The sequence below is a fragment of the Corynebacterium sp. HMSC063G05 genome (assembly GCF_001810555.1).
In the GTDB taxonomy this organism is placed as follows: Bacteria; Actinomycetota; Actinomycetes; order Mycobacteriales; family Mycobacteriaceae; genus Corynebacterium; species Corynebacterium jeikeium_D.
Genome location: NZ_KV801851.1, coordinates 1 through 57,671, shown reverse-complemented (window position 1 = coordinate 57,671; position 57,671 = coordinate 1). Strand labels below are relative to the sequence as shown.

Here is a 57,671-nt window from a genome sequence, read left to right as displayed (position 1 = left end):
ATTCGCTCATCAGCACGGCGCTCACGGGGACCGTACCTGTGGAAATGATAGTTATTTCGCTACAGGCCGTCTTACCCGAAACTCAGGATAACAGTTCTGACTCATTTTCCCCACCCGGTACACCCCCGCGTTTCCGACCCCGAAACCAACAAAGAGGCCGACCCCCTCTGTGGGTTTCGGCCTCTATTTGTGGCATCTTCTGCACAAACTGGACAATATGCTTATTACCTGCGGTTTTAGAAGCGCATTACAGCCTCTCAGCAGGTCAACAAGTTATTAACGAGCTATTCGTCCTTCATTGGTTGCACATAAGTGAGGTTAGATTGCGACATTCCCCACACTTCTGCACCCAGCGTCACCATCAGCGTGAGTACAACAGTGACGAAGAAAGTCATGTTGTCATAAAACTCAAGATTTCTAATAACAACTAGGACACCAATCAATACGACAATCTTCAACAACCAGCCACCCAATACAACGGCAAGCGTGACGGACGGCGAAGTTCGAGCAGTAAAGAGGATGCCTAGAACGGTAAGCAATACGAAGCTTCCGCTAATGCCCGCACCAAGGAGTACGCCCCAGACACCGGGCATACCGTTTTTGCCACCCCAGACCAGCAGCGAAAGCACGGTAATCACAGCGAGCGCGATTGCGCCCGAGCGAGCAGCAGCCAGCAGCGGTCGCCGCGAATCGTCGTATTTAGACTCGGGCTCCGGAGTTGTTTTTTCAGTCACGGTCGAAGATTGTACCTTCTGCGTCCACGTCGACGTCTTATAACCTGCCGGACCCCACTTCCACTTCTGGGACGCGCTCCCCTTGAACGGTCGTCGGCAAGCGCATTGCGACGACGGAGGGTGAAGACAACTGCGATGATAAGCAGGACCCCGAAGGTGAAAGCGACGAATTCAAAGGGGAAAATGGTGGTGGCAACGGCGGCGTACGCGACGACCGACACCCATAGGTAAAGCACTAGCACCACGCGGCGATGACTGTGTCCCATCGACAGGAGGCGGTGGTGAATATGCATTTTGTCGGGTGAGAAGGGTGACTTGCCCTGGCTGACGCGGCGAACGACAGCAAGCAGCAAGTCGAGCATTGGCACGCTAATTGCTGCGATGACGACCACAACCGGCGAGATTAGAGCGATGACGTCAGCGGTGCCGTACATGGAGGGCGCGATGCGTCCCGACGCCGACACCGATGCCGCTGCGAGCAGCAAGCCGATCATCATGGCACCGGAATCGCCCATGAAAATGCGTGCGGGCTCGAAGTTGTGCGGCAAGAAGCCCAGGCAAGCGCCGAGGAGGCACGCGGAAATCATCGCGGGTGGATAGGCAGACACGGTTCCGCCTTGGTCGTGAAGCATGACCATCGAATAGACAAGGATTGCAGCTGCGGCGATCATGCCGAGTCCAGCTGCGAGACCATCGATGCCGTCAACAAAGTTGAAGGCGTTAATCAATGCCACAGTAAATAGGACAGTCAAGACTGTGGACATGATTGGATCGAGAATGAGCGTGGCGCCGCCACTGAACGGGATATAGAGCAGATACCAATTGACGCCCATAAATGACATCAAAAGTGCCGCCGCGACCTGCCCCACCAACTTCGTGAGGGCATCTAAGTCAAAGAGGTCATCCCAAATACCGACGATTAGCAAGAGCGACGCGGCCGCCACAACTGCCCTCATATCTGGAGTCATGGGCGGAAAACCACGGTTGAGAGCCGGCATCACCGAGGCAAGGGCGATAGCTGCGACCACCCCGGAGTACATCGCCACGCCTCCGAGCCTGGGCTTCGGAATATCGTGGACATCGCGCGTGCGGGGCGCATCCAACCAGCCCGAGCGGACCAGCACATAACGCACCACTCCAGTGAGCAAATAACTGACAGCAGCGGAAACTAAAACGAGCATGGCGAGCTCGCGGATGGGCACACCTGCCCCACCCGACTGGGCTGCCAATAAGCTCATGTCCGCCACTAGGTACTACTCACCCACACAATCGCTGCAGATACTAAACAGGAAAAGCCTTAGGTAGACAAGACTACTGCCCCAGCAGTCGCTCGGGCGTAGTACTCAAAACCTCGGCAACCGCCGCTGCTGACACAGCGCCTTCGCGCAGAATCCGCGGCACTGGAGTCGAGATATCGACAATCGTCGATGGGGTGCCAATCGTGGCTTCGCCGCCGTCGACGTAGACAGCCGCTTCCCCACCCAACATCTGCTTGGCACGCACGGCATTGGTGGCCGGTGCCTGGCCGGAGATGTTCGCACTGGACACGGCCATCGGACCGGTGCGGCGCAGAATCTCGATAGCAATTGGGTGCAGCGGCATGCGCAGCATGACCGTACCCGCGGTATCACCAAGGTTCCACGGCAAGCTCGGCGCCTGGTTCACAACCAGCGACAGTCCGCCCGGCCAGAAAGCCTCCACCAGCGTGCGAGCAGCTGGCGAGTATTCGCGGACGAGCCCCTCAATCGTGTTCCAGGAACCCACGAGCACCGGTACCGGCATATCCGGGCCGCGGTGCTTGGCACGCAGCAAGGAGGCAACGGCCTGGTTATCAAAGGCATCGCAGCCAAGGCCGTAGACGGTATCGGTAGGCATAACGACCAGCCGTCCTGCCTTCACTGCATCTACTGCTGCTGCAATTGCGCGTTCGCGGTTTTCATCTGTGCTGCAGTCCATAATCCTGCTCATCAGATTTGTGCTCCTGCTTCAAAGTTTGCTTTTAAGATCAATTTTTGCGTCCCACCGTAAAACGGTCACGGCCCGCAAAGTCACGGTGGACCTCTACATCAGCGTAATCCCAGGTGTCCTTTAGCAGTGAACTGACATCGTCTCCTGAAGAGTCATCGTGCTCGATGCCGATGACTCCACCCGGCCGCACCAGCGCATCCACTAGGTTCATCATAGGTCGAATGACATCTAGCCCATCGTCGCCGCCGAAGACCGCAGAGTGCGGATCAGCTCTCACTTCGGGGTCAACTTCGGTGTCTTCGGGCACATATGGAGGGTTGGACACAACAATGTCGGTCTCGCCTACCCATTCTGCGAGCTCAGCGCCATCATCAATCAGCTGAACATCCGTGACATCGCCAGCAATCAGACGCACACGCCCATCGCCGTACGTCTCGATATTCTTCGCAGCCCACGCCCGTGCCCGCTCAGAGAGCTCCACAGCCACCACGTCCGCTTCGGGTACGGCATCGGCGATCGCCAACGCCAACGCACCGGATCCAGTACACAAGTCAACGATTTTCGGCTTGACGACGCCACTTGCGACCAGTTCACGGGCTCGATCGATTGCCCACTGCGCGAGCAGTTCCGTCTCCGGCCGGGGTACAAAAACACCGGGCCCGACCTGTAGTTCCAGGCTCATCATCGGCGCCGTACCGAGGATGTGCTGCAGTGGCTCACGAGCCACTCTGCGGGCCAGTATCTCGGCCAGATACTTGCGACCGTCCTCATCGGTGTACGGTTCGTCTCCGCGGAAGATAATGTCTGCCGATCCCGCATCGACTGCGGCTGCAAATAGCGCCCGTGCGTCGGCATCCGGAGAAGCCAGCGCCGCGTCGTCAAGCGTGCGACGCGCATAGCGAAACAGCTCGCCGAGGGTACGGACGGAATCCGGTAACGTCGGCGAGCTATTTTCTGCGGGCGTGGGGCTACTCGGCTTCAAGACGCTCAGCGCGCTCCGCGTCGTGGAGGGCCTTGAGCAGGTCATCCATGTCGCCGCCCAGCACCGAGTCCAGGTTGTGAGCCTTGTAACCGATGCGGTGATCGGAAACGCGGTTCTCCGGGAAGTTGTAAGTGCGGATGCGCTCGGAGCGATCCATGTTGCGCACCTGAGACTTACGCTGGTCAGAGGCGGCCTCGGCGATCTCCTCCTCCTTCATCTGCTGCAGTCGAGCAGCAAGGACCTGCATAGCGCGGGCCTTGTTCTGAATCTGCGAGCGTTCCTTCTGACAGGTAACAACGAGACCAGTCGGCAGGTGCGTCAGGCGAACGGCGGAGTCAGTCGTGTTAACACCCTGACCGCCCTTACCGGAGGAGCGGTAGACGTCGACACGCAGATCCTTTTCATCAATCTGGATGTCTTCGACCTCGTCGGGCTCCGGGTAGACCAGCACACCAGCGGCGGACGTCTGAATACGGCCCTGAGATTCGGTAACCGGCACGCGCTGCACGCGGTGAACGCCACCTTCAAACTTGAACACGCTCCACGCACCGTCACGGGACGGAGTCTTAGCTCGGATGGACATAGTCATGTCCTTCACGCCGCCGAGATCAGACTCGGACAGCCCGAGAATCTCGGTGGTAAAGCCGTGCTTTTCTGCATAGCGCTGGTACATACGAGCGAGCTCACCTGCGAAGAGCGCTGCCTCCTCACCGCCGGCACCGGACTTGAGCTCCATAACGATGTCATCGCTGTCGTGCGGATCGCGCGGAGCCAGCAGGTCGGCGAGCTTTTCCTCGAGCTCCTCTGCCTCGACAGCGAGACGCTCAGCCTCAGCTGCGAATTCGGAGTCCTCGTATGCCATCTCGCGAGCTGCCTCCAGGTCATCCTGGACCTCAGTCAACTTCTTGTGAGTCTGAATGACCGGCTGCAACTCATTGAAGCGCTTGCCGACCTTACGGGCAGCCTTCGGGTCGTTGTGCAGCTCGGGGTCTGCCAGCTGCGCCTCAAGGCCGTGGTATTCGGAGAGGATGTCGTCAACTGCGGAAACCTGATTAGCCATTGAATATTCCTTCAGATTGTGATGGGTGAAATGCTAGTAGGTGCTGTGGTTTGCGGCTAACCCCAGCTAAAGCATGTCGTCCACATCAACGTCGGCGGCCATTGGTGCAGAAGAAGCCACCTGCATCAGGAATTCCTTATTGTTCCGGGTCTTCTTCAGCTGCTTAATCAACAGGTCAATAGCAGCCTGCGACTCTAGCGCGGAGAGGATGCGGCGCAGCTTGTGCATAATGCGAGCCTCCTCCGTGCTGAGCAGCAGCTCATCCTTACGAGTACCCGACGGGTTGACATCCACTGCCGGGAACACGCGGCGCTCGGAGATTTTACGGTCGAGCTTCAGCTCGGCGTTACCGGTGCCCTTGAACTCCTCGAAGATGACGGTATCGCCTGCGGAGCCGGTCTCCACCATCGCGGTGGCGATGATGGTGAGGCTGCCGCCTTCCTCGATGTTTCGGGCAGCACCCAAGAAGCGCTTCGGTGGGTACAGAGCGTTGGAGTCCACACCACCGGAGAGGATTCGTCCCGATGCCGGCGAAGAGTTGTTGTACGCACGGCCAAGGCGGGTAATGGAGTCCAGCAGTACGACGACGTCCTGCCCCTGTTCCACCAGACGCTTTGCACGCTCAATAGCCAACTCGGCCACTGCCGTGTGATCTGACGGCGGGCGGTCGAAAGTGGAGGCAATGACCTCGCCACGGACACTGCGCTGCATGTCGGTGACTTCCTCCGGGCGCTCGTCGACAAGCACGACCATCATGTAGCACTCGGGGTTGTTCGTCGCGATAGCGTTCGCGATGTTCTGCAGGATCGTGGTCTTACCGGCCTTCGGCGGCGAAACGATGAGCGCACGCTGACCCTTACCAATCGGCATAATCAGGTCGATGACGCGAGTGGTGAGGATCTTCTGCTCGGTCTCCAGACGCAGGCGACGGTTCGGGTACAGCGGGGTGAGCTTAGCGAAGTTCGGCCGCTGCTTTGCCTGCTCCGGATCGATGCCGTTTACAGTTTCGACCTTGACCAGCGGGTTGTACTTGCGGCGATTACGGCCGTTGCCATGAGTGACCTGGCCCGAGCCATTCTCACGCGGCATGCGGACCTGACCAGTGACGGCGTCGCCCTTGCGCAGACCGTATTTACGAACCATTTGCGCGGACACCAGCACATCGTTAGAGCCCGGCAGGTATCCGGACGTGCGCACGAATGCGGTCTTGTTATCTAGCACATCGACGATGCCAGCCACCGGCTGGAGAACGTCATCCTCGCGGATCTCGTCCTGACCGCCGTGTCCCCCACCGTTGTTATCGCGTCCGCGACGGTCGCGGCGATTGCGACGGTTGCGGCGGTTACGGTTGCCACGACCGTCATCGTCATGGTTATTGCGGTCGTTATTGCGATTGTTGTTGCGACCGCGGCGGTTGTTGCGGTTGCCGCGGCCTTCATCGTCGTTGTCTCGATCGTGGTTGTTGCGATCGTTGCGGTTATTACGGTCGTTGCGATCACCGCGGTCATTACGATCATTACGATCGTTGCGATTGTCGTTGCGATCACCGCGGTCGTTGCCGTTATCGGAATCGTCGCGGCTATCGTTGCTGCGATCGTCCTGATTCTCCTGCTCGCGCTGACGAGCACGGTTACGACGATTTCGACGCTGCTGAGAACGGGACATCTCCTCGCGACCATCCGCGTTGGCGTCGTCTCGCTTGTCGTTGCCCTTGTCGCTCTTGTCGGCGCTCTTACTGGAACCCTTATCCGCGCTTTCCGACGGCGATTCCTTGGCATCCTTCGCCTTGGAGCCGGTATCCGCAGCCCCAGCCGCAGCCTTCTTCGCGCGAGATTTCCGAGCTGGAGCGGAACCATCAGCCGGGGCACCATTCTTAATGGCCTCAATCAGCTCATGCTTGCGCATGGCGGAGATGCCGCGAATGCCCTTGCTGGAAGCGATTTCACGCAGTTCTGCCATTCGGAGGGCCGCAAGATTCTCTGGGCCGCCTGCCGTGGCAGTGGTGTCCGTATCGGTCACGGATGTCCTTTCATCGACCTTCCCTGCAGTCACTCTCTACAGGGGGCTATGTCATTGACACTTTTTCGCTCTTACTGCCCGCCACCGCGTGTGCTCCGTCGTCGAACCTTTACCACGTGCGGAAAAGTAGCCGCAGCTGACGGGAAACTATCGAAAAAGCCAGGCAAAAGACCTCGACGTTGAAACTAAACCGAGGCATCTTGCCTACATTATTTCCGCATCTCAAACCCGAGCGTCCGGGCTGAAGATGGTTAGGAAATTTTAGGTCCACAGCACCGCAAGACTATGTAGTCGCACTACTGATTTATGTGTTTTCAATGTCACGTTGCGCCATCGCGTTGTGTGAACAACTGCGAAGGTCAACGGCATGCGGAGTACATGAAGAAGTACGTATCTAGCCGCGTATTGAAAACGACCTATTGCCCAAGGATAGTCACCAAATAGTCAGGTAGCAACACTAGTTCTCACCTGCGTTTCGCTAGGTCGCGGGGCTGTGAGTCGGTACTGTAGAGCTCATGCGCAGTACGATGCCTCATATTCCTCTCAATATCGCTCAGATTGTGGAATACGGTCGCACCATTCACGGTCGGACTCCGGTGACCTCCTGGAACAGTGACGGCCCCGAGACCACCACTTTTGCCGCCATCGCCGCACGCGCTAGTGCGCTGGCACATGCACTTCGCGATGAGCTCGGCATCGACGGGGATCAGCGCATCGCTACCCTGATGTACAACTGCGCCGAACACTTCGAGGTCTTCCTCGGCGTCGCCTCCATGGGCGCGGTATTCCAGCCGCTGAACAAGCAGCTCATGCCGGATCAGATTGTGCACATTATCAATCACGCCGATGACCAGGTCATCATCGCGGACCCGACCGAGATCGAACTGCTCGCCGAGGTTCTTCCGCACTGCCCGCGCGTCCGCGCTGTCATCATTATCGGTATCGGTGATCTGTCTGACGTGGCTGAGCAACTGCCGGATGGTATCCCGTGGTACTCCTACGAATCGCTCATCGACGGACGCCCCAGCCGCTTCGACTGGCCTGAGCTCGATGAAAACTCCGGTGCAGCCATGTGCTATTCGACGGGCACCGAGGGCGCACCTAAAGGTGTCGTCTACAGCCACCGTTCGCTGTACTTGCACAGCCTGAATATGCGCACCACTGACTCCTTTGCCATCTCGCATGGAAACCCGTGGCTTTGCTGTGTGCCCATTTATCACGTCCTGTCCTGGGGCGTGCCGCTGGCCTCCTTCATGTGCGGGGCGTCGCTAATCTTCCCCGGCGCGGACCTGTCCGCACCGCGTCTGGCAGAAATCATCGAAACCTCAATGCCGCGCGTAGCTCAGGGCGTGCCGACGCTGTGGATTAACCTCATGGCACACTACCTCAGCAATCCTCCGAAGCGCATGAGTCTGCAGGAGATTTTCTCGGGCGGTTCTCCTGTCCCACCTGCATTGATTCGGCTATGGGAAGAGCGCTACGGTGTCGATGTCATCCACTTCTGGGGCATGACCGAGACTTCGCCTATCGGTACCGTGGCACGACCTCCGTACGGCGCCTCCGGTGAGGCCCGCGAACGCTACCGTGTCAGCCAAGGACGTTTCCCGGACATCATGCAGTTCCGCATTGTTGATGACAACGACCGCGTGCTCGACCTGCATGACCGCAACCAGGGTGAGCTGCAGGTGCGCGGCAACACGGTCACCGGAGGCTACTACAGCTCTCCAGAGGCTCAAGATGGAGGCACCGCGCACTTCTTCCGCGGTGCGGAGGTCGACGAGGCTAGCGAACAGTTCACCGAGGACGGGTGGCTCCGCACTGGCGATGTCGGCTCGATTACTCACGACGGCTACCTGACTATTCATGACCGTGCTCGCGATGTCATTCGTTCCGGTGGTGAGTGGATCTACTCCGCTCAGCTGGAAAACTTCGTAATGGAAAGCCCACAGGTACTCGAGTGCGCGATTATCGGCATGCCAGATAAAAAGTGGGGTGAGCGCCCACTGGCCATTACGGTGCTGATGCCGGAAGTTGAACAGAGCAAGGAGACCGCTGAAATGCTCCGCGATGAACTGCGGCCAAAGCTGCCAAAGTGGATGCTGCCGGAGTACTGGGCCTTCGTGGACTCAATCGATAAGACCTCAGTGGGCAAGTTCGACAAGAAAGACCTGCGCTCGCACTTGAGCGCAGGTCAGTACAGCATCGTGAAACTGAAGGGGCCGGGCGAAAAGTAGGTAGCAGGCTAAGCCACTGGCCCGGCACCTGGCCGCAGCTGCGGCTTAGCCGTCGACCACGACCTTAACCGGCTCACCGATTCCCAGCTCCATGACCTTGATGCCAGCCTCGCGGGCATCGTCCAAGATCTTCTCATCTACTGCAGTAGTTCCCAGAACCATACAGGTCGGACCAGCACCCGAGAGGAATGCCGCGTAGCCACGGTTGCGCAGGCGGTTGACCCACTCTGCGGTCACCGGCAGCACGTCGGAGCGGTACGGCTGGTGCAGGCGATCTCGCGTTCCCTCCCACAGCAGTTCCGGGTGGGACTGCAGCGCTGCGGTCATAACCGCAGTACGGGAGACATTGAAACGAGCGTCGACATGCGAAACATCGCTCGGCAGCACCTGACGGACTGCATTCGTGGAGGCGTGGAATGCCGGTACGAGTGCGGTCGCCTGAATGGACTCATGCACCGGAATGCTCACTGCTCGGTACTGAGGTGCGGTGCGACCATCGACAGGCTTGTCAGTCCAGCTGACCACTGCCCCGCCGAGAACGGATGCGCCAGCGTTATCCGGGTGGCCTTCGAATACCGAGGATTCTTGGATTACCTGGTCATCGGTAAGCGGGAAGCCCGCCAGACCGTTAGCGGCAGCGACACCAGCAACGGCGGCGGCTGCGGAAGAGCCTAGACCGCGCGACTGCGGAATGGTGTTGTGGCAAATAACCTTCAGCCCCGGTGCCTCGACTCCTGCGGCGCGAAGGCCCGCGCGAATCGCGCGCAAAACCAGATTAGATTCGTTGCGCGGCAGGTCGACTTCGCCCTCGCCGTGAATTTCAACGACGACACCGGACTCGATGACCTCGACCTCGACGATGTCGTAGAGCGCAACTGCCAACCCCAGGGTGTCGAAGCCCGGGCCCAAGTTCGCTGACGAACCTGCAACCGTGACGGTGACCTTCTGACCCGGGAAAAGCTCCTGTGCCATTTAGATATCCATTCCTTCGATACGAATGACGTTGTTGACGGCCAAAACCGCGTCGTTGGCGCGCAATTCATCGACCGTTGCTTCCAAATCCTTCTCCAGTGCCTTGTGGGTCACGATGACCAGGCGAGCGCCGTTGGCGCCCTCTTCCTGGCGGACGGTGCGCAGGGAGATGTTGTGATCAGAGAAGGTACGAGCGACATCGGCAAGCACTCCGACGCGATCGTCGACGTGCAGGTCGATGTGGTAGCGGGTGCGAACGTCACCGAAGTCGAGAATCGGCAGGTTAGCGTAGGTGGAATCTCCCGGTGCGCGACCACCGTGGACAATGTTGCGAGCAGCTGCAACGAGGTCACCGAGCACTGCGGAGGCGGTCGGATTACCACCAGCGCCGTTGCCGTAGAACATCAGGCGACCAGCGGCCTCGGCCTCAATGAAGACAGCGTTGAAAGACTCACGCACAGTTGCCAGCGGGTGACGACGTGGAATCAGCGCTGGGTACACGCGGGCGGAAATGGACTCCTTGCCATTTTCGTCCGTAACCCGCTCACAGGTAGCCAGCAGCTTAATGGTGCAGTCTGCGCTCTTGGCGGCTGCGATGTCGTCAGCGGTGATCTCGGTAATACCCTCGCAGTGAACATCATCAGCAGTCACGCGGGTGTGGAATGCCAGGCTGGCCAGAATAGCTGCCTTGGAAGCGGCATCGTGGCCCTCGACGTCTGCAGTCGGGTCGGCCTCGGCGTAACCCAGGCGGGTGGCCTCTGCCAGCATCTCGTCGTAGTCCGCACCAGTGGAGTCCATCGCATCAAGGATGAAGTTGGTAGTGCCGTTGACAATACCCATGACCTTATTGACAGTGTCACCGGCCAGCGAACGGCGCAGCGGCCCGACGACCGGGATAGCTGCAGCCACAGCTGCCTCGAAGAACAGGTCGACACCCGAGGAATCGGCAGCCTCAGAGAGCTCCTCGCCGTGAGCGGCGACGAGTGCCTTGTTGGCGGTCACGACCGACTTGCCGGCACGCAGTGCCTCCAGCACAACGCGACGTGGGTAATCAATGCCGCCGATGACCTCGACTACCAGGTCAACGTCATCGCGCTGAACCAGCGAAAAAGCATCGTCGGTAAGAAGATCCTGATCCACATTCGGACGCGGCTTGGTCTTGTCGCTCACAGCAATACCAACGACCTCGACCGGTCCGCCGATGCGGCGCTCGAAGTCCTCAGCCTTCTCGTTGAGCAGGCGGTAAACCTCAGTACCGACTGTGCCAAGACCTAAAATAGCGACACCAACTTTGTGGCCCTCGCCCTTTCCAGGATTATTCGTTGCGGCAGTCATCGTGGCGTTTCACACTCCAGGCTTAGTAAGTCTTGTACGGTTTCTCGTCTTAATATTTGGGTCACTTGACCATCGCATACCGACACTACTGGTGGTCGCGTCAGCATGTTGTAGCGGCTGGCCATTGCGTAACAGTATGCCCCAGTAGCAGCGAGCGCGAACAGATCACCCTCGACAATGTCGTTCGGGTAGTTCGCATCGTTAATCAGAATGTCTCCCGATTCACAGTGCTTTCCGACGACGCGGGTGGGAATCCTGGAACCGGACACCTCGCGATTAACAACGCGACCATCATAGTTCGAGCCGTAAAGCGCCGGACGAATATTGTCGCTCATGCCGCCATCGACCGATACGTAACGACGGGTCATGCCGTCATCGATGGTCACATCCTTCAAAGTGCCCACTTCGTACACCGTGACCATGGACGGGCCAACGATGGCACGACCTGGTTCAACAGCCACTGTCGGAGTCGCAATGCCGATACGCTGCGCAAGCTTGTCTACGGCAGTGAGGATCTCGTCGGCAAGCGGAGCAACGTCGAGGGGCTGCTCGCCTGCGGTGTAGGCGATTCCGAAACCGCCACCGAGGTCGAGGGTGTTGAAGTGTTCCGAGATTTCAGTGCCGTGGCGTTCGACCAGCTTTTCCACCAGTGAGAACACGCGCTCGGCGGCGAGAATGAAACCGTCGGAATCGACAATCTGGGAGCCGATGTGGCAGTGCAGACCAACCAGGCGCAGATTGTCGTCCTCTTCTACGAGGTTGGCAGCTTCCAGCGCCGAACCGGACGCGAGGGAAAAGCCGAACTTCTGATCTTCATGCGCAGTAGCAATGAACTCGTGGGTGTGCGCTTCCACACCGGGCTTCACGCGAACGAGCACGTCCTGCACCACGCCTGCTTCAGCCGCCACCTGGGACAGGCGACGCAGCTCCGAACGGGAGTCAAGCACAATCTTGCCCACGCCAGCGGAGATAGCATCACGCAGCTCAGCGGTGGACTTGTTGTTGCCGTGGAAGGTCATGTCCTTGGCTGGGAAACCCGCCGCCAGAGCGATAGCCATCTCGTTGCCCGAGGCGACATCGAGATGCAGCCCCTCCTCCATTACCCAGCGGGCAATGGTCTTCGACAGGAAAGCCTTGGATGCGTAGTGGACATTCTCCGCGCCGCGGAAGGCCTTGGCCATCGAGCGGCAGCGAGAGCGGAAGTCCTGCTCATCGACGACAAAAACCGGAGTGCCAAACTCCTTGGCAATGTCGACCAGGCTCACGCCACCAATTTCCACCGAGCCGGGATTCTCTTCGTCAGCGCCCCGACGACGGGCGGTAGTTGGCCAGACATGCGCTGGTAGTTCATTAAATTGGGTGGAGTCGGGTCGGGTGTAGCCACCCAGTTCGAAACCATTGCCGTCGATAGGCACGAAACAGCTCTCTTTCTCCGTTACCCGGGCGGAGCAACGGGGTGTAGTTTTACGGGCGCGTTCGACTACATGCGCTCAGGTGCAGTAACACCGAGCAGCTGCAGAGCATTGGCCAGCGTCTGGCGGGTAGCCTCAGCCAGGCCGAGACGAGCACGGTGTAGCTCGGATACCTCTTCGTCTGCCTTTGGCAGGATCTGGCAGGTGTCGTAGAAGCGGTGGAAGACACCGGCAAGCTGCTCAGCGTAACGGGCAATGCGGTGTGGTTCCCGCAGGTCAGCAGCAGACTTGATGATGGCCGGGAACTCACCGATAGTGCGGATGAGCTCACCTTCGCGGTCCTCTACCAGCAGGGAGAAGTCAGCGCCTTCGCTGGTCACACCGGCCTCTTCGGCACGGCGACCGATTGAGCACAGACGAGCGTGACCGTACTGGACGTAGTAGACCGGGTTGTCGCTGGACTGCGAAGCCCACAGCCCCAGGTCAATATCCAGGCTGGAGTCCACGGAGGAACGGATTAGCGAGTAGCGAGCAGCATCGACGCCGATTGCCTCAACCAGGTCGTCCAAGGTGACCACTGTGCCCGCACGCTTGGACATCCGGACAGCCTTGCCGTCGCGAAGCAAGTTGACCATCTGACCGATGAGCACCTCGACGCCATCGGCGTTGTAGCCGAGCGCTGCAGCGGCGGCACGCAGACGTGCGATGTAGCCGTGGTGATCGGCACCCAGCATGTAAATGCACAGGTTGTGGCCGCGGTCGAACTTGTTCTTAACGTAGGCGATGTCACCTGCGATGTAGGCTGCGTCGCCGTCGGACTTGATGACCACGCGGTCCTTGTCGTCACCGTAATCGGTGGACTTCAGCCACCATGCGCCGTCAGCTTCGTAGAGCTTGCCGTTTTCCTTCAGGGAATTGACAGCTGCTTCCACCTGACCGGACTCGAACAGCGAGTTTTCGTGGAAGTAAACGTCGAAATCGGTGCCGAACTCGTGCAGAGACTTCTTGATGTGCTCGAACATCATGTCCACGCCGATGGCGCGGAAGTGCTCCTGGACCTCTTCCTCAGAGCCCTCGAGTGCCTGCGGGATCTTCTCCAGCACAGCAGCGGCGATGTCCCGGATGTACTCTCCGCCGTAGCCATCTTCCGGAGTCGGCTCGTTGCGAGCGGCGGCAACCAAGGAGTCGGAGAAGCGGTCAATCTGGCGACCGTGGTCATTGAAGTAGTACTCGCGGGTGACCTTGGCACCGGTGGCGGACAGGACACGACCGAGAGCGTCACCGACTGCTGCCCAGCGAGTACCGCCCAGGTGGATCGGCCCGGTCGGATTTGCGGAGACGAACTCCAGGTTCACGTCGAGGTTGGAGTTGAAGTCGGCATGACCCCACTTCTCCCCCGCTGCCAGGACGTCCTCGACGATCTTGCCCTGGGCATCGGAGGCCAGGCGGATGTTAATAAAGCCCGGGCCTGCGATGGTTGCTTCATCGATGCCCTCAGAAGCGCCGAGCGCTGTGGCAATTTCAGTTGCCAAGTCACGCGGCACCATGCCGACGCGCTTGCCCAGCTGCATGGCGATATTGGTTGCGTAGTCGCCGTGCTCAGGGTTACGCGGACGCTCGACGGTCGGGTTTTCCGGCACGATAGAGACATCGGCATCGTGGGCAGTCAAAACCTCGACGGTGACTTTTCGGACTAGTACAGCAAGATCAGCAGGATTCACGATTGCCTATCCTATTAGGTCAATCGCGGTCGTGGAAACATCAGCCACCAAAAGATTGATTTGAGGGGTATCTGCAGGCCACCGCCTCCGGCTGTCCTACACCGCTTTCACGATCCAGCCGAATTCAGGTTGAGAACAGATTTAATCCGGGTCTAGGCGTAGCATTCAGGTAGGAAATTATTGCCTTACCCCTCAACCCATTTTGGAGCGACCGTGAAAGTAGCACTTTTCGCGACCTGCATCGGGGACATGATGTTTCCAGATGCAGTGAGTGCGACCGCCAGAGTTCTCACGCGCCTAGGATGCGATGTGGTCTTTCCACCACAACAAACCTGCTGCGGCCAAATGCACGTCAACACCGGGTACCAGAAGGAAGTCCTTCCTCAGCTGGACACCTACGCTGATGCTTTTGCAGATTCCTCGATTGATTACGTTGTCGCCCCGTCCGGTTCCTGCGCCGGCGCCGTTCGCCACCAGCATCCGATGATTGCGGGCCGCTACGGTACCCGTGCCCAAGTCCACGCGGCACAGGCCTGCGCGAACAAGACGCTAGATCTCTCCGAGTTCATCACCGATGTCGCTGGTGTGACTGATGTCGGTGCTTACTTCCCCCACTCAGTGACCTACCACTCCACCTGCCACAGCTTGCGGGTGCTCAAGGTGGGTGACCGTCCGTGGCGGCTGCTCAGCGCAGTCGATGGAATCGATCTGCGCGAGCTGCCCGGCGCGGCGGAGTGCTGCGGTTTCGGCGGCACCTTCGCGGTGAAAAATGCGGAGACTTCCGCTGCAATGGTTGCCGACAAGACAGCCAATATCCGCGCTACGGAAGCGGAGTTCGTCACCGCTGGCGATGCTTCCTGCTTGCTCAATATCGGTGGCGCGCTGCGTCGCCAGGACTCTGGCGTGCACGCCATCCATATGGCCGAGATTCTGGCCTCCACTAAGGAGACCCCGTTTGATGTGCACAACCGCCAAGAAGCTTCCCTGCGAGGTGAACAGTAATGGTCGCAGTTAACGTCGGCATGCCAGCCCTTCCTCCCCGCGCGCCGCACAACGTCGGGCATCTGCGCGGTACGCGCGGGTTCACGGCCGCAGCGCACGAGGAGCTCAAGAACACTCGCATGCGCGAAAATGTCGGTCATGCCACGCGTTCGATTCGTCAGAAGCGCGCGCATGTCGTAGCCGAGAAGAATGACTGGGAGCAGCTGCGGCTCGCGGGCAGCCACATCAAGCGCGATGTTATGGCGCGTCTGCCGGAACTGCTGGAGCAGTTTGAAGAGTCAGTTACGAATGCCGGCGGTCACGTCCACTGGGCGCGCGATGCCGCCGAGGCAAACCGCATCATCACGGACTTGGTGAAAGAGACCGGCGAAGAAAAGGTCGTCAAGATTAAGTCGATGGCCACACAGGAAATCGGCTTGAACGAAGCACTTGCCGACGCCGGCATCACCGCCCGCGAAACCGACTTGGCGGAACTCATCGTTCAGCTTGCCGACGACATGCCGAGCCACATCCTGGTTCCTGCTATCCACCGCAATCGCGAAGATATCCGCGAGATCTTCCTCAATGGAATCCCAGGAGTCGACCCGGACCTGAAAGCCAATCCGGCCGATCTCGCCGAGGCATCCCGCAAGTTCCTGCGCGAGCAGTTTATGGAGGCCAAGGTTGCGATTTCCGGCGCCAACTTCGGTGTGGCCGAAACCGGCACGGTAGCCGTCGTCGAATCTGAGGGCAACGGCCGTATGTGCCTCACACTGCCGGAAACACTGATTTCGGTGATGGGTATTGAGAAGCTGCTTCCCACCTTCCAGGATCTGGAAGTCTTCTTGCAGCTACTGCCACGGTCGTCGACAGGCGAGCGTATGAATCCCTACACCTCTCTGTGGACGGGAACGACCGACGGCGACGGCCCGAAGAATTTCCACATTGTGTTGCTGGACAATGGGCGCTCGGCCACTCTTGCAGATCCGATTGGGCGTGAAGCGCTGAAGTGCATTCGCTGCTCGGCATGCCTGAATATCTGCCCTGTTTATGAACACGTGGGCGGGCACGCTTACGGTTCGGTCTACCCGGGCCCGATTGGTGCGATTTTGTCCCCGCAGCTCACTGGCATGGATTCCTACGATGATCCGAATGCTTCGCTGCCCTATGCGTCCTCGCTGTGCGGGGCTTGCTTTGAGGTCTGCCCGGTGCGAATTGACATCCCTGCGGCACTGCTGGAGCTGCGCCACCGTAAGGTCACGGAACACCGCCCGCCGGTGGAGGGCAAGCTGTTTGCCACGCTCGGGTTCATCATGGGCAATCAGAAGCTCTGGAATATGAGCGCAAAGATGGCCTCCCTCGCCCGCGTACTCGGTTTGAAGGACGGCGAGATTCACGCCCTGCCGCTCTTCCTCAGCGGGTGGTCGGATGCGCGTGATACCCCGGTTCCGCCGAAGAAGCCGTTCCGCTCACTGTGGGGTTCGAAGGATTTCTCGGCGCAGCTGACCCGCGAATCGGCCAATCAGGTTCCGTCGAAGATTAATGGGCTATCGGGTTCTGATCAATCTGACTCGTCCGACACATCCGGCAAGGAGGCCTAGCGATGTCCCACTCCTCAGCATCCGCAAACATTGCCAAGAGCGAAATCCTCGAGCGTATCCGCAATGCTCAGAAAATCGCCTTCGAAGGCCGTGATTTGGCCTCTGACGTGGGCATCATCCCTGGCGAGCCCGGCGCGCATTTCGACATCCCACGCGACTACGAGCGCTCCTCCGACCTGACGGCCAAAGAGATTATTTCGCTTGCCGACGAACGCATCGCCGATTACAAAGCCGACGTGCGCCGCTGTGGCAGCTCGGCAACCGACATCAATGAGGCTGTGAAGAAGGCAATTGCTGATGTCGGGGCGTCGTTGATTGGTATTCCCGAGGGTCTAGACCGCGAGTGGGTTGCGGGGTTGGAGTCTGGTGGAGGTAAGGCCACTACCGAGATTCGCGTCGATACCGGTTTCACCGCCGAAGAGCTGGACGAGCTCGATGCGATTGTCACCAGCTCTGCTGTCACCTGCGCCGAGACCGGCACCATTTTCCTGGACGGTTCGGCTACTTCTGGCCGCCGCGCGCTGACCTTGGTGCCGGATATTCACATCTGCGTTGTCCCTGCTTCCACGGTCGTCTACGGCATTCCGGAGGCATTTTCCCGTCTACGCGAGAGTGATCCCACCGCTCCGATCACCATGATTTCGGGGCCTTCTGCGACCTCGGACATCGAGCTTGCCCGAGTCGAAGGTGTCCACGGGCCGCGCACGCTGATTGTGATTATTGCTGAGTAGAGACAGTCGGGTCGGTCCTTGGCTAGCATTTTTGATTGACACGCCAACATTTTGTTGTGGATGATGAATTTAGCTAGCCAAAGGAGCCTGTCATGAGCGCAATCATTCAAAAATTCTCCGTATCCGATAATCCGCAGCTTCCAGGTATGGACCCATTCCTGTTTGCCGTCCACCACTATGACCTATATCCACAGGCCAAGGGCCAAACTATGGCTCCCGATGCCTCTCTGCTCGGCCGTAATATCGGCATGGACTTTTCCGGCAAGGACGGCTGGTCCATGTACCACGGCACAACCGTCCCCGGCTTCCCCTCCCACCCACACCGCGGCTTTGAAACTATCTCGATTGTCGAGGAAGGTTACGTCGACCACACCGACTCCGAAGGTGCACAGGCTCGTTACGGCGATGGCGACACTCAGTGGCTGACCACCGGCGCAGGCACTGCGCATGCTGAAATGTTCCCGCTTCTGCATAACGACGGCCCCAATCCTCACCACATGTTTCAGATTTGGCTGAACCTGCCGCCCGAAGGCAAGGGGGGCAAAGCCGCACTTCCAGATGTTCTGGGCAGAAGACACTCCGCATGTCACCGGCACTGATGACAATGGCCACGGCTACGACATAAAGGTCATCGCGGGCGCATTCGGCGATACTCAGCCGCTTGCTCCACCACCGGAATCCTGGGCCGCTGCACCAGATTCCGATGTAGCCGTGTGGGTGCTGCGTTTGCAGCCGAACGCACAGCTAACGTTGCCACCAACCAAACATGCCGAGACAATTCGGACTCTCTACTCTCTACGCGGCAGCCTCACTATCGAGGGCGAAACGCTGGTGCAAGAGGGCGCAGTGCTGCGCTCAACCGAGGCACTGGACATTTCTGCAGGTGACGAGGGGGCCTTCGCGCTCATGCTCCAAGGCCGACCAATTGGCGCTCCCGTGTATCAGCATGGCCCGTTTGTCGCGAATAGCCGCGAAGAGCTCGTTGAGGCATTCGATGCCTACCAGCGTGGCGAGTTCGGCGCATGGCGGTTTGATTCCAACGATCCGGTTGCACCCTTTGAAGAGGGGCGCTTTGCCCGCTATCCGGACGGTACGGTTCGTCGCCCGGTCAATTAACCGGGATCCCCCGACGGGCTGCACATGTGAAACTGTGTGAGTTTATGACACTTTCAGGCCATTTTTTTGGGTCATTTTTGTCATAAACGCAGTCAGTAACTCGGATTGGCCCGCTTCCGCCAGGTACACCCGAAACAAAAATCCCTCAAGCAACCAGGCGAATCTAATCGAACCTAACCGCTTAAGGGATAAGACGTGCCCCCGAGAGGAGTCGAACCTCCGACCTTCGGTACCGGAAACCGGCGCTCTATCCACTGAGCTACGGGGGCGTGTGGCACAAGTACAACAAGTGCAACGAGAAGAGATGTTACCACTTGGCTGGGGCGATTAGCGAAATGCCCCGCACCCCAGCCAAATCCGCACTATGCGGCCTCAGAAACCTGGTCTTCCTCAATAGGACACACCACAGGAACGCCTCCATCATTAAGCACGCGGGCTCGAATTCCATAGACGCGGGCCAAAAGATCCGGTGTGAGAACGTCAGCAGGACTCCCCTGGGCAACCACGTGGCCGTCGTGAAGCATGACAAGCTCATCGCAGTAGCGGGCTGCGAGATTGAGATCGTGGATTGCGACGAGCGCCAAGGAGCTCCGTGAGGCGACCTCCGCGCGGACGAGCTGTAGGAGTTCCACCTGGTGGCGCAGGTCGAGGGCGGAGGTGGGTTCGTCGAGAAGCATGACCTCGGGATCGCGGACAAACATCTGCGCGACGGCGACGAGCTGACGCTGACCGCCGGAGAGCTCGCCGACGAAGCGGTCGGCAAGGTGCTCAATACCAACCTTCCGGAGAACCTCCGCCGTGTGCTCAATCTCGGAGCCGCGCACGCGCAGACGCCCGGCGCGCCGACCAGAGACCAGTACCGATTCGAATGCGGTCAGCGAGGCGCTAGCCGGCAGATCCTGCGGCACGTAGCCCACCACATCGCGCAGTTCGGAGCCGATGACCCGCTCATTGTCACGGGTCAGTGCAATCTCCCCGGACATGGGCTTTCGAATCCCCGCCAGAGTGGTCATCAGTGTGGATTTGCCCGCAGCGTTTGGCCCGAGCAAACCCGTCACCGTACCGGGCTTCAGCGTGCGTACTGAGGCCCCGCGCAGCACCTTCCGCTTGCCATAGCCTGCAGCTACTTCGTTGACATCGAGAAATACGCCCATTAGTTCCACACCGTCCTCTTACGCAGGAAAACCAAGCCAACAAAAAATGGGACACCGACGATTGCGGTAATGATGCCAATCGGCACTGCCACACCCGGCACCACCGTGATGGATACCGCATGAGCTGCCGCCAGCAGCGCCGCGCCTGCCGCCATCGATGCCGGGGCAAAGAAGCGCTGTTCTTCACCGACCAGCATGCGCGCAATGTGTGGACCGACCAGTCCGATGAAGCCGATGATGCCGGCAAAGGCCACTGCGGTTGCCGCCAGCAGCGAGGCTACAATCAGCGTCGCAATGCGCAGCCTATCCACATTGATGCCCACGGCTTTTGCGCGGGCATCGCCAAGTCGCAGCACCGTCAGCGCCCACGCATAGCGAATGGTGAACGGAATGGCGATCAGCAGTGCCGCCGCAATAATGCCGTTGGCCACCCAGTTCGCGCGCTGGAGCGAGCCCATCGTCCAGAACACAATCTGCTGGAGCGCCTCGGTAGTCGCGCGGTATTGCAACAGCGACAACAGCGCTTGGAATAGAAACACCAGACCAATACCCAGCAGAATCATCGATTCCTTACCCGAGCCGCGCCATACCGACGCCGCCGCCACAATCGCCACCGCGATGACGGATGATACCCAGGCCACGGCCGCCAGGTTGAACTGCGCATGCGGAATGATCACCCAGCCCAGCACAATCGATGCCGCCCCACCGAACGCCGCTGCAGCCGAAATACCGAGGGTAAACGGCTCCGCCAGTGGGTTGTCGAGGATTGTCTGCATCTGTGCACCGGCAAGCGACAGCGCTGCACCAATCAGCACTGCCATCACTGATGCAGGCAGGCGCAGCTTCCACAGCACCGTACGAGTGGTTTCGTCAACATCATTCGGGCTCACGATGCCCCGGACGACATCCCCCACACTCAGTGACATCGGCCCCACGATCGTCGCTACTACAAACGCGCACACGGCCAGCCCCACCAGCACCGCAATAACGGCAATCTTCCGGGCGGAGCGTCGTCGGTACTGTCGCGCAGAGTCGTAGGTCGTGCTTGACGACGGACACTCGTGCTGTTCGGTGGCGGGCTGCGACTCTTGACCGCCACTGTCGTTGGTGGAGGTGGGCTCGCGGGGTTCGTCGTCAAGCCCTGACGCGGGAGCGTGCAGATTGGTGTAAGTCATCGGATTCCTTCTTCGATGGTGGAAGATGGGTTACTTGGTCGGCTCCAGCGCGGTGAAGAAGGTGCCGCTGAGTTCGAAGGGCAGGTAGTCCTTGTGGAACTTGGCGAAGTCAGCGACCGGGTCGAGGTCAGCGAACTCCTCTGGGTGAATCCACTTGGCGAATTGCTCGAGCGCGAAGACGTTGTACGGCGAGTCGTAGAACTGGTGGAAGGCGGCGTACAGATCACCCTTCTTCGGCGCGGTCAGGGTGTCAAAACCCGGAGTCTTCAGCAGGCCTTCCAGAGTGCGCTGTGCGGTCTCTGGGGTGGCGGTGTAGCCGAGTTCGACGTGTGGCAGCACTTCCGGCTTCTTCGGATCGAGCGCCCAAGAACCACCGGTGGCGATGATCTTCTCCGGCTGGACGGACAGGACCTTCTCTGCGGTCACGTCGCCCGATTCGGTGTCGAGGAGGCTGTCTCCGAGGTTCTCACCGCCGGCTGCTGTGACAAGGTCACCGAGGTTGGACTTGTTGACGGTCGAGCAGCAATCCTTGAGACCGGCTGCTCGCCAGACGAAGGTCTTTGGCTTGTCTTCGAGCTTGGCGGCACGTTCGGTGATCTCGTTGACGCGCTTTGTGTAGAAGTCGGTGAACTTCTTGGCATTGTCCTGCTCATCGACGATCTGGCCGAGGAGCTCGACGGACTTGGCGGTATTCTCCAGGGGCTTTTGCCGGAAGTCGGTGAATACGTACTTCAGACCTGCCTGATCGAGCTTGGTGAGGAAACCGGACTGCTCCGCGGCCTTCTTGTGGTCAAGGGTCATGACGACCACGTCTGGGTCGTGGGAGATGAGGTTTTCAACTGTGACATCGCCCTTGGCGATATTGCCGATGGTCGGCATGTCTTTCAGCTCGGGGTTCGTCTCGAAAAGCTTGGTTTCAAACGACGGTGCGCCCGAATGCAAATCGCTGCCCATGGCGACAACGTGGTCACCCGGGTTTTCTTGGTCAAGCATCGCGGTGACAAACATGGCGCGGCCTTCACCGAGCACGACTCGTTCTGGCTGCTTGTCGAAGGTCACAGTGCGACCTGCGACATCAGTGACAGTGAGTTCTCCTTTGTTGTCGGCAGCCTCGTTCGACTCTGCGTCCGCACCGCATGCTGTAGCGACGAAGCTCAGCGCTGCACACCCGATTGCGGCCAGAGTTTTGGTCTTTGGCGCGGTTTTAGCCTTGGCGAAAATATTGACTCTCATGCGTTTCAGTTTCTGCCTTGTTTATTTCTGCGTAATTTTTAGTACTTAGGGTGCACAAAGAGAAGTGAACAGTCACCCCTTTGCTTTAGGCACGCCTTACCTTACAGCTTGAAACGTAGAGAAAAAAGCGCCCTGCTAGTGGTTGTTTTACTAGCAGGGCGTGGAAGTCTTACTTCCTTTCGAGAACCGACTGGAAGCACCTCAGCATCACTTCGCGGTCTTCATTAGCAAGTGGTGAAATAACTTCCTGGCGAACAGTGTCTACATAATCCGGCGCCGCCTCGGCAAACACGTGCCGACCAACGCCTGTTAAGACGACGACATAATCCGAGTCCGGGTCTTCGCCGTGGTCTTCGGTGTGAATAAATCCGCGCTTTTCCAACCTGTTGGTATGCAGCAGCGCGCGGGGATGGTTCCACTTCAGTCGATCACAAATCTTGTCAACATGCAGAATCCCATCCTCTACCTCATGCAGAGCGATGAGCAGGGTAAAGTCCGCGAACGTCAGCCCGGTTCGAGTGCGTAGGCTTCGCTCGATATTGCGCTCTACCTCGCGAAAAGCAGCTACCATCGACTGCCAAAAGAGCTGTTCATCATCACTCAGCCATTCAAATGAGTTCATACTGCTCTAGGCTAATGGTGAGAGCCTCGTAGCGGAGACAAATGAGAAAACACTCACAAAAAACTTCTGGCTACTCTGCTTTTCCGTCGACTGAATCGGTGACCGTAGCATTGGCGGTCTCTGCAATCTTATCGAGCACAGCGGAAATCCCCTGATAGTCGATATTCTCACCGAGCACATCAAACAAAACATGGCGCACAAGCTTCACATGGTTCGGCGCCGCCTTCTCAATCACGGTTCGACCGTGTTCAGTAAGCGTGACATCAATACCACGGTTATCGCAGGCGCAGCGTTCCTTAGTTACTAGCCCGCGTCGCTCCATGCGAGTAATTTGATGCGACATTCGGCTGCGGTCCCATTCCAGGGATTCGCACAGGGTGCGCATGCGCACTACATTGTCTTCAGTCTCGGAGAGAACAACCAGAACCGAAAAATCTGCAGTGGAAATATCGAGAGAATCTTGCAGCTGAAGGTCGATTGACCTGTCAACGGCCCGTTTAGCGTTCAGAATTGAGCGCCATAACCGCTGCTCTTCATCACTTAACCACGGAACATCTTGCATATGTACAGAGCCTACTATCTTGAAACCAAATCCTGAATTTTCATAAACTCCGCTCCTGTCACACGATCAAAGCGGGCTTCATCGCACGTCAGGACTAATACCTGCATATCGCGCCCCGCTTTGGCAAGAGCATTATTCATCCGCCGCAAACGGTGTTCGTCTGAATAACCTAATGCATCATCAATAATCACCGGAGCGCCCTGCCCGCCCTCCATGACACCGGCAACGGCCAAGCGCAGCAGAATGTCCAGCTGCTCCTGCGCTCCACCAGATAGCTCATCGACATCGAACTTGCCATCGGCATTGGACCGTGACTCAATCTGCAAGTCCTCATTCATCGTGAACTGAGTTCCCGCACCGAACACACCGCCACCGTACTCTTCGAGCTTGCGCAGCAAGGGGTCAGCCAGCGCATTCCGCGATGCCACGCGTGCCTGTGTCATTACCTCCATGAGAGTCTTGGCGGCAGCTGCACGTCGACGCATTGAATTCCGATCTCGCTGTGTTCGCTCCACTACTCCCTCAGCTGCTGCCAGTTTCTCATTCGCGCTGTCGAAATAGCCCAAGTGCACCCGAATCTCTTGCCGACGCTTTTCCAGCTCAGCCAGGCGATTCTCAACTGCATCCCGTCGCTGCTTAGCGCCCGCGAGCGATGCTTCCACGTCGTCGGCATCCCGCTGCGCCAGCTCCTTCTGAGCCGCAGCCAGTTGCTCTTCTGCCGCCTCATAGTCCTTGCCTCGGTTTTCCACCGCAGCAAAGATCTCGGCGTCCGAGGCTTTTTCTCGCGTCGCCGTGAGCGAATCTTCGCGGACCTTCAGGACGGACCGAGCCCCTTCAAGCTCGCTGCTGGCCTTCGTATAGTTGGCGTATGCAGGACGCTTCTCCAGCTTCGACAAGCGCATATCAGCACTGTCGCGCTCCGACTCGGCATCCCTACGCCCCACTGCAGCTTCTTCCAGCCGGGACTTTGCCGATACCAAGTCAATCTCCGTCGGCGCTTCCTCGCCCGCAAGTTCCCGATACCGCTCGCCGTGTACTCGTGCTTCTTCCTTCGCATCGTCCAACTCTGCTGTGAGCTGGTGATACTCCACGCCGTCGGACACCGCAGTTATGGATGTCTCCACCTGGAATTTTGCTTTTTCCGCTTCACGACGTCGTGTGTGTGCCTTTTGTGCTTCCGCGACAGAATCAGCGCCTGCCGCCTCAAGCTGTTCTTTGAGCGATGTCTCTGCTTTTTCTAGCTTGCGCTGCTGCGAATCTGAGCCGTCTCCGGGCTGGATAGCAACCGTGACGTCGCCGACTTCGATGGCCAATGGCTTAGTTACCGCCCGTTGAACTGTCTCAGCCTCCGGAGCTAGCCCCACTTTCTCGCCCTCGACCGTGACCTCCTGCGCGCTACTAGCCGAGAGCTGCACACTCGGGCTCGACGCCTCCAGCACAGCGGTGGCTGTTGCAACTTCGCGTTCGCAGGTCAACAGTTTTTCCATTACCTCCTCGGTAACGGAATTCCGAGCAATTACCTCGTTGTGCTCTGCCAATTGCGCGCGGAGCGCATCGAGTTTTTCCACTCGTTTCGACAGGGCTTCAACCAAACCGCGCTTCTCTCCCAATGCAACTTCAGCTGCGGCCAGTTCTTCTGCCTTTCGAGCTTCGCGGTACGTGTTTACAACCGCATCGCGATCTTCCTGCGCCTTCTTTAAAGCTGCGACCTCCTTATCGAACGCTTCCTTAAATTCAGCTACTTTCTTCTCTGCGGCGGAATGCTGATCCCTGGCATCTTGTGCCTGCTGAATGAAGGTTTCGCGCTCTTGCTGAGCCTGTGTAGCTAAGTCCAGCTGCTGCTTCGCCGCTGCAGAGACCTCCTGTGCCTGGGACACGGCAACCCTAAACTTTTCGAGTTCTTCGAGCGCCTGAGCCCAATGCTCGACTTCGTTTTTGGCTTCTGGCAACGATGCCCGCTGCGTGTGTTGGCTTTCTTCATTACGAGCAGCTTCCTCATTGAGCGCCTCGAATTCCCGGACCTTTTTCGCCGCTTCGTCGCGCACCCGCTGGGCTTCCGCCAGCTCTTTGTCTACGTCGGTAAGCTGCTTGCGCTCTTTGCCATTTTTTTGGAAATAGTTGCCGTATTCAGCTTCAACGGCTTCAAACAGACCGACCTCTTCTGCGGTTTCCGCGCGCTGCCCCGATGCCGACTGCAGGGCACTTGTGACCTGCGCATACCCGCCCAAGGAGAGTGTCTTTTGTGCTTGCCCCTGCTCGGCAACGAAGACCTGCCACAGATTCTTGGTGTCTGCATTGTGCATTCGGGCGGCCAGCCACTCTTCCGCCTGGTCATCTTTAAGAACCTCGGCTGTCGGAGAGTGGACGGTGACGATTGTGCCCGTGTCCTTGGTGCTACCAAAGATCTTGTCCAGCGTAAATTCGTAGCCGTCAAGCTCCAGCCGGAGCTTAACCTGCGGCTTTTCCTGGCTGGAGTGACTGTTCAGACTAAGCGCTTCGCTTGACTTGGACTTCCATTTTGTCGTCAGTGCAACGTGAATAGCTTTGGCGATTGTCGTCTTACCCGACTCGTTTTCACCGGAAATCACTACCACGCCGCGCTCGGCGAGCCCTGTGATTGAGAGTGAATCAATCGCACGTACATTGTGTAATTCGATGTCGTGAAAACGCATGATTTATTCCTTCTCTCCGGCTAGGCGGGCCAGCAAGCGAAGCGCATCAGCTGCTGCGGTGGTTTCAGATTCTGATAGGGGGCTACCGCTCTCGGTTCGCCCCTTACTCAAGACCGTTAGTTTTTCTGCAGCTATGAGCGGATAACCGGTGAGATTGAGATTAGAGATATCTCCCTCGGACGGAACCACCGTTAAATCGGAGCCACTTTCCCGGCGATAAAGTGCAGCGAAAAGCTGTTGGTACTGCTCAAGTCGGTTTTCAAAGGTCGTCGACTCTGACAGTGTCACGGTTCCTCGCAATGAATACTTCACCGCTGTGTCTGTCTTCGTCTCTATACCGTCCAGTTCAGCAAAGAACTCATCGAGGTCTTCCGCGCCAGTGATATCCATGTCGATGGCATGAAAAGCCCACCGCCCCACTCGGTGGGAGGCTACGGTAACTGAGCCCTTTTCGGAGTCGTCCTCTGCGATGTCGACGACTAGCGCATTGCCGGAATCCCGTTCTTTGTCGTCATACGCTGTGGTTTCGTGTGCGCCGGAGAAATAAACTCTGCCAGCATGGTCAAGTTGGCTCGTGGAGTGGGAATCCCCCAGCGCCACATAGTGCAGCGCCCCACGGTCAATAGCCTGTTCCAAGCTGGTCAAATCAATGGTGGCTCCCGCATCAGCACCAAAGCCTTCTACTTGGCCATGTGCGACCATCACTCGGATTCCATCGGCCGGCTCAAGCTCCGTGGCTATTTCCGCCACGATGTCGTCTGCCGAATACTTGCCGCGTACTGGCACACCGATGAGTTCCACCCCGTCACGGATGGAAATGGGCTGGCTGTCGCGAATTACGTAAACTCCTCGGTCTTCCAAAGATTCGAAAGCACTACGTCGATAAATGGAAGAAGCATCAAGCGCATCATGGTTGCCGGGCAGGAGATACACCGGCACGGGTAGCTTGGCTATTCGCTCAAGAGCCCGCAAGAACACCTTGTCCGGCAATGTGTTGGAATCGAACACGTCTCCAGCGACGACGATGAACTCAGCGCCTTCGCTAGTCGCCAACTCACCGATGCGGTCGATGGCGTTGAGGCGACTTTCGTGGAACCTAGCTTGGGCTTCACCGCCATCGAGCTCTAGGAACCACCGAGTCATTCCCAGTTGCCAATCTGAGGTGTGAATGAATTTCATGACTAGCGCTCCTTTTGTCCCAGGCTCAGCGATTCCTGCAGATGTTGCCAACAATCTTCCAAATCGGCGACTGCACGAATGGTCTCTCTCGAAATTACGCAGGTTGGCTGCAATGCTTCATGCAGCAAACTACGGTCGGTAACTGTTAGTGGGGCAATAACCTCGAGCGAAGGAACACTGACTCGTTCCAAATCATTGCCCCAGTAGTCGGCTTCGACCGCGAAAAGCTCGGCAACCTTTTTCTGCTCGTTGTCACCGCCATCATTTCCACCAGCCCCATCCGCCTTCTGGGCGATTTTATTGGGATCCTCCCGAACCGCGCCGCCAAGCCCGAGGCGCTTTGGCGCAGTCCGGTTTCGCAGCTGTGTTAGTTCCTGAAGTCGGCGTTGCAATTCGCGCTGCGGATAATCGCGCAGCTGCATTAGCGACAGCGGATCACGGTCAATATCAGCGACAAGTTGAGCGGCGACTGCAACGGTGTGCTTACACACAGGTGCCGGGTCCGGGCAGGTGCATTCGCTATAAATGTGCTCTTCACCATCGCACAACAGCATTTCCATCTGCTCATACGGCAACTCGCCGTGCTCAAACTCTGTGAAGGCCGACGGATTGTTCACCAACCACCGCAGTACGTCGTCAGTTTGTTTCTGCTCCCGCCGTGGGAACCGAATAAAGACTGAGAATGGTTCCGGCTGGCTACCCTGCACTTCCCCGATGATGTAACCATCCGCGATTCGAAGCCCGAGCACATTGCCGTCGAACCTGTACTTCTCGCCTCTGTGAATACGACCCGAATCGGCACCACGGATGATGAACTCCCACACCCACCGGGCAAAAGTAGTACGTGGCTCGACCTCCACACGCGCTGAGGTTCCACGTCGCTGCTGCCCGGTAAATGCACCAGCCCAGTCCTGGGTGGCCAGGAGCTTTTCAATCGTCGAGCTGGTTGCTGGTGCGCTTCGCGCCGTAGTCCTTTTACGACCGCGCTTTCCAGAGGGGCCCTTGCCAAACTCGGCAAAGATGACATTGTCGCCCCATGTCACGTCTCCGTCACCGGCCATTAGTACCACCTCTTCTGGACTCTAAACGGTGTCACATTGTTGGGAATCGAATCGTCATCCGAGGTTGCGGAATCCAATGCCGTGGCCTCCGGGGTCACCCCATCGGTCACCGTCCCACCGGACTTTGACTCCGCTGCGTCCATCGATTCACGCAGTGCCTGAATCTTGTCCTTGTCCAATTGCCACAGAGACCGCAAACGGTGAAAGTCCATCTCCGTCAGCTTGGTTTCACCAGCACGCACAACTGCATCCGCCAATTCTGCCTTCTCGAAAACCAGCTCGTCGATACGCTCTTCAAGCGTTCCCACACTGACCAGCTTGTGCACGTGTACGTCTTTACGCTGACCGATGCGGTAAGAGCGGTCCGTGGCCTGGTTTTCAACTGCTGGATTCCACCACCTGTCAATGTGAATGACGTGGTTGGCGGCAACCAGGTTGATGCCAACACCTGCCGCGAGAGTAGACAGCAAAATGATTGGTGGGCCGTCCGGGGCATTAAACTCTGCCACTACTTTCTCGCGCTGTGCCGGAGTCATTGCCCCTTGGATAAACGGAATGTCCACGCCCAGGCGCTTGCTGAAATGAGGGGCGAGCATCTTGCCGAACTCCACGAACTGCGTGAACACAAGCGCGCGTTCACCGTTTTGGACAATCTCATCGACGAGCTCTTCCAGCCGTGCAACCTTGCCCGAGCGATGCTGCCCATGATTAAGCAGCCCTGAGCCGTCGTGCTGGTAGTGCGCTGGGTGGTTGCAAATCTGCTTCAACTTCATGATGCCGCCGAGGATGATGCTCTTTCGCCCGAAGTTGCCAGAGCGATTCCGCTTCGAGCGCTTGAGCTTGTCCTCGATGTCCTTCACAGCTTCCTGATACAAGAAAGCCTGCTCCGTCGTGAGAGGAACCATCTCCACCTGCTCATTCTTCTTGGGCAGGTCCGGCGCGATAGCTGGATCCGACTTGAGTCGGCGCAGAATAAAAGGTGCTGTAATCGACTGCAATTGCAGTAGCATTTCCGCATTCCCATCACGCTCGATGGGAATCGCAAACTTGTTGCGAAATGCATTCGCCGACCCCAGCATGCCTGGATTACAGAAATCCATGATGGTGCGCAGCTCGCCCAAGTCGTTTTCCACCGGAGTACCAGTCATGGCGATGTTGTGTCGCGAGCCCAGGCTCCGCAGCGCTCTGGATACCTGGGCGTTGGGGTTCTTTATTGCCTGCGCTTCGTCAGCAATCACATGATCCCACTGCACTTGGGAAAGTTCGTTCACATCGCGGGTAGCAACACCATAGGTCGTCACAACAACATCGTGTTTCCCGATAAATCCCTGTAGTTCTTCACCATGAGGACGGTTTGAACCATGCAGCAGCCCAACCTTGAGCTCTGGAGTGAACTTTGCCGCTTCTGCTGCCCAATTGCGCAGCACACCTGTCGGAACGACCAGAAGCGAAGCCTTGTGCTCTTGATCCTTCGCATCCGCTTGACGACGGCAGCGCTCATACTCCAACAGCGCCAGAATTTGCACAGTCTTACCAAGCCCCATGTCGTCAGCGAGAATGACACCAAAGCCGCGGTTGGACATATCCGCCAGCCACTCCACACCGCGCTGTTGATACTCCCGCAGCTCACCGACAAAACTCGGTGGCACCTCGACCGACTCTGCGAGGGCCGTGGAACCGTCTGAGTACTTCGACACCAACGCCTTGAGCCAAGAGGGATCCCTGGGGGCGACTGGCACTGCTGCTGGAGCTTGCGACTCCAAGCCACCGTCGAAGACCAGCTCTTTCAGGGTGGCTTGCCCCTTACCGGTCTCCTCCCCGGCCTTGGTCTGCTCCACCAAAAACTTCAGGGCTTCTCTAGCTACCTCTGGGTTCGCGTGCACCCAGTGGTCTCGCAGATGCACTAGCCCCGTACTCGATGCAGCGAGCTCACGCATTTCCGCTTCCGTCAGTACGGCATCCCCCACGGCCAGCTTCCACTCGTAATCAACCAGTTGGTCAAATCCGAGTTTCGGTTCCGAACGGCGCCCAGCAGGCCCCGTCGGATCTAACTGGACGACTTCAGTGTGCAACTGCAGGGTGGTCTCCACTGACTTCCAGTTCGGCGGCAGCATCACATCGATATCGACCTTTGCCAGCTGCGAGATGCCATCAGTCATAAGCTCTATCAGCTGCTCTGAGGTCAGCAGCAGATCTAAGCCCGGGTGGCCCGCTGCTTTCGCATATTTGAGCGTCGGGAATGCCTCTTGTGCAGCCAATAGCTGCGGGCGAAGTAGCGACAGCACGGACCGGCGACACATTTCTGGGTTCAGGCGCTCTGGAGCTGCGACACCGATGCGGTAGTACATCCGCAATGGCCATAGAGTCTCATGTTCCACCGCAGCTGAACGAGGATTGAGGCGAGTTACTGAGCCGCCTTCGTCATCCGCTCGATCCCGCAACTCCAACAGCTGCGGAAGATCCACATCCGGCAAGTCTTCCAGCTGGCCTTCAAAACCAACGGGTTCCTGCACCATTAGCTGCAGGCGAACATCCTCACCATCGGCCGACAGCCTCCACTTTGCCAGCGACTGCGCCACCCCCGGCGTCGCGCGCCCCAGGGAATCCGACTGCAACAACGACCGCACGAAGCTCTGGCGCTGTTCTGCCGGTTCATCCAAATCGGCCAGGAGCGCGTTGGTGACCCAATGAAACATGCGATTGATGAAATCCTCAGCCACCGTGGCACCTCCGTTATCAATCAACACCGGTGGTGTACGGGAAATGACCTGACTCTGCCAGGCAATCTCACTCAACCCCTCCGACATCCGCCACGTCGGCCACCACTCATTGTCTTCCCACGTCAGCGCCACCAGTGCCCGCCCAGAGCGTGCGAAAGCATCCAATCCCTGTACAACATCTACAAAGAACCTAAGATCCGGCGCCATCGCCGCCGAGGAAACTTCCTCCTGCAATTGCACCAGTGCTGTCACAGCAGCCCATGGCGGGAACACCCATGTGGGTACCGTTTTCTCTACTGCCCGCCCCTTCGGTGTGCGCAGTTTTAGCGTCAGCTGCGCTCGACTCCCCCGGTCCAGGACTGCAAAAAGCCGACGCTGATGCGCCGGGACTTCCAGCAAATCCACGTCCGCAATAATCCGGTGCCCCTCTGGCCGCTCCACCCATAGGTGAAGACCCGAATCATCCTTCCAGACCGCGTGCAGCAGCAACGGCACCGCTGACTTAGCAACTTGGCCCATTACTTCCTCCCCACTGCTTGCTCAGCCATCACCGTCTAATCACCCGGCGACTTCGCCACCAGATATTTCTTCAATGAAGATTCTGCCACGCACCCCGGAGCAGCTTTTCCATCACACCACAAGATTAGCACGCGTGTTCGAATTATGTATCTTGCAAAAATTACTTCACCTCCACCCAAATACCCCTTTTCCCAGGTAATTTGTCGCACTTAACCGATTTTTAAAGCCTTTTTCAACGCTTCTTATCTTGCAATGCAGCGCATCACATGCAAACGTCGTATGAGCTACAAGAATTAAAAATGTGTGACTCGTGCAATAGTTCTGCCATGGTTCGCATGTGCCAGTAGGCTCCGCTGACTGACGTAGACAGCCTGGAAGCCGAAGTTGTGTTTCATTGCGAATCGCAGGTTCCGCTGTTTCTGTCGGCCACTTTCTGGTTCGATGTTGCTGCGACGCTGTGAACGTCGTCAAGCGGACTGACTCAATTGAAATTGAGTGATGCGCCAGGAAACGGTTTCCGGCGTGCTGGGCAGTGCGTGAGTCCGACTGTACGCCTAATAAATAATGAGGAGTTGCCCTGTGGACCAACAAACATGGTTCATCATCGCACTAGTCATTTATCTGCTGTTGATGGTCTACATCGGTTGGACCGGATGGAAAAAGACCGCAGAGTATGACGAATACATGATTGGCGGTCGCGGTCTGCATCCGTTCGTCGCAGCACTGTCAGCGGGTGCATCGGACATGTCCGGTTGGCTGCTGATGGGTCTGCCCGGCGCGATTTATCTTTCAGGCCTGAATCAGACCTGGATTGCAATCGGCCTGGTCGCAGGCGCATGGTTGAACTGGAAGCTCACCGCACCGCGCCTGCGTAGCTACACCAAGATTGCTCGTAACTCGATTACCGTGCCGTCGTTCCTGGAGAACCGTCTGCACGATACGTCGAAGGTGCTGCGCGTTTCCGCAGGCCTGATTATTCTGCTGTTCTTCACCTTCTACGTCTCCTCGGGCATGGTCGCAGGTGGCCGCTACTGGGAGTCGACGTTCGGTGGCAGCTACCTCGTCGGCATGCTGCTGGTTGCGGGGATCACTGTCGCATATACCTTGTTCGGCGGCTTCCTTGCTGTCTCCTACACGGACGCGGTGCAGGGCATCATCATGTTCATTGCGCTGCTGACGGTTCCGACTGTCGGCATCATCTACCTGATTAACAACGGCAACTCCTTCTCGGACATCTTCAGCTTTGCTGCTAACAACCCGTACCCGGGCAGCGAGGGACAGCCGGTTGAGACCTTCTTCGATCCGTTCGCCGGCATTCCGCTAATCACTATTATCGGTCTCCTCGGCTGGGGTCTGGGCTACTTTGGCCAGCCGCACATTATCGTCCGCTTCATGGCTCTGCGCAGTGCAAAGGACGCAACTGAGGGTCGCCGCTGGGGCGTTGGCTGGCAGGCACTGTGCATGCTCGGCTCGGTCCTCGTGGCCCTGACCGCAACTGTTTTCTTCGCTACGAACCCAGATGCTTCGGTCACTGATGCGTCTTCCTACGAGACCATCTTCCTGGACATGACCCGCATCCTGTTCCACCCGCTGATTGCAGGCCTGATTCTGACTGCAGTGCTGGCAGCAATCATGTCCACCATTTCTTCGCAGCTGCTGGTGTCTTCCTCCGCGCTGATCGAAGACCTGTTCAAGGCAACGGTCAACAAGTCCCTGCGTCCGAAGACCTACATGACGCTCTCCCGCGTCGCCGTCGCGCTGATCGCCATCATCGCCGCAATCATCGCTGCTAACCCGAACAGCTCCATTCTGGATCTGGTTGGCTTCGCATGGGCTGGCTTCGGCTCGGCATTCGGCCCGGTGCTGCTGGCCGCCCTCTACTGGTCGCGTCTGAACACCCCTGGTGCTGCTGCCGGCATGATCACCGGTGCGGTTGTCTCCTTCGCATGGGGCATGAGCTCGCTCAGCGACACTCTCTACGAGATCGTCCCGGGCTTCGCCGCTGCAACTGTCGTGATGATCATTGTCACGCTGCTTACCAAGGAGCCGAACGAGAAAATCAAGGAAGAGTTCGACCACGCAGCAAAGCAGGCTCTGGTCTAACGCTTTGATCTAGGCTTGGCCTCCGCTAGCCCCGCAGGCTAGCCCCGGCGCATACCTACAAGGGAACCGAAAAAGTATTTTTCGCGCCCAACTAGGTATGCGCCCTTTTTTATTTGCCATCCTGGCCGCCTCCCTGACTGCCGCCTTTGTCTCATCCTTTGCGCTTACGCGAGTTCTCGTCACCTCCTCCCCCGCGGGCTCGGAGACGGAAGCCGTCGTCAAGCAACTGCGCACCGTACGCGTCGTCGCCGACCGCCCCACCGTCACCGGATACAAGCGCGAGCGCTTCGACGTCTGGGCAGGTTCTGCCGATTGCAATACACGCCATAAAGTGTTGGCGGCGTGGTTCGGGGACTCTGCGTGTTCGCTTGACGACGGCTCCCCGCGCGAAATCCCCGACCCTTACACGGGTGACCCAGTTGGTGCGCATGAGGTCGATATCGACCACATTTATCCGTTGGCAGCGGCGTGGGATTTCGGAGCCTACGCCTGGGATTCCGAAAGGCGTCGGCAATTTGCCAACGATATCGAGACCAACCTCGTGCCCACGCGAAGCGCGGTCAACCGGGATAAAGGAGATGCCAGCCCGGCGGAATGGCTTCCCGAGGATGCGAAGGCGTGTCACTACTCGCATCGCTACTTAGCGGTGGCCATTAAATGGGACCTGCCCGTATCGTCGGCAGACTGGACGGCGATGGCAGCTGCGTGTGGGATCCGCGCGGGAAAAGGCACGAAATAGAGAAAATAGTGCGAGCACGTTAAGTTAAGGACTGGTCTTAATAAAGAAATATCCAGGCCACTCCTCGCTTGAACGCGAGGCCTACATTCAGTCGTGGAAAGGTAATACGTGCAAAACGTAGTTCTTATGGTTCACGTCCTGGCGGCAATTCTGCTGCTTGGACCGGTGACTGTCGCAATTTCGATGTTCCCGAAGCTCGCGCTTGCAGCCCGCGGCGGAGAGGCTGGAACGGTCGGCGCCGCGCGCACCATGCACGCCATTTCGCGCACCTACGGCATGTGGTCGCTGCTCGTGCCGCTGCTCGGCTTCGGTGTCATGTTCACCGATGTGTCGACCTACATGAAGTCCGGGGCAATGCACGCCGCAATTCTGCTGGCTATCATCGCCTGGGCACTGTTGTTCTTCCTGGTCATTCCGCGTCAGCGTCTGATGATGGCCGGCCTCGGCATCGCTGACGAAGACGAGGATGCTGACGATCCGGAGTTCATCGAGCGTCGCAAGAAGGCTGAAGAGCTCGACTGGGACAAGCAGAAGGGCCAGCTGGCTATGTTCTCCGGCATCTTCTCCCTGCTGTGGGTTGTCGCCGGCATCCTGATGTTCTTCATCTAGAGCTCACGCTCAGACACAATAAAACTGCCGGTGCGTCTGTACGTTTCGGCCCGACTAATCGGGTTTGAAAGTACATGCGTACCGGCAGTTTTTTATTTTCTAGGTCAGCGCCAAGGGCGGTCGTCGGTTGTCGCCTGACGACGACCACCCAGCTCACCTCACCTAGCAGGTCTAGCGGCGTCCGCCTCGGTAACCACCGCGGCGGTCATCCCGGTCACCACGGTAGCCACTGCGACCGCGGCCGCCACCGCGACGATCGCCACGTTCATCGCGACCGCGACCACGACCGCCGAAACCGTCACCGTCATCGAAGCTTCCACGGTAGCTACCCCGGCCACGTCCGCCACCACGGCGGTCATCGCGGCCACGACCACCACGGTATCCTCCGCGACCGCGGCCGCCATCACGACGATCGCCACGGTAGCCACCACGGCCACCACGGTAGTCATCGCTGTCGTCGACCGAGGTGCCGTCGTCAAGCTTCAGCCCAATGAGCTGGCCGGAAATGCGGGTATCGGAGAGGTTGTTGATGACTTCTTGCGGCAGGTTGGCCGGCAATTCGACCAAGGTGTGGTCGCCACGGATGTCGATGTGTCCGAAGTCCTTGGAGGACAAGCCACCCTCGTTGGCGATGGCGCCCACAATGGCACCAGGGCGGACGTGCTGGCGACGACCGACGCTGATGCGGTAGGTTGCGGTGCCCTCACGTTCGAATTCGACCAGGTCAGCGCGCTTGCCCTGACCGCGCTCACCACGGGAGCGACCATCGCGGCCACGGTTGCGGTCGCGGTCGAAACGATCACGGTCACGATTATTACGACGGCCACGCGGTGGCTCCTTCATCAGGAAGTCGCCCGACTGTGCCTGCGCAGCGATAGCAGCGGCGATATCAACCAGCGGGGTGTCGTGCTCTTCTGCGTACTCCTCGATGAGCTCGCGGAAGACCGGAACCTGCGAATCAGCAAGCGCCTCAGTCAAATCATCAGCGAACTTCTGCTTGCGAGAGTCGTTGACCTCATCGACGGTCGGCAGCTTCATCTCGTGCAGCTGCGACTTAGTTGCACGCTCAATCGAGCGCAGCAGGCGCCCCTCACGCGGAGTGACAAACAGCAGCGCCTCACCGGAGCGGCCAGCGCGACCGGTACGACCAATGCGGTGGACGTAGGACTCGGTGTCGTGCGGAATGTCGTAGTTGACCACGTGGGAAATGCGGTCAACGTCCAGGCCGCGAGCAGCAACATCGGTTGCCACCAGGATGTCCAGGCGACCGTCCTTGAGCTGATCAATCGTGCGCTCACGCAGAGTCTGCGGGATGTCGCCGTTGATGGCGGCAGCGGAGAATCCGCGGGCACGCAGCTTCTCGGCGAGCTCCTCGGTCTCGTGCTTGGTACGCACGAACATGATCATCGCTTCAAATTCCTCGACCTCGAGGATGCGGGTCAGCGCGTCCAGCTTGTTGCGGTGGCTGACCATCAGGAAGCGCTGGCGAATATTGTCCGCAGTGCGAGTCTGGGACTTGACGGTGATCTCTTCCGGCTCCGTCAGGTACTGCTTGGACAGGCGACGAATCGAAGCCGGCATGGTAGCCGAGAACAGTGCGACCTGCTTGTCATCCGGAGTGTCGGCAAGAATGCGCTCGACATCCTCCTGGAAGCCCATCTGCAGCATCTCATCGGCCTCGTCCAGTACCAGGAAGCGCAGGTCGGAGATGTCCAACGAGCCCTTTTCCAGGTGGTCGATGACACGACCCGGCGTGCCGACGATAATCTGTGCACCTCGACGTAAACCCGACAGCTGCACTCCGTAGGACTGACCACCGTAGATTGGCAGGACCTGAATCTTGCCCAGGTGATCAGCAAACGACTGGAAGGAATCCGCAACCTGCAGTGCCAGCTCACGGGTCGGAGCGAGCACCAGCGCCTGCGGTGCGCGGACGGAGCGATCAATGCGAGCCAGAATCGGCAGCGCGAACGCCGCGGTCTTACCGGTACCAGTCTGAGCCAGGCCGACGACGTCGCGGCCGCTCATCAGAGTCGGGATAGTTGCAGCCTGAATTGGGGACGGAGTCTCAAACCCAACCTTGCGAACTGCATTGACAATGTCATCGGGCAGCTCAAGCTCATCGAAGCCGACGGTGTCGTCGTCGTTGTCGTCTTTGTTCTTTTCGGCCTTCTTCTCGGCCTCGGCAGTCTTTTCTACCTTCTCGGTCTTTTCCTCAGCGGCCTTCTCTTCGACCACCGGTGCTTCCTCGGCCACTACATCCTCGGCCTTCACAATTGCGTCCTCGCGCTGGTTTTCGCGCTGATCCTCACGGTTTTCCTCGACGCTGCCATTCATTTCATTATTAGCCATTTGGGGCTCTTCCTGGGCCTTTTTGCCCGCACACTCAATATTCAACAGTTGATTACTCACAGTTGGGTCGCACATACATGACCCGCCCAATTTACGTTCTAGTTTTCAGTGCTCTCACGTCGGAATTGCGATGACATCGCTTCTCTTGCACATACTTCGAAAAATTGCGCCCAAACCCAATTCAGCTTTTACTTCCGAGGAGGGGCGCCCATCATGCACTATGCACTCTCAAGCGTTTCACCAGCGAATTTATACCGCTGCCAGATTCTCTGCGACATTGTCGTCAGGATTTCACACCGACTGCCCAGACTACGCCACCGTCGGTCAAAAAACCATTTCCCGTCAGCAAGGTCACAACACAAGGTGGTCGATTTCTTGGATGAGGCCCGGCGCTGGGGCCGTCGTTAAGCGAGCGCATTGCACCCACTTCGGGGTGCCTATTTTGTAATTTCCTGGGGTGAGGTGGCTAACATTTTCCCTACAAGTTTGTACACATATCAGCTATTTTCCGCCGTGGAACACCCACCGTTCGGCGGACTTTTGCAACTACACAACGTATAAACCCAAGGTCGCTCGAAAATGCCCAGCAATAGTAATTCATCTGAACCGCAGCCGTCATCGCCCCGGCAGTCCCCGCTAAAACCACATTATCCCGACGAGTTTTCTGGGAATGGCGGGCAGCCGGATACACAGCCGTCGAAGCTCTCGGCAATGATTGAAGTTCTCGGGTTTCCGGGCTTTATTTTGGCGGGTTCGGCGCTGGCATTCTTCTTCCCCGCCCCGTTTACTCCGCTGACGGATTACATCACGTACTTCCTGATGATCATCATGTTCGCGATGGGCCTCACCCTGACCATCCCGGACTTTAAGCAGGTCGCTAAGCGCCCGTTGGCGATTCTCTTCGGCGTCATTGCTCAGTTTGTCATCATGCCGCTGCTAGCGATTGCCGTGGCGAAAGCCCTCGGCCTCAACCCGGCACTCGCCGTCGGCCTGCTGATGCTGGGATCCGTCCCCGGCGGCACCTCGTCGAACGTCATCGCTTACCTGGCACGCGGTGACGTCGCACTGTCCGTCGCCATGACCAGTGTGTCGACGCTGGTCTCGCCGATTATGACGCCGTTTCTTATGCTCGTGCTTGCCGACGCGCACACGGAGGTCGACGGCCTCGGGATGGCCTGGAGCCTCTGTCAGACAGTCCTCCTGCCAGTGATTGGCGGTCTGATTATCCGCTTTGTGGCCGATACCTTTATTAACAAGATCCTCCCAATCCTGCCGTGGATTTCTATTCTCGGTATCGGTGGCGTGGTCTTCGGTGCCGTGGCCAAGAACGCTGAGAGCCTGGCGAACATTGGCCTGATTGTGTTTGTGGCTGTGATCATCCACAACGTTCTGGGCTACGTGCTCGGCTTCTTTGCAGGCCAGCTGGTGGGGATGCCGACTGCGGGCAAGCGCACGGTGGCCGTGGAGGTCGGCACACAGTCCGCTGGCCTGTCCTCCGGTATGGCAGCGAAGTTCTTTACCCCGGAGGCAGCGCTTCCCGGCGCGGTGGCCGCTGTGGTGCATAACATTACTGGCGCTATCTATGTGGCTATTTGCCGAAAGGTCGATGAAGGCAAGGAAACTAGCAAATCCGCTTCTGCTTAAGCTGTTTTTGCTTCGGCTTCTTTGGCTCCGCTGTTCGACGAGTGGGCTGGTAGAGTCTCTCGCCCGAAGATCCAGCCCACCATTGCGACCAGCGAAATGACACCGCAAACAAAGAAACCGGCCTTGAACCCTGCGGCATCCACAATTGCGCCGACAATCAGCGGGCCAGAGATCGCTCCGAAGTCCTGAGCCATCTGGAAATTGGCCAGCACCTTTCCACCTTGGCGGTTGGCGCCGATGACGTCGGCAAGCACGGCCTGCTGCGATGGATTGATCATGCCAGCGCCGAAACCCGCGAGGACGGAGAGAATCAGTAGCGGAATGGCACCGCTGCTAAATCCGATAGCGCCCGTGAACACGCCGTTGATGAACAGGCCCGTGATGAGCAGAGGGCGACGGCCGATGCGGTCGGAGAGACGGCCGGAAAACTGCAGTGCCGTGACATTGCCGAGCGCGAAGGCCGTCAGCGCGAAACCAGCTGTGGCAGTGGCGGCTACTGCCCCATCGCTGCCCGGTTCTGGGGTGCCAACATGGGAAAACGTTGCCGCGGCGAACAGCGGGACAATCGCGACGCGCACACCGAAGTTCGACCAACCGTTGGCGAAGGCTCCGACTAGTGCGCTCCGATATGCCGAGTCACGGATTGCCTCGGAGAACCTCAGCACCGGGGTCGTGCGCTTGGGCACTACATGGCGAAGATGCTCCGCACTCAGCGACATGCCGACCACAATCGTTGCCACGATCAGCGCCCCACCGTAGATGAAAAACGGCATCCGCATGCCCCATGCGCCCATTGCAGCACCAATGATCGGGCCAAAGACATTGCCCAACAGGAAGGCTGTGCCGTAGGCGGCCGAGCTCTTACCGCGGATCTCCGGCGGTGAAATCCGCACAATCAGCCCCATTGCCGAGACCGTAAACATCGTCGAACCGATGCCTCCGAGCGCACGAAACGCCAGCAGTTGCCAATATGTCTGCGCAATACCGACAAGCAAAGTCGAGAACGCGACAATACTGATGCCGGTTAGGTACGTGCGTCGATATCCGAGCTTCTCTACCAGTGAGCCCGATGCCGGCGCGAAGATTAGCCGGAAAATGGAGAACGAACTGACCACGAAGCTGGCCGCGAACACCCCCACATCGAAGCTGCGCGCGTACTGCGGCAAGATCGGTGCAATCAGACCGAAGCCCAGCGCAATGATGAACGCAGCGCTGACCAGAATCCAAATCTCTCGCGGAATCGGCTGTTTAGTCCCGTCTAATTCACCCTGCCAAGAATCCCGACCTTGTGGTTTGCTTCCCACCTCCGATGCGATATCCGGCTGAGATTCGCACTTTGCTTTACGACGAAGCAGGTCGCGCGAACGGGAAGCTGACAAGGTAACGGTCCTTTCTAAAACCTCTAGTCAGAGTCGCCCATTTCACTTTCAATTCGCCGGGCCAACTCTTTGCCAATCAAATGAGGAATTCCAACTACTAGTGCATTACCCATGCAAAAGGCACGATGGCCGTCGGTCATTCCTGTGTCCGTCCATCCCTTAGGGAATCCTTGCAGAGCATCCAGTTCATCTGGAACTAGACGACGCAGTCTTCCATCCACCTTAACCACATGCTTGAAACGGGAGGCCGATTTTCCGCCTTCACCAGTCAAAATCGTTCGGGAGGGCTTTTCCGTCGAGTCCGGGAAGGACATACTCCCCTCACTGTACAAATACGTAAAACCAGTCTTTTTATTGACTCGTTCTTCGCGCTTTGAACCCTTCAGATACTCCCACTTATGAACTTCATCCGCGTGAATAACGAAAGAATCTGGAACAGCAGACTCATCAACAAGGACATCCCCAAGAACTTGTCGAGGCCCATCATAGGACTCAACCACAGAAAATGTTAGCGCCTTGAAGTTCTGCATTATGCCTCCAGTTTCGAATGGAGACTTCTTGGCACCTAGTGAAAACGTCTTTGTTGCTTCATATGGATCCTCTGGAATCACAACTTCTGTGAAATGCAGAGGTTCCTCAATTGGTAAAGCCGCGGCCATGATGCCATCCTTAGCGCGCTGCTCTAATTCCCAGGTGCCGGGATTCTTAACTGCATAGATGTAGACCCGCTTACGTCGCTGCGGAAAACCATACTCAGCACTATTAATCACCCTCCACTCGACGGAGTAGCCGAGGTCACCGAAGCACGACAACATAATTGCAAAGTCGCGACCTCGCTGAGTAGCAGGGCTCTTCAGCAATCGATCAACGTTTTCCAACAAGACATACTTGGGGCTCTTTAGCTTAAGGAACCTGTAGATATCCCACCAGAGGACACCTTTTTTCCCTTCAATCCCACCTGCTTGCGATAGCGGTTTGGCAACTGAGTAGTCCTGGCACGGAAACCCTCCCACAACCATGTCTACATCGGGAATCTCGAACAGCCCGGCTTCCGCATTGTCGAGAACAACGTTGATGTCTTCATTCACACAGCTGTTCTCCCCGAACCTGTTTACATAACAGCGCCATGCAAACTGGCGAGCTGGAGTTCCTGGTGGTTCCCACTGGTTAGCCCACACGGTCTCAAATGGTCCTGCCGCCGGAAGAGATGCTATACCGTCGCTTTGATCCTGATAGCCGTCTAAGCCGAGGCGAAAGCCACCTACTCCCGCGAACAATTCGGCTACGCGAATGGTTTTATCAGACACGTTTCTCCAATCGCTACTGTGTTCTGATACGTCAGAGTGATTCTAACCATGACACAGAGGCCGGATCAAACTGGCCGATAGTTAACCAAAACCGCCGCCTTATTCGAACACTATTTCTAAATCTCTAGGAATTTAGAACCCGACTGATCTCATCACCCACGTACCCCGCGTTCAACCAAAAGGACTTTTTGACCACAGTTTCACCTCGCGGAGTAACAGCTGTATCTGCCTTGTTTCGAGCCTTCGGCCGAACGTGACAGCAACGGTTCTCCGTACTCTTAACCGACTCGCTAGCGCGCCCGTCGATTACACGCTCCCGCATCAGGTCGTAACATGCACGTGCCTCTACCAAGTCAGAGTCAGGCATCTGCCAAAACAGTACGTCCGCTAGTCGAAACTCTCCAAGATTCGACTCATCTTCGCAGAAGACAACAAAAAGGTACTTCTGCGCCAACTGCTCACTGAACTCGCTTTGCTCGAAATCTTGCTCCACCAAATCACGGTAGGAAAACCTTGGAAAAGATAGGGATTCCTTGGGCTTTCCATTTCTCTTCAAACGGATAACCTTAGGGACGATCCCAGCTTTTACAAACTCAGCAATTTCAGATTCCTTGTCCACACCGAGAATACTCTTAACAATAAGACTGCCAATATGCTTAGGAAGGCGGGTGTTACTGTAACCCAAGCCTTCAGCCAAGCTAGTAAGGGTACGATTCATATACGGCGCGAATCGCTTCTTTACCAGCCCAAGCAAATCCATATCTGCTTCTGATTGCTTTCGTTCAATCTCTTGAGCATTAAGCATGCCGTTGAGAATGACATCAATATAACTCCGCTTAAAGGCCCATGCCCGAGGCTTCGCCGGCTCATCCGAGAATGGCTGCTTCCGCGTAATCGTGCTATTCGCTGCCTTAGTACAGGCTTCCAGGTACATCGTGTCACCAGATGAAATGGTGTGCGCTTGTCCTCGTCGGACCTTCTCCTGAATCAATTCCCAGTCACTGCGAAGCTGGACAATGTCATCCTGCGACAGTTCCCAAAGCTTCGCGAGAAGAACCTGGTAATCGACAGGATTCTTATCCTTTTCAAAAAGGTATGCCACTAATAGCATGCGGCTAATCTTGGCCAGCAGATGCGACTCAACCCACTGTTCCTCAGGGAGTGAAAAGTAGTCAATCATCGAAAGGACAAGACGTTCCTTTGCGGAATAATCACCTTTTTTAGTCAATTTCATCGGCGTACTTTTTAGTTCGACGCCTATTTTTGTAAAGTCTGCTTCTGCATTACTGTTAGCCGGAATCTTGAAATAGAGTGTCTCTAACGCGGAACCGAATGCCCCTCGCTTTACCCTCGGATCATCCAAATCCTCGACACCAAGTGCCTCTCGAAGAGATTTTCCGACTATCTTTTCGGCGTAGTTTACAACTGACTCCACATCAGAATCGTCATAGCCTAGCTCAGTCGAAAAGCTCTTCATAGCAAAAAATGTCCCATCACTCGATTCCTGCATATCTCTTTTCGTATGCTGGTGCGTTTAGCTTATATAATTTTGCGGCCAAAATACGAAAGCCAACCCCCTACCCCGCCACTGTGGCGGAATAGGGGGTTGAACGGAGCGTCGTAAAGCGAACGCCCTATCTACGAGACTGCGGTGACCTGATTAGAACAGGCTCGGCAGGTTCGCCTGCGAGGAAATGTTGCTGACAGACTGCGTTGCCTGAGCGGTCGCACCCGACAGCTCCGGAATCGGCAGCTCCGGGAGAGACGGGCTCTCCGAGATGATGTCGGCAATCTCCGGCGGGACCTCGACGCCCTCTGGGAGCAGCTCGCCAATCGGGCCCAGCTCCGGCTCTTCCTGTGGGACGTGCTGCTTGGTGTACTGGGAGTCCTCGTCAATCGTGCGGAACTCGGACTGCGGTTCAGTGGAGGTCTCTACCTTGAAGCGCTCGTTGACCTGGCCGTCCGGGATGTCGTACTGCTCTTCAAGAGCAACGTCAATCGGCTGGAAGCGACTCAGCGGGCCGATGCCCATGGAGTTAACGCCAATGGCCTCGCGAGTCTCCGGGTTGAAAGCGTTTCCGCCCGAATCGCCGTGGTCAATCGGAGCGATAGCCCAGACACCATTGCGGACTCGGAAGACCTGGAAGCCGCAGCCACGGCCGGTACGGGAACCGTCGGTGCACACGGGCTCACCGAGGTTGTCGAAGGAAATCTCCATCGGCTCGAGAGTGCGCTTGTCCTCGATACCGACGATCTGAACCGGCTCGCCGTGGACGTTGCCGAACTCATCAACAGAGTGGGACATAGAGGTGGTCTTGATGTCGTCCTGAACCTCAATGATGCCGTAGTCACCGCTATTGAAGAGGTCGTTGAAGAACTCCGGCATAGTGGTGTTTTCGTCGAAGTCACCCTCTTCCGGCATGATATCGGTGCCCATGTAGTCCTTGTTGACCAGCTTGTCGCCGTCCTTGGTTGGGATGAAGAACTGGCCGGTGACCTCTTCGCCGGTTTCAGTATCCTTCGCCACAACACAGTGGCCGGCAGTCATGATGACACGATGCGAAACGCCATTCTGATCCACAACGGTGCCGGGAACTCCCAGAGAGCACATCGGGGACTGAACATGCCGTCCGTCGATGTTCTTGCTGCTCGGGAACGGCATTCGCAACGGCGAGCCCGGGCCGATGACAACATCCGAGTTTGCCGGTGCAGCCTCAGCTACCGCGATTCCGGGCACAAAGCCACCTGCAGCTACCGACAGTGCAGCCGTAAGTGTGGCGACCTTCTTCGAACTGACCATAGTGTGCGCTACTCCATTTCTGTACAGAAAACTTGTCCCTCTCAGTGTATTAGGGACACCTTTACAAAGCTCTCCAAAAATGGAACCTAGGGTGAAATTCTCAGTCGAGGAACCGTTCAATCGCCTTCACGGCACGCGCATTACGCATCAAAAAGTTTGTTCAACAGCAATGCAAGAGCCAGAACCATCCGCCTTGGATGATTCTGGCTCTCTTAACGGTTCGGGGGTGATTTTTGTCAGATTCTCAGACTGGTGCTAGCCCTCAAAGCTTGGAAGCTGAATTTCTGCCAACTGAGGCAGCTCAAACGGCTGTGACGATTGTGGCAATTGGGGCGATTGTGGCAGCTCAGGCAGTTGCGGCGACTGCGGCAACTGGTCCACAAGATCAGTTAACTGCGGTACAGAACCTTCCTGAGAACCCTGCGAATTCTGCGTCCGGGCGTACTCCTGATCCGCCGCCATATCCTCGTTGAGGGTGCGATAGGTGGAGTCGCGCTGAGCCGTGGAATCCGATACCTCGAAGTGGTCGTTTACTTGACCGTCGGGAATGCCGTAGGCCTCCTGGATGGCAATATCCGCGGGCATCACACGCGAGACCGGACCGAAGGTCATCGAATTCACGCCAATAACTTCATTTGTGGTCGGATCGTAGGCATTTCCGCCCGAGTCACCGTGGTCAACGCCGATACCAACCGTCCAAATGCCGTTTCGAGCCCGGAATACCTGATAGCCACAGGCACGTCCGGTACGCATGCCGTCCTTACAGATAGGTTTGCCAAAATTATCGAAGGAGACCTCGCCACGCGGCAGATCTTCATTGTCTTGAATGCCAGTCATCGCTACAGGCTCCCCGTAGCTCTGACCATTTTCATCGATGGAGTAACTTGCGCCGGTAGTTTCTACGTCTGGATCAAGGTTGATTACTCCATAGTCTGCACCATTAAAGGCCGCCGGCAACGACTCCAGTCCGGCATCTTCCTGCGGCACTTCCCAACGGTGAGCACCTGTCGTACCAATGCGCTTATCGCCTTCGGTGGTTGGCACATACACCTCACCGGTAACGATTGGCAGACCCACATCCGGAGCATCATTCACACAGTGCCCTGCGGTCAACATGACCCGATGCTTTTCCCCATTGCGGTCCGTCACCGTTCCCGGAACACCCGCCGAACACATCGGCGAGTTGACATTTCGGTGCCCATCCCACGGGCTTCCCTCCATGGGAGTTCGAATCGGGTCACCCGGACCAACCACGACAGCATGTGCCGCGACCGGGGCTGCTAAGGACAAAAGTGCTGCGAAAGCCGATACCGCCATTCGACTTCTTGCGTGCTTCATTGAGACGAATCTTTCAAATTTTTAGTTTTCCTTTAGGACCATCCCCCACACTAATCCACCACCCCACCCCCAGAAATAGCGTTTTCTCAGACTCTTGGACTTTTACAAAAGTCGTTATCGAATCGTTTCCACAACCCCACATGTCCCTGCAATAACACCAGGCACCTAGCCAATTGACTACCCCCACTTGGGTAGCCAATTGATGCTAAACATATCTCGAACATTAGTTCTATATGTTCGAAAATGCGAGTCCGGGGTGTTCGATAACTTGTGAGCCATGAACACAGCAGACGAGTTTCCCATTCATCGCCGCCTAGCTCTTCCCCCACTATCCGCTACCTACCGTGCAGAATGTTTCGAAGACCTCGACCTCATCCGCACAATCCTCTGCCACCCCACCATCGCCCGTAGGCATTCGCCCGGCGCGCTAGATCACACCTTTTCGCTTCCCGACGGGCCTGTGGTCACCGTCCGCGCGTCGCGGATAGCGCTTCCTCGCGCACTGGTCTCTCAGCTTGCCGACGTGCACGCGGAATACTTCATCCTGAAGGATGAGCCCATGTTCATGTACTCCGTTTCCGTCAAGGTGGCATCCTCATCGGAGGTAGTCCTCCGCGGAATTGGCGGTTCGAATCGGACGCGGGAAGAAAACCGCCGACGTACTCGGGCTGTGGCTGAGGCTCTCCATCGTGCGCAGGACTGCAGCAAGATACACGAAAACGGCACTGACCTCGCACTCCCCGGGCGCCGTTATAGCTGGATTGGCACCAGGGGCGCGCGGCCACTGCCGTGTCCTAACGAGCTCTTTTCTTCTCGCCCATCAGCGGCTTAGCACTGGTCACAGTGCTGCCACAGTACGGCTACTCGCTGTCGTCGCCTTCTTCGTCGTCCTCGTCGTCATAGTCGCCATCGTCATAGAGGTCATCATCGTCGTCATCGTCATCATCATCCCCGTCCAAGGAGGCAACGTGATCAGAGTAGATATACTCCGCGTACCCGTCATCGACGGGTGCCAGCTGATCTTCCCATTCCTCTGCGCGGTCTACCACGAGCGCAAGGACATCCATCAGCTTGTCAAAGTCCTTGAAGGTGCCCAGCGTCAGAACCTCATTGCGCAAGGTCTGGATGTCAGAGTAGAGGTCAGCGAACATCTTGCGACGGTCATCATCGGTGAGAACCGTTTCGGTGTCCGAGTCCCAGAACTCTGCGATGGCCTGGTCGACAATGTCGTCCAAGTTCGCGTCCTGGGAGATGAAGCGGACGTGTGCGCTGGGCTCGTTGTTGTGGGCAGTTACCAAAACCTGGACCAACGAGGAGGTACCAACTTCGGAGGTGACCAAGGTTGCCTCTTCGGGGTCCTGTTCAAACTCCAGGTCAGCAATGCGGTCATCATCACCATCGAGCAGAGTGCGCAGCAGGCCAACAACCTGGTCAGTAGCTACATGGTGGGCGACTGCCGCGACGGCGTCTTCGACGGAGAATACAGCGGAGACCAGAACAGCTTCGAACTCGTCGTCCTCATCATCCACATCGGCAGCGGCTACGTAAACTTCGGCAGCCGGGATGTCCTCATCAATGGTGACGAACTGAACCTCCAGGTCAGAGGTAATGGGAACGAAGAGGGTGTCATCGTTGACACGGCTTTCAATGCCCTCGCGGTCCAGTGCCGCAGCAATCTGCTCGAAAAAGCTCATGGGTGGAATCCTCCCTTGAAAGATAATTGGCCTCTACCCGCAGCCAATCGTAGCGACAAACGCGCAATCATGGGGTGGCTCATGCCCCCGGCAATTGCTGCGAAAGATCGCGCCGGCAGCGTGCGTGCTGCTGCAAAGCCGCCAACGCGGTCGGTTGAGGAGCAGGCCGCCAGCTGTCGATTCTCGAAAACAGAGCGCTCAGTAGCGTGCCCAGAGTTGATGGCGTTCCTCACGAGAACGTTTTGGACAGGAGACACACAGATCGGCATCTGGGCTGTGATAAATCATGCAGCAAGTAGCCCTCTCCAGGTGAGTAACTACATCGAAGTCCGGTTCTTCTCCCGATTCAGCAGCGGCTTCATCCCAGGGGCGCACCTCGCCTCCGCAGGAATCCATGAAACGAGGAAGAGGGACCCGATGTACTCGCTGTATTCCCTCAACGACATGTTTGCCAATAAGCGCTCCACGCCAGGGCTCCATCAGCTCATTACCGGCGGATATTGCGGCGTTAGCTACGGCATCGGCAGCCACGGCCCAAAGAGGGGCAGGCTTGATTTCCCCGACTTCTCCAACAACCTGAGCCAACGGCTCCAAGAAATGAGCCAGTGCTTCGCCGGAATCCTTCAGCTCATCCGCATCCTCAGCGGAAATGCTTTCAAACTGTTGAGCTTGGAACCCAACCCAATAGTCATCTCGAAGAAATGTGAGCCAAGAAGACCACTGCCACACTGGAACTCGATCGGACACCAACACGCATGCCAGCGATGGCCCTACCAATGCTCCGCACATGGACCACCACCACAACTGGGCCTGGAAACGGGTATCCACCTCAACCTCGGGCATGGGAAACAGCTTTCTCCCAGCCTCAATTCCGGCGGCTACAGCTTCGGTAGAAAGGTGCCACTCCGCAGCGCCGTCGTGAGGCGTGACATCTGCGGAAAACCGAGGAAAGTCCGCCAAAAGCTGGGAGTACTCGGGAGGCAATGCGGCACCCCGCGTGACATCGTTCACCAGTCTCATCCTTCTATCGACTGTGTTAATCGCCGTACACCTGTCTATTTTTCCACCGACTACGGAATTTCCCCACAGCTCAGTAGTGTTTATATGGGCATATGGCTCTCAACGGACCCGTTTAGGAGGTCTACTACTTTGTTCCAAAAGACGAAGAAGGATTCAACTCGCACAGTAACTGATGCGGTGAACTCAACCCCCGAAGCGATCGAACGTGATGCCGGAAAACTGGGAACCCTTCTTATCCAAACCCTGGATAAGACCATGAGCTGGCAGTCGTCTGCCATCACCGGGTACGTCAGTTCCCTGCACAAGCGCAAAAAAGATGAAACTCCGGCGCAGGTACAAGAACGTATTGATTCCCACTACCTCAACCTGGTCACCGGCACCGGTGGTGCCGCCGGCGGCAGTGCGGTTCTTCCCGGCGTCGGCATGATTACGGGCTTGGCTGCGGTTACCGGTGAATCGCTGCTGTTCCTGGAAGCATCAGCCTGGTACACACTGGCCTCAGCAACCCTGCGCAATATTGACATCACCGATCCGCAACGCCGTCGCACGCTGATTCTTGCGGCCATGAGCGGCTCTGAGGGGACAGCTATTATGGCCTCTCTGCTTGGCGAGGAATCGCTGCGGAAGCAGACCAAAACTTCCGTAAATTCTCTACTGCCACGGCTTGGCGTTCCGCAGCTGGGTGCAGCAAACCGCCTGCTGATTCGCGAGGCACGCAAGCGCTTGATGAAGAACGCTCGCCTGGCCATCATCGGTAAGGTTTTGCCATTTGGAATTGGCGCCGTGGTTGGGGCCTCCGCCAACCGCAAGCTCGGTGGCATTCTTATCAGCTCCACTCGCGCATCTCTGGGCCCGCTTCCCCAGGATTGGTCGGACTTTGAACGAAAGCTACCGGCTAAATCCAACACCTCGGAGGACTCGAAGAAGGACTCAAAGTCATCGAGGTTCTCTATTCCCTCGGCGCTGAAGTGGCCGAAGAAAAAGAAGAATAAGTAGTTCCTCTTACCCCGATTACCCTTCAGCGACGTTTTTCAATGGAAGAGCGGTACCCACCATGGCCCAGAGCAAACCCCTCAGAACCTCTCCCATGAAGTTCTTGTGGAAACAGTCTCTTCACAGGCCACTACCGCTCTATGGTGTCATTGTTGCAGCGCTAATCGTTGTCGGGCTGGAGTCCGTACTTCCGCTTCTCACTAGAGATGCCATTGATGTGGCAACGGGCTCTTCCGATGGCGGTGTCCCCGCGCGCCTACTGCCTTCCCTAACTCCCCTGCAGGCAGTCATTTCCGTCTTTCTGGCCATCGCGTTAGTACGCTTCGTCGCCCAGGTGGGGCGCAGATTCTTCTCCGGCAAACTCTCCATTGATGTTCAGCACGACCTGCGACTAAAGATCCTTCGCTCCCTACAAAACCTCGATGGTCCAGCACAAGACCGAGTCAACACCGGCCAGGTCGTGTCACGGTCAATTTCCGACCTCCAGGCAGTGTCCGGACTACTGGCGATGTTGCCGTTGACACTGGGATCCGTCGTCAAGCTGTTCATCACTATCGGCATCATGCTCGCCCTCTCGCTGCCCCTGACACTGGTCGGCCTCGCCGTCGTGCCAGCGATTGTCTACATTGCGGTGAATTCGCGTGACAAACTCCATGCCGCAACCTGGGCTGCCCAACAGCAAGCAGGCGAGATCGCCGGACAAGTCGAGGAAACCGTTTCCGGCATCCGCGTTGTCAAGGCGTTTGCGCAGGGTGACAACGAAGTTGCGAAGATGGAGCGTAACTCGTCGCTGCTCTTTTCCCTACGCCTGCGAGCGGCAAAACTCAGCGCTCGATTCCAACCGGCGCTGCAGTCGTTGCCGCAACTGTCCCTCGTCGGAAATATCGCGGTCGGTGGCTGGCTCGCGATTAACGGACACATCACCCTAGGCACATTCGTGGCTTTTGCCACGTATCTCACCAGCCTGACTGCCCTGTCGCGTCTGGTCTCCAACATGGTCATCTCGATACAGCTGACGTCGGCAAGCATCGACCGCATTTCCGATGTCATCGACGCCCGACCAGACAACCCCGAACCCACCGACGCGCTCCCCCTCCCCGACGGCCCCGTTGGCATCAGCTTCAACCGCGTCACCCACAGCCGTGGCGGACGCACGCTTATCGACGATGTCTCATTCTCCGTCGCACCAGGGGCGACCTTAGCGTTGATTGGCCCACCGGGGTCCGGAAAGACTATCGCCACGGAGTTGCTCGGCCGTCACTATCTGCCGGATTCGGGAACTATCACTATCGATGCGCCCAGCCACGGCACATCCACAGATACCGCGCGCATTCTCTCCAGCGACGTATATGACGCTATTACTGTCGTTCCGGACACTCCTTATCTATTTGCGGGCACATTGCGTGAGAACATCGCATTCGCCAATCCCGCGGCGTCCCAGGAAGAGATTGTCGCCGCAGCGACCGCCGCCCAGGTCAACTTCGTCGACGACCTGCCTCAGGGGTGGGACACAGCCATCGGCGAGCGCGGGCATAATCTCTCCGGCGGACAAGCTCAACGCGTCGCGTTAGCACGGGCATTCCTCGCCCGTCCTCGAGTTTTGGTTCTCGACGACGCGACCTCAGCAATCGATGCTGCAACAGAGTTAGAAATCTTCAACGCGCTGACCTCGCAGCTGGCGGAAACGACTATCGTCATCGTGGCGCATCGATCTTCCACTCTCGAGCAGGCGGACCACATCGCCATTTTCGAAGACGGTGCCATCACCGGCATTGGCACCAAGGCCGAACTGATTACTTCTCATCCGCGCTTCACCGAGCTGATGGACATCGACCAGAGCGCCTACCCCGAAATCGAAAACCTTGTTCTCGACCCCATCGACAGCGAAGACCCCAGCCCCGAGGAACTCTGGCCCGACGAATCCGCGCCAACCTCCGACAACTCCACGCCAGACACCGCTGCGCGGCTTCCCGGAGGTGCCACTTCTCAAATGAGCCGCGGGGTTGGCCGAGCCGGAGGAGGTCCAGGCGGTCCAGGTGGACCCGGTGGCCCCGGTGGCCGCGGTGGCCGCGGCGGCGGTCGTGGTGGCATGGGGGCGGCTCTCGCCAATGCGCCTGCGACGCCGGAGCTACTCGAGCGCGTGCGAAACCTCCCACCCGCTACCGAAAAACCGCGTGTGCCCGCTGCGGCACTCGACAACTCCGAGCTTTTTTCTCTGCGCCGGTTGCTGTCCTATGTCCGTGGCCTATTTATAAGTGTCATTGCGCTGCTCGCCCTCATTGCCGTCGCCGATCTGGCGTTCCCCATGCTCGTGCGCTACGCCATTGACCACGGCATCAGTGAGCACAATGAGGCCGTGCTGTGGGCCTGCGCCGCAGGTGGCTTGGCGACGGTCCTCATCAGTTGGCTTGCCGTAGCCACAAATGCTGTTATTACTGCGCGCACTGGTGAGCGGCTGCTCTATGCCCTGCGTGTGCGTTGCTACCGTCACCTGCAGTCGCTTGGCATTAACTACTTCGAGGCCAATCGCTCGGGCGCCATCATGACGAGGATGACAACCGACATCGATGCGCTCTCCTCTTTCCTGCAAACGGGACTGGCAGAAGGGGCAATCGCCGCGTTTACTCTGCTCGGTGTCACAGCGCTGTTGCTTGCCACACAGGTGTCACTCGCCGCAGTGGCGTTGGCATCGCTTCCCATCATTGTGGTGGCCACCCTGGTATTCCGCCGAATCTCCTCGCGCCTATACAAGTTTGCACGCGAGCAGCTCTCCTTGGTCAACGCTGATTTTCAGGAGACCATTGGTGGGCTTCGCGAGATTCAGATGTACCACCGCGTCGCCGATATCGAATCTTCCTTTGCCGAGGAATCCGATAAGTACCGCGCAATTCGTCAGCGAGCGCAGCTGGCCGTGGCTCTATTCTTCCCCGGCATCAACTTCGTCTCTGAGTTGGCAACAGCCGCGGTATTGGCTGTCGGTGCCCAACAGGTTGCTTCGGGAACCACGACGCCCGGCGTACTCGTCGCCTTCACGCTGTACCTAGGAATGCTCTTTGGCCCGATTCAGCAGCTGTCCCATGTTTTCGACGGCTACCAGCAGGCGAAGGTCGGCCTCAATCGCATTGATGACCTCCTACAGACCGCCCCCATGCCAGATCACGGCACTACTGACGGCGCGTCCCGCGCAGCTGCTGGCGACCTGCGCTTAGACAAGGTAACTTTCTCCTACTCCGCCGCCGACTCTGAGCACGAACGCCCGCAGGTTCTCGATGCTCTCGATTTGCAGATTCCTGCCGGAGAAACAGTCGCAATTGTCGGATCCACGGGCGCCGGAAAATCAACAATCATTAAGTTGTTTGCTCGGTTCTACGATCCAGTTGACGGTGTGGTGCGAGCCTCCGAAACTGACATCCGCGACTTCCCTCTTAACGATTGGCGACGCACCCTCGGCTATGTCCCCCAAGAATCACACCTGTTTTCGGGGACAGTAGCAACAAATATTTCCTACGGTCTACCGGACAGCAGTCATGCTGAAATTCAGCAGGCCGCGAAAAACGTCGGTGCCCTCAGCACCATTGCCAGCCTGCCCGGTGGCTTCCACCACCCCGTCGGCCCAGATGGCCGAGGGCTCTCCTCCGGACAGCGTCAGCTCATCGCACTCGCTCGTGCCGAAATGATGCGTCCTGAACTGCTGCTTCTCGACGAAGCCACCGCGACACTCGACCCTGCAACAGAGTCGGCAATCCTTGAAGCCACTGACCGTGCGTCGCGTCAACGCTCGGCAATTATTGTGGCCCACCGCCTGGCTACAGCGGCTCGGGCCAACCGGATTTTGGTACTTGACCACGGGCGTATTGTCGAGGACGGCTCCCATGACGAGCTCCTAGCGGCGGGTGGCCAATACGCAGAGCTTTGGAGCAAGTACCATATGGGGAGCGCGACGGTGTAGTAATTCAGAATTTTCGTTATCCTTGAATGACACTTTGACACTTGCGCTAATTAGAATAAACGTGAGTTAGTAAAACTAAGACGAAAAGAGGCGAGTACCTGCCGTGAGCAGCGACATGAGCTTCGGCCAGAACGAATGGCTGGTCGACGAGATGTACCAGCAATTCCAGAAGGATCCACAATCTGTGGGTCAGGAATGGCGCGAATTCTTCGCAACCCACACCCCGTCCCAAAAGGGCGAGGACCTTTCCAATATGGCAAAGCCAGCAGCAGCCACGAAGGAGGAAGCTAAGGCAACCGGACGTCGTGAATCCAAGGGGGTCGAACCAACTAAGACCCCGAACAAGCCGGCGTCCCCGAAGCCAAAGAAGTCCCCAATGGATGCAGCAGCCAAGGTTTCGGCTGTTGAATCCGGCGAGGAGCCTCTGAAGGGCGTCGCACGGGCTATCGCTAAGAACATGGATGTCTCCCTGGAGATGCCGACCGCTACGTCGGTTCGCGATATGCCGGCACGTCTGATGTTTGAAAACCGCACCCTGGTTAACAATCATCTGGCACGCGCCCGCGGTGGCAAGATTTCCTTCACCCACATCATTGGTTACGCCATGGTGAAGGCTGTCATGCTCCACCCGGACATGAACAACAACTACAAGGTGGTTGACGGCAAGCCAGTTCTGGTTACCCCGGAGCACATTAACCTCGGCCTGGCTATTGATATGCCAGCTAAGGACGGCTCTCGCTCGCTCGTAGTTGCCGCTATCCGCGAGTGTGAGACCCTGACCTTCAAGCAGTTCGTCGACGCCTACGAGGACATCGTCGTTCGTGCTCGCCACGGCAAGCTGACCGGTAAGGACTTCCAGGGTGTCACCATTTCCCTGACCAACCCGGGCGGCATCGGTACCCGCCACTCCGTCCCGCGCCTGACCAAGGGCCAGGGCGCGATTATCGGTGTCGGTTCCATGGATTACCCGGCTGAGTTCGCTGGTGCTTCCGCTGACCGTCTGGCAGAGATGGGCATCGGCAAGCTGGTGACCATCACCTCTACTTACGATCACCGCATTATCCAGGGTGCAGAGTCCGGTGAGTTCCTGCGCACGATGAGCAACCTGCTCGTCGACGACAAGTTCTGGGACCACATCTTCCAGACCATGCGCGTCCCCTACACCCCAATCCGTTGGGCACAGGATCTGCCGAACACGGGTATCGACAAGAACACCCGCGTTATGCGTCTGATTGAGGCCTACCGCTCCCGCGGTCACTTGCTGGCTGATATCGACCCGCTGCGTTCTGACCAGCCGAATGATTCCGCTCCGAACCACGCTGACCTCGATATTGAGGAGCACGGTCTGACCCTGTGGGATCTGGACCGTACCTTCAACGTCGGTGGTTTCGGCGGCAAGGAGACGATGACGCTGCGCGAGGTTCTCTCGCGCCTGCAGAACGCATACTGCCTCAAGGTCGGTTCCGAGTACGCTCACATCCTCGACCGCGAAGAGCGCGAGTGGCTGGAAGAGCGCATTGAGGGCGGCCAGCCAAAGCCGTCCCACGCTGAGCAGAAGTACATCCTGCAGAAGCTGAACGCCGCTGAGGCATTCGAGAACTTCCTGCAGACCAAGTACGTCGGCCAGAAGCGCTTCTCCCTTGAGGGCGCAGAGTCGCTGATTCCGCTGATGGACTCCGCCATTGACACCGCTGCTGGCGCTGGCCTGGATGAGGTCGTCATCGGTATGCCACACCGCGGTCGACTGAATGTGCTCGCAAACATCGTCGGCAAGCCACTGCGCCAGATCTTCACCGAGTTCGAAGGCAACATCGACCCGGCACAGGTCGGCGGTTCTGGTGACGTCAAGTACCACCTGGGTACTACTGGCCGTCACATCCAGATGTTCGGCGAGGGCGAGATTGACGTCACCCTGACTGCGAACCCGTCCCACCTCGAGGCCGTCAACCCGGTCGTTGAGGGTCTTGCTCGTGCGCGCCAGGACAAGATCAACAAGGGCGAAGAGGGCTACTCCGTCATGCCGCTGCTGCTGCACGGTGACGCATCCTTCGCCGGCCTGGGCATTGTCCAGGAGACCCTGAACCTCATGTCCCTGCGTGGTTACAAGGTCGGCGGTACCGTCCACATCGTGGTGAACAACCAGATCGGCTTCACCACTTCGCCGGACTCCGGTCGCTCCTCCTACTACGCAACCGACATCGCCAAGGCATACGGCTGCCCGGTCTTCCACGTCAACGGTGACGACCCGGAGGCTGTCGTCTGGGTCGGCCAGCTGGCTGTTGAGTACCGTAACCGCTACGGCAAGGACGTCTTCATCGACCTGGTCTGCTACCGCAAGCGCGGCCACAACGAGGCCGATGACCCGTCCATGACTCAGCCGCTGATGTACAAGATCATCGACGAGAAGGAAAGCGTTCGTGCTCAGTACACCGAGGACCTCATCGGTCGCGGTGACATCTCCGAGGAAGAGTACGAGGCAGTTCGCCGAGACTTCCATGACCAGATGGAAGCGGTCTTCAACGAGGTTCGCGCAGCTCAGGACGCCAAGCCGGGCGAGCAGACCGGTATCGCCGGTTCTCAGCCGCTGCCGCACGGTCTCAAGACCGGCATCGACAAGGCTGAAATCGTCGAGATTGGTCAGTCTTACGTCAACCTCCCTGAGGGCTTCAAGATTCACCCGCGTGTTGCGCCGGTCGCTAAGAAGCGCGCGGAGATGACTCAGGAAGGTGGCATCGACTGGGGTATGGCCGAGCTGCTGGCAATCGGCTCCTTCACCGGTGCTGGCATCGACGTCCGCTTCGCAGGTGAGGATGTTCGCCGCGGTACCTTTACCTCTCGCCACGCAGTTCTGATTGACTCCGAGGACGGTTCGGAATACAACCCGATCGACGCCTACGGTAAGTCCAAGAACGGCGGTCGCTTCATGATTTACAACTCGGCTCTGACCGAGTACGCAGGCATGGGCTTCGAGTACGGCTACACCCTGGGTAACCCGGACGCAGCAGTGTTCTGGGAAGCACAGTTCGGTGACTTCGCCAACGGCGCTCAGACCACCATTGACCAGTACGTTTCCTCCGGCGAGGCCAAGTGGGGTCAGACCTCCAAGCTGATTCTGCTGCTGCCGCACGGCTACGAGGGCATGGGCCCGGACCACTCTTCGGCACGCATCGAGCGCTTCCTGCAGCTGGCAGCCGAGGGCTCCTACACCGTTGCTCAGCCGTCCGAGCCGGCTAACTACTTCCACCTGCTGCGTCGCCACGTCCTGTCCGACCTGCACCGTCCGCTGGTTGTGTTCTCGCCGAAGTCGATGCTGCGCAACAAGATGGCAGCGTCTGCTGTCGAGGACTTCACCAACCCGAACAAGTTCCGCTCGGTCATCGATGACCCGAACTTCGAGTCCAAGGACAAGTCCGGCATCAAGACCCTGCTGCTCTGCTCCGGCAAGATTTACTGGGAGCTGGAGAAGAAGCGCAAGAAGGACAAGCGCGACGATCTTGCAATCGCTCGCCTGGAGATGCTGCACCCGCTGCCGCACAACCGCCTCCGCGACATCTTCGAGTCCTACCCGGATCTTGAGGAAGTCCGCTGGGTTCAGGATGAGCCGGCTAACCAGGGTCCATGGCCGTTCCTGGCACTGAACCTCCCAGAGGTTCTGCCGGATATGCCGAAGCTGACCCGCGTTTCCCGCCGTGCACAGTCCTCCACCGCAACTGGTGTGGCTAAGGTCCACCAGATTGAGGAGAAGGCTCTGCTGGAAGAGGCTCTCAAGTAGGTCTCATTGACTGGTCTTCGCCAGTTGGCGTGTAAACGCTAAGGGGCTCCAACCGAACGGTTGGAGCCCCTTTCTTGTTGCTTGGGCGATCGTTGCCAGGCATCAAGGGCGAATAGTCAAAAAGCGTGTCCGGTCGGCGTGCCACCGGGTCGGCACCATTTACTACTTAGTCCTCAATGCGAGTTACTGACTACGTTTATGACAAAAAT

At 57.8% G+C, this 57,671-nt stretch carries 41 protein-coding genes and 1 tRNA gene; 14 read left to right on the top strand and 28 right to left on the bottom strand.

Going from position 1 to position 57,671, the window contains the following annotated elements; translation table 11 throughout:
- Positions 1-284: 284 nt before the first annotated feature.
- From HMPREF2751_RS06580 to rho, 6 genes are all read right to left on the bottom strand, one after another.
- Positions 285-734: a Cg1360 family ATP-synthase-associated protein gene (locus HMPREF2751_RS06580; protein ID WP_005509564.1), complete on the bottom strand. Its 450-nt coding sequence runs from the start codon at positions 732-734 to the stop codon at positions 285-287.
- Positions 731-1,963 (bottom strand): glycosyltransferase family 4 protein, encoded by a 1,233-nt coding sequence (locus HMPREF2751_RS06575; RefSeq protein ID WP_246823184.1) that lies wholly within the window; start codon positions 1,961-1,963, stop codon positions 731-733. Before HMPREF2751_RS06575 ends, HMPREF2751_RS06580 begins: the two co-directional genes overlap by 4 nt.
- 82 nt (positions 1,964-2,045) lie before the next feature.
- Positions 2,046-2,702, bottom strand: a complete 657-nt coding sequence (locus HMPREF2751_RS06570) for an L-threonylcarbamoyladenylate synthase (protein ID WP_005509411.1) — start codon at positions 2,700-2,702, stop codon at positions 2,046-2,048.
- Positions 2,703-2,739: 37 nt separating this feature from the next.
- Positions 2,740-3,684, bottom strand: a complete 945-nt coding sequence (gene prmC / locus HMPREF2751_RS06565; protein WP_049172049.1) for a peptide chain release factor N(5)-glutamine methyltransferase — start codon at positions 3,682-3,684, stop codon at positions 2,740-2,742.
- The gene (gene prfA / locus HMPREF2751_RS06560; protein WP_016422451.1) at positions 3,671-4,744 is read right to left on the bottom strand and encodes a peptide chain release factor 1; all 1,074 of its coding nucleotides are present in this window, start codon (positions 4,742-4,744) and stop codon (positions 3,671-3,673) included. Before prfA ends, prmC begins: the two co-directional genes overlap by 14 nt.
- 66 nt (positions 4,745-4,810) lie before the next feature.
- Positions 4,811-6,763, bottom strand: a complete 1,953-nt coding sequence (gene rho / locus HMPREF2751_RS06555; RefSeq protein WP_070595722.1) for a transcription termination factor Rho — start codon at positions 6,761-6,763, stop codon at positions 4,811-4,813.
- Positions 6,764-7,278: 515 nt separating this feature from the next.
- On the opposite strand from rho, the gene HMPREF2751_RS06550 reads away from it, so the two are divergent.
- On the top strand, positions 7,279-8,997 hold the full coding sequence (locus tag HMPREF2751_RS06550; RefSeq protein WP_049172045.1) for a long-chain fatty-acid--CoA ligase: 1,719 nt from the start codon (positions 7,279-7,281) through the stop codon (positions 8,995-8,997).
- A 45-nt stretch (positions 8,998-9,042) separates the two neighbouring features.
- On the opposite strand, the gene thrB is transcribed toward HMPREF2751_RS06550, so the two are convergent.
- The 4 genes from thrB to argS form a co-directional block, all read right to left on the bottom strand.
- A complete protein-coding gene (gene thrB, locus HMPREF2751_RS06545) occupies positions 9,043-9,969 on the bottom strand; it encodes a homoserine kinase (RefSeq protein ID WP_049190091.1) in 927 nt (308 codons plus the stop codon).
- Positions 9,970-11,304, bottom strand: coding sequence for a homoserine dehydrogenase (locus HMPREF2751_RS06540; RefSeq protein WP_016422448.1), 1,335 nt, complete (start codon positions 11,302-11,304; stop codon positions 9,970-9,972).
- Positions 11,301-12,719, bottom strand: coding sequence for a diaminopimelate decarboxylase (gene lysA, locus HMPREF2751_RS06535; RefSeq protein WP_049194100.1), 1,419 nt, complete (start codon positions 12,717-12,719; stop codon positions 11,301-11,303). Before lysA ends, HMPREF2751_RS06540 begins: the two co-directional genes overlap by 4 nt.
- Before the next feature lie 65 nt (positions 12,720-12,784).
- Positions 12,785-14,437: an arginine--tRNA ligase gene (argS, locus tag HMPREF2751_RS06530; protein WP_049194104.1), complete on the bottom strand. Its 1,653-nt coding sequence runs from the start codon at positions 14,435-14,437 to the stop codon at positions 12,785-12,787.
- Between the two features lie 213 nt (positions 14,438-14,650).
- On the opposite strand from argS, the gene HMPREF2751_RS06525 reads away from it, so the two are divergent.
- The 5 genes from HMPREF2751_RS06525 to HMPREF2751_RS10930 all read left to right on the top strand — a co-directional run bounded on the left by HMPREF2751_RS06525 (position 14,651) and on the right by HMPREF2751_RS10930 (position 18,866).
- The gene (locus HMPREF2751_RS06525; RefSeq protein WP_070595721.1) at positions 14,651-15,439 is read left to right on the top strand and encodes a (Fe-S)-binding protein; all 789 of its coding nucleotides are present in this window, start codon (positions 14,651-14,653) and stop codon (positions 15,437-15,439) included.
- A complete protein-coding gene (locus HMPREF2751_RS06520) occupies positions 15,439-17,019 on the top strand; it encodes a LutB/LldF family L-lactate oxidation iron-sulfur protein (protein ID WP_070595720.1) in 1,581 nt (526 codons plus the stop codon). Before HMPREF2751_RS06525 ends, HMPREF2751_RS06520 begins: the two co-directional genes overlap by 1 nt.
- Before the next feature lie 2 nt (positions 17,020-17,021).
- Complete coding sequence (locus HMPREF2751_RS06515) at positions 17,022-17,750, top strand: LutC/YkgG family protein (RefSeq protein WP_076771929.1); 729 nt, start codon at positions 17,022-17,024, stop codon at positions 17,748-17,750.
- Between the two features lie 92 nt (positions 17,751-17,842).
- The gene (locus HMPREF2751_RS10935; protein ID WP_246823174.1) at positions 17,843-18,349 is read left to right on the top strand and encodes a pirin family protein; all 507 of its coding nucleotides are present in this window, start codon (positions 17,843-17,845) and stop codon (positions 18,347-18,349) included.
- Positions 18,309-18,866 (top strand): pirin-like C-terminal cupin domain-containing protein, encoded by a 558-nt coding sequence (locus HMPREF2751_RS10930; protein ID WP_246823172.1) that lies wholly within the window; start codon positions 18,309-18,311, stop codon positions 18,864-18,866. The genes HMPREF2751_RS10935 and HMPREF2751_RS10930 overlap by 41 nt, the downstream gene beginning before the upstream one ends.
- Positions 18,867-19,062: 196 nt before the next feature.
- On the opposite strand, the gene HMPREF2751_RS06505 is transcribed toward HMPREF2751_RS10930, so the two are convergent.
- The 10 genes from HMPREF2751_RS06505 to HMPREF2751_RS06460 form a co-directional block, all read right to left on the bottom strand.
- Positions 19,063-19,135: transfer RNA gene (locus tag HMPREF2751_RS06505), tRNA-Arg, on the bottom strand.
- Positions 19,136-19,228: 93 nt separating this feature from the next.
- On the bottom strand, positions 19,229-20,020 hold the full coding sequence (locus HMPREF2751_RS06500; RefSeq protein WP_049194111.1) for an ABC transporter ATP-binding protein: 792 nt from the start codon (positions 20,018-20,020) through the stop codon (positions 19,229-19,231).
- Positions 20,020-21,195, bottom strand: a complete 1,176-nt coding sequence (locus HMPREF2751_RS06495) for a FecCD family ABC transporter permease (protein WP_070546782.1) — start codon at positions 21,193-21,195, stop codon at positions 20,020-20,022. Before HMPREF2751_RS06495 ends, HMPREF2751_RS06500 begins: the two co-directional genes overlap by 1 nt.
- Positions 21,196-21,225: 30 nt before the next feature.
- Positions 21,226-22,428: an ABC transporter substrate-binding protein gene (locus HMPREF2751_RS06490; protein ID WP_070429338.1), complete on the bottom strand. Its 1,203-nt coding sequence runs from the start codon at positions 22,426-22,428 to the stop codon at positions 21,226-21,228.
- Positions 22,429-22,597: 169 nt separating this feature from the next.
- Positions 22,598-23,050, bottom strand: coding sequence for a MarR family winged helix-turn-helix transcriptional regulator (locus HMPREF2751_RS06485; protein ID WP_070437896.1), 453 nt, complete (start codon positions 23,048-23,050; stop codon positions 22,598-22,600).
- 70 nt (positions 23,051-23,120) lie between these two features.
- Entirely contained in the window at positions 23,121-23,612 is a 492-nt protein-coding gene (locus HMPREF2751_RS06480; RefSeq protein WP_070595719.1) for a MarR family winged helix-turn-helix transcriptional regulator, read from the bottom strand.
- Positions 23,613-23,626: 14 nt separating this feature from the next.
- The gene (locus tag HMPREF2751_RS06475) at positions 23,627-26,284 is read right to left on the bottom strand and encodes an ATP-binding protein (RefSeq protein WP_070595718.1); all 2,658 of its coding nucleotides are present in this window, start codon (positions 26,282-26,284) and stop codon (positions 23,627-23,629) included.
- A gap of 3 nt (positions 26,285-26,287) precedes the next feature.
- Complete coding sequence (locus HMPREF2751_RS06470; RefSeq protein WP_069358834.1) at positions 26,288-27,463, bottom strand: metallophosphoesterase family protein; 1,176 nt, start codon at positions 27,461-27,463, stop codon at positions 26,288-26,290.
- Between the two features lie 2 nt (positions 27,464-27,465).
- On the bottom strand, positions 27,466-28,524 hold the full coding sequence (locus tag HMPREF2751_RS06465; RefSeq protein ID WP_070595717.1) for a hypothetical protein: 1,059 nt from the start codon (positions 28,522-28,524) through the stop codon (positions 27,466-27,468).
- Positions 28,524-31,763, bottom strand: a complete 3,240-nt coding sequence (locus HMPREF2751_RS06460; RefSeq protein WP_070595716.1) for a DEAD/DEAH box helicase — start codon at positions 31,761-31,763, stop codon at positions 28,524-28,526. The genes HMPREF2751_RS06465 and HMPREF2751_RS06460 overlap by 1 nt, the downstream gene beginning before the upstream one ends.
- Before the next feature lie 579 nt (positions 31,764-32,342).
- On the opposite strand from HMPREF2751_RS06460, the gene putP reads away from it, so the two are divergent.
- The 3 genes from putP to HMPREF2751_RS06445 all read left to right on the top strand — a co-directional run bounded on the left by putP (position 32,343) and on the right by HMPREF2751_RS06445 (position 35,214).
- A complete protein-coding gene (putP, locus tag HMPREF2751_RS06455; RefSeq protein ID WP_016422432.1) occupies positions 32,343-33,866 on the top strand; it encodes a sodium/proline symporter PutP in 1,524 nt (507 codons plus the stop codon).
- 97 nt (positions 33,867-33,963) lie between these two features.
- Positions 33,964-34,605: an HNH endonuclease family protein gene (locus tag HMPREF2751_RS06450; protein ID WP_016422431.1), complete on the top strand. Its 642-nt coding sequence runs from the start codon at positions 33,964-33,966 to the stop codon at positions 34,603-34,605.
- 108 nt (positions 34,606-34,713) lie between these two features.
- Positions 34,714-35,214 (top strand): hypothetical protein, encoded by a 501-nt coding sequence (locus tag HMPREF2751_RS06445; protein ID WP_049172012.1) that lies wholly within the window; start codon positions 34,714-34,716, stop codon positions 35,212-35,214.
- A 171-nt stretch (positions 35,215-35,385) separates the two neighbouring features.
- On the opposite strand, the gene HMPREF2751_RS06440 is transcribed toward HMPREF2751_RS06445, so the two are convergent.
- Entirely contained in the window at positions 35,386-37,566 is a 2,181-nt protein-coding gene (locus HMPREF2751_RS06440; protein ID WP_083304423.1) for a DEAD/DEAH box helicase, read from the bottom strand.
- A 711-nt stretch (positions 37,567-38,277) separates the two neighbouring features.
- Here HMPREF2751_RS06440 and HMPREF2751_RS06435 point away from each other — a divergent pair.
- On the top strand, positions 38,278-39,210 hold the full coding sequence (locus HMPREF2751_RS06435; protein ID WP_070429346.1) for a bile acid:sodium symporter family protein: 933 nt from the start codon (positions 38,278-38,280) through the stop codon (positions 39,208-39,210).
- Here the strand turns inward: HMPREF2751_RS06435 and HMPREF2751_RS06430 are convergent.
- From HMPREF2751_RS06430 to HMPREF2751_RS06410, 5 genes are all read right to left on the bottom strand, one after another.
- Positions 39,207-40,589 carry an MFS transporter gene (locus HMPREF2751_RS06430; RefSeq protein WP_070429347.1) on the bottom strand — a complete coding sequence of 461 codons (1,383 nt, stop codon included), beginning with the start codon at positions 40,587-40,589 and terminating at the stop codon, positions 39,207-39,209. The genes HMPREF2751_RS06435 and HMPREF2751_RS06430 overlap by 4 nt on opposite strands.
- Before the next feature lie 23 nt (positions 40,590-40,612).
- Positions 40,613-41,896 (bottom strand): DNA (cytosine-5-)-methyltransferase, encoded by a 1,284-nt coding sequence (gene dcm, locus HMPREF2751_RS06425; protein WP_069358840.1) that lies wholly within the window; start codon positions 41,894-41,896, stop codon positions 40,613-40,615.
- Positions 41,897-42,020: 124 nt separating this feature from the next.
- The gene (locus HMPREF2751_RS06420) at positions 42,021-43,406 is read right to left on the bottom strand and encodes a Sau3AI family type II restriction endonuclease (RefSeq protein ID WP_069358841.1); all 1,386 of its coding nucleotides are present in this window, start codon (positions 43,404-43,406) and stop codon (positions 42,021-42,023) included.
- Positions 43,407-43,556: 150 nt separating this feature from the next.
- A complete protein-coding gene (locus HMPREF2751_RS06415; protein ID WP_246823170.1) occupies positions 43,557-44,696 on the bottom strand; it encodes a trypsin-like serine protease in 1,140 nt (379 codons plus the stop codon).
- A gap of 255 nt (positions 44,697-44,951) precedes the next feature.
- Positions 44,952-46,013 carry a chymotrypsin family serine protease gene (locus HMPREF2751_RS06410; RefSeq protein WP_070429348.1) on the bottom strand — a complete coding sequence of 354 codons (1,062 nt, stop codon included), beginning with the start codon at positions 46,011-46,013 and terminating at the stop codon, positions 44,952-44,954.
- Between the two features lie 298 nt (positions 46,014-46,311).
- On the opposite strand from HMPREF2751_RS06410, the gene HMPREF2751_RS06405 reads away from it, so the two are divergent.
- Positions 46,312-46,866: a hypothetical protein gene (locus HMPREF2751_RS06405; RefSeq protein WP_070429349.1), complete on the top strand. Its 555-nt coding sequence runs from the start codon at positions 46,312-46,314 to the stop codon at positions 46,864-46,866.
- Positions 46,867-46,894: 28 nt separating this feature from the next.
- On the opposite strand, the gene HMPREF2751_RS06400 is transcribed toward HMPREF2751_RS06405, so the two are convergent.
- Positions 46,895-47,728 (bottom strand): hypothetical protein, encoded by an 834-nt coding sequence (locus tag HMPREF2751_RS06400; RefSeq protein WP_048732832.1) that lies wholly within the window; start codon positions 47,726-47,728, stop codon positions 46,895-46,897.
- Between the two features lie 198 nt (positions 47,729-47,926).
- On the bottom strand, positions 47,927-48,748 hold the full coding sequence (locus tag HMPREF2751_RS06395; RefSeq protein WP_222865052.1) for a (2Fe-2S)-binding protein: 822 nt from the start codon (positions 48,746-48,748) through the stop codon (positions 47,927-47,929).
- 177 nt (positions 48,749-48,925) lie between these two features.
- Between HMPREF2751_RS06395 and HMPREF2751_RS06390 the strand changes: the two genes are divergently transcribed.
- The 3 genes from HMPREF2751_RS06390 to HMPREF2751_RS06380 all read left to right on the top strand — a co-directional run bounded on the left by HMPREF2751_RS06390 (position 48,926) and on the right by HMPREF2751_RS06380 (position 57,462).
- Positions 48,926-49,744, top strand: a complete 819-nt coding sequence (locus tag HMPREF2751_RS06390; protein ID WP_246823167.1) for a hypothetical protein — start codon at positions 48,926-48,928, stop codon at positions 49,742-49,744.
- 91 nt (positions 49,745-49,835) lie between these two features.
- Positions 49,836-53,690: an ABC transporter ATP-binding protein gene (locus HMPREF2751_RS06385; RefSeq protein ID WP_168164778.1), complete on the top strand. Its 3,855-nt coding sequence runs from the start codon at positions 49,836-49,838 to the stop codon at positions 53,688-53,690.
- A 103-nt stretch (positions 53,691-53,793) separates the two neighbouring features.
- Entirely contained in the window at positions 53,794-57,462 is a 3,669-nt protein-coding gene (locus tag HMPREF2751_RS06380; protein WP_048732838.1) for a multifunctional oxoglutarate decarboxylase/oxoglutarate dehydrogenase thiamine pyrophosphate-binding subunit/dihydrolipoyllysine-residue succinyltransferase subunit, read from the top strand.
- Positions 57,463-57,671 lie beyond the last annotated feature (209 nt).

Excerpts from the sequence above, each read along its gene's own strand:
- HMPREF2751_RS06495 (WP_070546782.1), bottom strand. The coding sequence starts at position 21,195 with ATGACTTACACCAATCTGCACGCTCCCGCGTCAGGGCTTGACGACGAA.
- HMPREF2751_RS06475 (WP_070595718.1), bottom strand. The coding sequence starts at position 26,284 with ATGCGTTTTCACGACATCGAATTACACAATGTACGTGCGATTGATTCA.
- HMPREF2751_RS06415 (WP_246823170.1), bottom strand. The coding sequence starts at position 44,696 with ATGGTCAGTTCGAAGAAGGTCGCCACACTTACGGCTGCACTGTCGGTA.
- HMPREF2751_RS06385 (WP_168164778.1), top strand. The coding sequence starts at position 49,836 with ATGAAGTTCTTGTGGAAACAGTCTCTTCACAGGCCACTACCGCTCTAT.
- HMPREF2751_RS06465 (WP_070595717.1), bottom strand. The coding sequence starts at position 28,524 with ATGGCCGGTGACGGAGACGTGACATGGGGCGACAATGTCATCTTTGCC.
- HMPREF2751_RS06450 (WP_016422431.1), top strand. The coding sequence starts at position 33,964 with ATGCGCCCTTTTTTATTTGCCATCCTGGCCGCCTCCCTGACTGCCGCC.
- HMPREF2751_RS06460 (WP_070595716.1), bottom strand. The coding sequence starts at position 31,763 with ATGGGCCAAGTTGCTAAGTCAGCGGTGCCGTTGCTGCTGCACGCGGTC.
- HMPREF2751_RS06500 (WP_049194111.1), bottom strand. The coding sequence starts at position 20,020 with ATGGGCGTATTTCTCGATGTCAACGAAGTAGCTGCAGGCTATGGCAAG.
- HMPREF2751_RS06395 (WP_222865052.1), bottom strand. The coding sequence starts at position 48,748 with ATGAGACTGGTGAACGATGTCACGCGGGGTGCCGCATTGCCTCCCGAG.
- HMPREF2751_RS06420 (WP_069358841.1), bottom strand. The coding sequence starts at position 43,406 with ATGCAGGAATCGAGTGATGGGACATTTTTTGCTATGAAGAGCTTTTCG.
- HMPREF2751_RS06540 (WP_016422448.1), bottom strand. The coding sequence starts at position 11,304 with ATGACTGCCGCAACGAATAATCCTGGAAAGGGCGAGGGCCACAAAGTT.
- HMPREF2751_RS06480 (WP_070595719.1), bottom strand. The coding sequence starts at position 23,612 with ATGCAAGATGTTCCGTGGTTAAGTGATGAAGAGCAGCGGTTATGGCGC.
- HMPREF2751_RS06550 (WP_049172045.1), top strand. The coding sequence starts at position 7,279 with ATGCGCAGTACGATGCCTCATATTCCTCTCAATATCGCTCAGATTGTG.
- HMPREF2751_RS06515 (WP_076771929.1), top strand. The coding sequence starts at position 17,022 with ATGTCCCACTCCTCAGCATCCGCAAACATTGCCAAGAGCGAAATCCTC.
- prfA (WP_016422451.1), bottom strand. The coding sequence starts at position 4,744 with ATGGCTAATCAGGTTTCCGCAGTTGACGACATCCTCTCCGAATACCAC.
- thrB (WP_049190091.1), bottom strand. The coding sequence starts at position 9,969 with ATGGCACAGGAGCTTTTCCCGGGTCAGAAGGTCACCGTCACGGTTGCA.
- HMPREF2751_RS06570 (WP_005509411.1), bottom strand. The coding sequence starts at position 2,702 with ATGAGCAGGATTATGGACTGCAGCACAGATGAAAACCGCGAACGCGCA.
- HMPREF2751_RS06435 (WP_070429346.1), top strand. The coding sequence starts at position 38,278 with ATGATTGAAGTTCTCGGGTTTCCGGGCTTTATTTTGGCGGGTTCGGCG.
- HMPREF2751_RS10935 (WP_246823174.1), top strand. The coding sequence starts at position 17,843 with ATGAGCGCAATCATTCAAAAATTCTCCGTATCCGATAATCCGCAGCTT.
- HMPREF2751_RS06490 (WP_070429338.1), bottom strand. The coding sequence starts at position 22,428 with ATGAGAGTCAATATTTTCGCCAAGGCTAAAACCGCGCCAAAGACCAAA.
- HMPREF2751_RS06520 (WP_070595720.1), top strand. The coding sequence starts at position 15,439 with ATGGTCGCAGTTAACGTCGGCATGCCAGCCCTTCCTCCCCGCGCGCCG.
- HMPREF2751_RS06440 (WP_083304423.1), bottom strand. The coding sequence starts at position 37,566 with ATGGCTAATAATGAAATGAATGGCAGCGTCGAGGAAAACCGTGAGGAT.
- HMPREF2751_RS06410 (WP_070429348.1), bottom strand. The coding sequence starts at position 46,013 with ATGGCGGTATCGGCTTTCGCAGCACTTTTGTCCTTAGCAGCCCCGGTC.
- HMPREF2751_RS06485 (WP_070437896.1), bottom strand. The coding sequence starts at position 23,050 with ATGAACTCATTTGAATGGCTGAGTGATGATGAACAGCTCTTTTGGCAG.
- HMPREF2751_RS06400 (WP_048732832.1), bottom strand. The coding sequence starts at position 47,728 with ATGAGCTTTTTCGAGCAGATTGCTGCGGCACTGGACCGCGAGGGCATT.
- HMPREF2751_RS10930 (WP_246823172.1), top strand. The coding sequence starts at position 18,309 with ATGTTCTGGGCAGAAGACACTCCGCATGTCACCGGCACTGATGACAAT.
- HMPREF2751_RS06405 (WP_070429349.1), top strand. The coding sequence starts at position 46,312 with ATGAACACAGCAGACGAGTTTCCCATTCATCGCCGCCTAGCTCTTCCC.
- HMPREF2751_RS06470 (WP_069358834.1), bottom strand. The coding sequence starts at position 27,463 with ATGAAATTCATTCACACCTCAGATTGGCAACTGGGAATGACTCGGTGG.